The 56115-nt window shown below is 65.1% G+C and carries 56 protein-coding genes (2 of these 56 running past the window's edge); 35 read left to right on the top strand and 21 right to left on the bottom strand.

What is annotated here, in order from left to right:
- Positions 1–36, bottom strand: the beginning of a protein-coding gene (gene tssK, locus QPK29_RS17960; protein WP_371770135.1) for a type VI secretion system baseplate subunit TssK. 1299 nt of this gene lie to the left of the window's left edge; the window shows 36 of its 1335 coding nt (coding positions 1–36); the start codon lies at positions 34–36; the stop codon falls past the left edge of the window.
- A gap of 123 nt (positions 37–159) precedes the next feature.
- Between tssK and tssE the strand changes: the two genes are divergently transcribed.
- The 7 genes from tssE to QPK29_RS17925 all read left to right on the top strand — a co-directional run bounded on the left by tssE (position 160) and on the right by QPK29_RS17925 (position 8529).
- Positions 160–606, top strand: coding sequence for a type VI secretion system baseplate subunit TssE (gene tssE, locus QPK29_RS17955; protein ID WP_160410211.1), 447 nt, complete (start codon positions 160–162; stop codon positions 604–606).
- 11 nt (positions 607–617) lie between these two features.
- Positions 618–2435: a type VI secretion system baseplate subunit TssF gene (tssF, locus tag QPK29_RS17950; protein WP_371770136.1), complete on the top strand. Its 1818-nt coding sequence runs from the start codon at positions 618–620 to the stop codon at positions 2433–2435.
- On the top strand, positions 2432–3445 hold the full coding sequence (gene tssG / locus QPK29_RS17945) for a type VI secretion system baseplate subunit TssG (protein ID WP_400189793.1): 1014 nt from the start codon (positions 2432–2434) through the stop codon (positions 3443–3445). Before tssF ends, tssG begins: the two co-directional genes overlap by 4 nt.
- Positions 3446–3511: 66 nt before the next feature.
- The gene (locus QPK29_RS17940; RefSeq protein WP_371770138.1) at positions 3512–6166 is read left to right on the top strand and encodes a type VI secretion system Vgr family protein; all 2655 of its coding nucleotides are present in this window, start codon (positions 3512–3514) and stop codon (positions 6164–6166) included.
- Positions 6167–6268: 102 nt separating this feature from the next.
- Positions 6269–6883, top strand: a complete 615-nt coding sequence (locus tag QPK29_RS17935) for a hypothetical protein (RefSeq protein ID WP_371770139.1) — start codon at positions 6269–6271, stop codon at positions 6881–6883.
- 89 nt (positions 6884–6972) lie between these two features.
- Positions 6973–7488, top strand: a complete 516-nt coding sequence (locus tag QPK29_RS17930; RefSeq protein ID WP_156403718.1) for a hypothetical protein — start codon at positions 6973–6975, stop codon at positions 7486–7488.
- Positions 7489–8250: 762 nt separating this feature from the next.
- Entirely contained in the window at positions 8251–8529 is a 279-nt protein-coding gene (locus QPK29_RS17925; protein WP_371770140.1) for a PAAR domain-containing protein, read from the top strand.
- Positions 8530–8685: 156 nt separating this feature from the next.
- Here the strand turns inward: QPK29_RS17925 and QPK29_RS17920 are convergent, their stop codons facing one another.
- A complete protein-coding gene (locus tag QPK29_RS17920) occupies positions 8686–9309 on the bottom strand; it encodes a TetR family transcriptional regulator (RefSeq protein ID WP_056136373.1) in 624 nt (207 codons plus the stop codon).
- 157 nt (positions 9310–9466) lie between these two features.
- On the opposite strand from QPK29_RS17920, the gene QPK29_RS17915 reads away from it, so the two are divergent.
- From QPK29_RS17915 to QPK29_RS17900, 4 genes are all read left to right on the top strand, one after another.
- Positions 9467–10696, top strand: a complete 1230-nt coding sequence (locus tag QPK29_RS17915) for an efflux RND transporter periplasmic adaptor subunit (protein WP_160410204.1) — start codon at positions 9467–9469, stop codon at positions 10694–10696.
- A 30-nt stretch (positions 10697–10726) separates the two neighbouring features.
- On the top strand, positions 10727–13882 hold the full coding sequence (locus QPK29_RS17910) for an efflux RND transporter permease subunit (RefSeq protein WP_056136369.1): 3156 nt from the start codon (positions 10727–10729) through the stop codon (positions 13880–13882).
- Between the two features lie 8 nt (positions 13883–13890).
- Complete coding sequence (locus QPK29_RS17905) at positions 13891–15306, top strand: efflux transporter outer membrane subunit (RefSeq protein ID WP_156403717.1); 1416 nt, start codon at positions 13891–13893, stop codon at positions 15304–15306.
- Positions 15307–15653: 347 nt separating this feature from the next.
- Positions 15654–16481, top strand: coding sequence for a M28 family peptidase (locus QPK29_RS17900; RefSeq protein ID WP_371770141.1), 828 nt, complete (start codon positions 15654–15656; stop codon positions 16479–16481).
- Here the strand turns inward: QPK29_RS17900 and QPK29_RS17895 are convergent.
- The 9 genes from QPK29_RS17895 to QPK29_RS17855 all read right to left on the bottom strand — a co-directional run bounded on the left by QPK29_RS17895 (position 16450) and on the right by QPK29_RS17855 (position 23134).
- A complete protein-coding gene (locus QPK29_RS17895) occupies positions 16450–17193 on the bottom strand; it encodes an aquaporin (protein ID WP_371770142.1) in 744 nt (247 codons plus the stop codon). The genes QPK29_RS17900 and QPK29_RS17895 overlap by 32 nt on opposite strands.
- Positions 17194–17274: 81 nt before the next feature.
- Positions 17275–17640: a response regulator gene (locus tag QPK29_RS17890; RefSeq protein WP_056136362.1), complete on the bottom strand. Its 366-nt coding sequence runs from the start codon at positions 17638–17640 to the stop codon at positions 17275–17277.
- A gap of 93 nt (positions 17641–17733) precedes the next feature.
- The gene (locus tag QPK29_RS17885; RefSeq protein ID WP_056136360.1) at positions 17734–18126 is read right to left on the bottom strand and encodes a VOC family protein; all 393 of its coding nucleotides are present in this window, start codon (positions 18124–18126) and stop codon (positions 17734–17736) included.
- An 11-nt stretch (positions 18127–18137) separates the two neighbouring features.
- Positions 18138–18713 (bottom strand): transglutaminase-like domain-containing protein, encoded by a 576-nt coding sequence (locus QPK29_RS17880; RefSeq protein WP_056136892.1) that lies wholly within the window; start codon positions 18711–18713, stop codon positions 18138–18140.
- A 14-nt stretch (positions 18714–18727) separates the two neighbouring features.
- Positions 18728–18874: a hypothetical protein gene (locus tag QPK29_RS17875; protein ID WP_156403716.1), complete on the bottom strand. Its 147-nt coding sequence runs from the start codon at positions 18872–18874 to the stop codon at positions 18728–18730.
- 65 nt (positions 18875–18939) lie between these two features.
- A complete protein-coding gene (gene hemW / locus QPK29_RS17870) occupies positions 18940–20172 on the bottom strand; it encodes a radical SAM family heme chaperone HemW (RefSeq protein WP_371770143.1) in 1233 nt (410 codons plus the stop codon).
- Entirely contained in the window at positions 20169–20762 is a 594-nt protein-coding gene (gene rdgB / locus QPK29_RS17865) for an RdgB/HAM1 family non-canonical purine NTP pyrophosphatase (protein WP_371770144.1), read from the bottom strand. Before rdgB ends, hemW begins: the two co-directional genes overlap by 4 nt.
- Positions 20763–21072: 310 nt before the next feature.
- The gene (locus QPK29_RS17860; RefSeq protein WP_371770145.1) at positions 21073–22449 is read right to left on the bottom strand and encodes a sensor histidine kinase; all 1377 of its coding nucleotides are present in this window, start codon (positions 22447–22449) and stop codon (positions 21073–21075) included.
- On the bottom strand, positions 22430–23134 hold the full coding sequence (locus QPK29_RS17855) for a response regulator transcription factor (RefSeq protein ID WP_056136349.1): 705 nt from the start codon (positions 23132–23134) through the stop codon (positions 22430–22432). Before QPK29_RS17855 ends, QPK29_RS17860 begins: the two co-directional genes overlap by 20 nt.
- A gap of 352 nt (positions 23135–23486) precedes the next feature.
- Here QPK29_RS17855 and QPK29_RS17850 point away from each other — a divergent pair, with 352 nt between their 5' ends.
- From QPK29_RS17850 to QPK29_RS17840, 3 genes are read left to right on the top strand one after another with little or no spacing between them, the layout of a single operon-like run.
- The gene (locus QPK29_RS17850) at positions 23487–25220 is read left to right on the top strand and encodes an ABC transporter permease (protein ID WP_056136347.1); all 1734 of its coding nucleotides are present in this window, start codon (positions 23487–23489) and stop codon (positions 25218–25220) included.
- A 14-nt stretch (positions 25221–25234) separates the two neighbouring features.
- On the top strand, positions 25235–26533 hold the full coding sequence (locus QPK29_RS17845) for an ABC transporter ATP-binding protein (RefSeq protein ID WP_371770146.1): 1299 nt from the start codon (positions 25235–25237) through the stop codon (positions 26531–26533).
- A 1-nt stretch (position 26534) separates the two neighbouring features.
- Entirely contained in the window at positions 26535–27083 is a 549-nt protein-coding gene (locus QPK29_RS17840; RefSeq protein ID WP_056136343.1) for a DUF4337 domain-containing protein, read from the top strand.
- 18 nt (positions 27084–27101) lie between these two features.
- On the opposite strand, the gene rph is transcribed toward QPK29_RS17840, so the two are convergent.
- The 3 genes from rph to QPK29_RS17825 are packed head-to-tail and all read right to left on the bottom strand — an operon-like array spanning position 27102 to position 29791.
- A complete protein-coding gene (gene rph, locus QPK29_RS17835) occupies positions 27102–27836 on the bottom strand; it encodes a ribonuclease PH (protein ID WP_371770147.1) in 735 nt (244 codons plus the stop codon).
- Between the two features lie 29 nt (positions 27837–27865).
- Positions 27866–28795, bottom strand: coding sequence for a PP2C family protein-serine/threonine phosphatase (locus tag QPK29_RS17830; RefSeq protein ID WP_371770148.1), 930 nt, complete (start codon positions 28793–28795; stop codon positions 27866–27868).
- A gap of 9 nt (positions 28796–28804) precedes the next feature.
- Positions 28805–29791, bottom strand: coding sequence for a serine/threonine protein kinase (locus QPK29_RS17825; protein WP_371770149.1), 987 nt, complete (start codon positions 29789–29791; stop codon positions 28805–28807).
- Positions 29792–29955: 164 nt separating this feature from the next.
- Between QPK29_RS17825 and QPK29_RS17820 the strand changes: the two genes are divergently transcribed.
- From QPK29_RS17820 to QPK29_RS17805, 4 genes are all read left to right on the top strand, one after another.
- A complete protein-coding gene (locus tag QPK29_RS17820; RefSeq protein WP_160410198.1) occupies positions 29956–30843 on the top strand; it encodes a YicC/YloC family endoribonuclease in 888 nt (295 codons plus the stop codon).
- 97 nt (positions 30844–30940) lie between these two features.
- Entirely contained in the window at positions 30941–31576 is a 636-nt protein-coding gene (gmk, locus tag QPK29_RS17815; protein ID WP_056136334.1) for a guanylate kinase, read from the top strand.
- Between the two features lie 164 nt (positions 31577–31740).
- Positions 31741–31944 carry a DNA-directed RNA polymerase subunit omega gene (rpoZ, locus tag QPK29_RS17810; RefSeq protein ID WP_005665923.1) on the top strand — a complete coding sequence of 68 codons (204 nt, stop codon included), beginning with the start codon at positions 31741–31743 and terminating at the stop codon, positions 31942–31944.
- 88 nt (positions 31945–32032) lie between these two features.
- Complete coding sequence (locus QPK29_RS17805; RefSeq protein WP_371770150.1) at positions 32033–34279, top strand: RelA/SpoT family protein; 2247 nt, start codon at positions 32033–32035, stop codon at positions 34277–34279.
- A gap of 29 nt (positions 34280–34308) precedes the next feature.
- On the opposite strand, the gene QPK29_RS17800 is transcribed toward QPK29_RS17805, so the two are convergent.
- The 4 genes from QPK29_RS17800 to QPK29_RS17785 are packed head-to-tail and all read right to left on the bottom strand — an operon-like array spanning position 34309 to position 38309.
- Positions 34309–35058 carry a hypothetical protein gene (locus QPK29_RS17800; protein ID WP_371770151.1) on the bottom strand — a complete coding sequence of 250 codons (750 nt, stop codon included), beginning with the start codon at positions 35056–35058 and terminating at the stop codon, positions 34309–34311.
- Positions 35059–35068: 10 nt separating this feature from the next.
- A complete protein-coding gene (locus tag QPK29_RS17795; protein ID WP_156403715.1) occupies positions 35069–35437 on the bottom strand; it encodes a hypothetical protein in 369 nt (122 codons plus the stop codon).
- Complete coding sequence (locus tag QPK29_RS17790; protein WP_371770152.1) at positions 35424–37286, bottom strand: carbamoyltransferase family protein; 1863 nt, start codon at positions 37284–37286, stop codon at positions 35424–35426. The genes QPK29_RS17795 and QPK29_RS17790 overlap by 14 nt, the downstream gene beginning before the upstream one ends.
- Before the next feature lie 9 nt (positions 37287–37295).
- On the bottom strand, positions 37296–38309 hold the full coding sequence (locus QPK29_RS17785; protein ID WP_400189791.1) for an SGNH/GDSL hydrolase family protein: 1014 nt from the start codon (positions 38307–38309) through the stop codon (positions 37296–37298).
- A gap of 155 nt (positions 38310–38464) precedes the next feature.
- Here QPK29_RS17785 and QPK29_RS17780 point away from each other — a divergent pair, with 155 nt between their 5' ends.
- Positions 38465–39334 carry a hypothetical protein gene (locus tag QPK29_RS17780; RefSeq protein WP_371770154.1) on the top strand — a complete coding sequence of 290 codons (870 nt, stop codon included), beginning with the start codon at positions 38465–38467 and terminating at the stop codon, positions 39332–39334.
- A gap of 13 nt (positions 39335–39347) precedes the next feature.
- On the opposite strand, the gene QPK29_RS17775 is transcribed toward QPK29_RS17780, so the two are convergent.
- Both QPK29_RS17775 and greB read right to left on the bottom strand, forming a co-directional pair.
- Entirely contained in the window at positions 39348–40013 is a 666-nt protein-coding gene (locus tag QPK29_RS17775) for a biliverdin-producing heme oxygenase (RefSeq protein WP_371770155.1), read from the bottom strand.
- A gap of 76 nt (positions 40014–40089) precedes the next feature.
- On the bottom strand, positions 40090–40656 hold the full coding sequence (gene greB, locus QPK29_RS17770) for a transcription elongation factor GreB (RefSeq protein WP_371770156.1): 567 nt from the start codon (positions 40654–40656) through the stop codon (positions 40090–40092).
- Between the two features lie 72 nt (positions 40657–40728).
- Between greB and QPK29_RS17765 the strand changes: the two genes are divergently transcribed.
- From QPK29_RS17765 to QPK29_RS17695, 15 genes are all read left to right on the top strand, one after another.
- Positions 40729–41340, top strand: coding sequence for a hypothetical protein (locus QPK29_RS17765; protein WP_371770157.1), 612 nt, complete (start codon positions 40729–40731; stop codon positions 41338–41340).
- Positions 41341–41347: 7 nt separating this feature from the next.
- Entirely contained in the window at positions 41348–42826 is a 1479-nt protein-coding gene (locus QPK29_RS17760; protein WP_371770158.1) for a PAS domain-containing sensor histidine kinase, read from the top strand.
- Complete coding sequence (locus QPK29_RS17755) at positions 42823–43470, top strand: response regulator (RefSeq protein ID WP_056136317.1); 648 nt, start codon at positions 42823–42825, stop codon at positions 43468–43470. The genes QPK29_RS17760 and QPK29_RS17755 overlap by 4 nt, the downstream gene beginning before the upstream one ends.
- A 121-nt stretch (positions 43471–43591) precedes the next feature.
- Positions 43592–45169, top strand: a complete 1578-nt coding sequence (locus QPK29_RS17750; protein WP_371770159.1) for a GGDEF domain-containing protein — start codon at positions 43592–43594, stop codon at positions 45167–45169.
- A 249-nt stretch (positions 45170–45418) separates the two neighbouring features.
- Entirely contained in the window at positions 45419–46897 is a 1479-nt protein-coding gene (locus tag QPK29_RS17745; RefSeq protein WP_371770160.1) for a flagellin N-terminal helical domain-containing protein, read from the top strand.
- Positions 46898–46982: 85 nt separating this feature from the next.
- On the top strand, positions 46983–47336 hold the full coding sequence (locus QPK29_RS17740; protein ID WP_371770161.1) for a flagellar protein FlaG: 354 nt from the start codon (positions 46983–46985) through the stop codon (positions 47334–47336).
- A 181-nt stretch (positions 47337–47517) separates the two neighbouring features.
- Positions 47518–50160 carry a flagellar filament capping protein FliD gene (fliD, locus tag QPK29_RS17735; protein WP_371770162.1) on the top strand — a complete coding sequence of 881 codons (2643 nt, stop codon included), beginning with the start codon at positions 47518–47520 and terminating at the stop codon, positions 50158–50160.
- A gap of 21 nt (positions 50161–50181) precedes the next feature.
- Entirely contained in the window at positions 50182–50640 is a 459-nt protein-coding gene (fliS, locus tag QPK29_RS17730) for a flagellar export chaperone FliS (protein ID WP_056136306.1), read from the top strand.
- A 14-nt stretch (positions 50641–50654) separates the two neighbouring features.
- A complete protein-coding gene (locus QPK29_RS17725) occupies positions 50655–50978 on the top strand; it encodes a flagellar protein FliT (protein WP_056136887.1) in 324 nt (107 codons plus the stop codon).
- An 8-nt stretch (positions 50979–50986) separates the two neighbouring features.
- On the top strand, positions 50987–52096 hold the full coding sequence (fliK, locus tag QPK29_RS17720) for a flagellar hook-length control protein FliK (RefSeq protein WP_371770163.1): 1110 nt from the start codon (positions 50987–50989) through the stop codon (positions 52094–52096).
- On the top strand, positions 52083–52448 hold the full coding sequence (locus tag QPK29_RS17715) for an EscU/YscU/HrcU family type III secretion system export apparatus switch protein (RefSeq protein WP_160410326.1): 366 nt from the start codon (positions 52083–52085) through the stop codon (positions 52446–52448). Before fliK ends, QPK29_RS17715 begins: the two co-directional genes overlap by 14 nt.
- Entirely contained in the window at positions 52432–53190 is a 759-nt protein-coding gene (locus QPK29_RS17710) for a flagellar brake protein (protein ID WP_371770164.1), read from the top strand. Before QPK29_RS17715 ends, QPK29_RS17710 begins: the two co-directional genes overlap by 17 nt.
- 244 nt (positions 53191–53434) lie before the next feature.
- On the top strand, positions 53435–54127 hold the full coding sequence (locus QPK29_RS17705) for an RNA polymerase sigma factor (protein ID WP_371770165.1): 693 nt from the start codon (positions 53435–53437) through the stop codon (positions 54125–54127).
- 78 nt (positions 54128–54205) lie between these two features.
- Positions 54206–54721, top strand: a complete 516-nt coding sequence (locus QPK29_RS17700) for a DUF4142 domain-containing protein (protein WP_371770166.1) — start codon at positions 54206–54208, stop codon at positions 54719–54721.
- Positions 54718–55023: a plastocyanin/azurin family copper-binding protein gene (locus tag QPK29_RS17695; protein WP_371770167.1), complete on the top strand. Its 306-nt coding sequence runs from the start codon at positions 54718–54720 to the stop codon at positions 55021–55023. Before QPK29_RS17700 ends, QPK29_RS17695 begins: the two co-directional genes overlap by 4 nt.
- 3 nt (positions 55024–55026) lie before the next feature.
- On the opposite strand, the gene fliE is transcribed toward QPK29_RS17695, so the two are convergent.
- Complete coding sequence (fliE, locus tag QPK29_RS17690) at positions 55027–55413, bottom strand: flagellar hook-basal body complex protein FliE (protein WP_371770168.1); 387 nt, start codon at positions 55411–55413, stop codon at positions 55027–55029.
- Positions 55414–55580: 167 nt separating this feature from the next.
- On the opposite strand from fliE, the gene fliF reads away from it, so the two are divergent.
- Positions 55581–56115 carry the start of a flagellar basal-body MS-ring/collar protein FliF gene (gene fliF, locus QPK29_RS17685; RefSeq protein ID WP_371770169.1) on the top strand. It continues 1151 nt past the right edge of the window, so 535 of the gene's 1686 nt are visible here — the first part of the coding sequence; its start codon is at positions 55581–55583; the stop codon falls past the right edge of the window.

The raw sequence follows: 56115 nt of genomic DNA, 5'->3' as shown, positions 1-56115 counted from the left end.
CCCCTCGGACCACAAGATCTTCGCGCCCAAGCTCATCGTTGCCTCCTCGTTCAAAATTCGCTCAGGAAAGCATGGCGGGCATTGCGCCTCGGTCCGTTGAGAGGGCGCAACTTTATTCTCAGCAAGAGGGGAATAATGGCGGCTTTAAAGGAAACCAGCATGCAGAGTTTCACGCCAGGTTTGTTCGACCGTCTGGATGCCGATGACGACACCTCGCACGCGTGGAAGGAGAGTATTACACGCGATCTGGAAGCGCTCCTCAACACCCGTTCCGCCTTGCTGCCCGATACGCTGGCCGGCTATCCCGAAGTCAGCGGATCCATCGTGAACTACGGCCTGATCGACTTCGCCGGCATGTGCATGACGAGCGACACGGACCAGAAACGCATCTGCACCGCGGTCCGGCTGGCGATCGAGCGGCACGAACCGAGGCTGCACAAGGTGACGGCGACGCTGCAGCCCAGGAAAGGTGCCATCAACCGGGTCGACTTCGTGATCACCGCCCAACTGAAAAGCGCGCCGGCGGCCGATCCGATGCACTTCAACGCCGTGTTCCAGCCATCGCTCCAACGCTATTCGATCCAGAGCGTGCGTAACGCTCCATAGGCACACACATCATGGACGAACTGTTTGCGCAATACGAACGCGAGCTCGTCACCATGCGGCAGCTGTGCCGCGAATACGCCGAGCGCTATCCGAAAGTCGCGGCCAAGCTGCAACTCGGTGGCGAGGCGTGCGACGATCCGCATGTCGAACGCCTGATCCAGTCCGTCGCCCTGCTGTGCGCCAGGGTGTCGAAACGTCTGGATGACTCCTATCCACAATTTACGGAAGCGCTGCTCAATCTCCTGTTTCCGCATTATCTGAGGCCGTTTCCGTCGTGCGCGATCGTGCGCTTCCTCCCGGCCGCCGGCGGCGGCACCGGAACCGTGCCGCGCGGGACACTGCTCGAATCGGCACCGGTCCGCGGCGTGCATTGCAAATTCCAGACCGCATACGATGTCGCGCCATCCGCGGTCGCCATCACGTCCGCCCGCTTCGATGCCGTGATCCGCGCGCCGTCGTCGACCCGGGTCGCGCCGGGCGCGACGGCGGCGATCGGCATCGAGTTCGCGGCCCCGGTTCCAGCCGGCGCGCCTGCGCCCATGCGGATTTATCTCGACGGTGACGCTTCATTCTGCGCAGCGCTGCGCGATGCGCTGTTCATGCGCACGGCGTCGGCTTACGTCCAGGCGGGCGCGGACGGCGCCTGGATGCCGCTCGCCGCGATACCGGTTTCGGCGGTCGGGTTTGACGACGACGACGCCCTGATCCCGTTCGACGCGCGCTCGCACCGTGCCAACCGGCTCCTCGCGGAGTATTTCGCCTTCCCGGAAAAATTCAACTTCTTCGACATCGACCTCGCCGCGCTCCGTGCTCGGCTGCCATCGGACTGCACCGGCTTCACGCTGCACCTGGCGCTGGCGGGCATCGCGCCGGGATCGGACCAGGCCAGGATGCTCGCGGGCCTGTCGGCACAAAGCCTGCTCACCGGCTGCACCCCGGTCGTCAATCTGTTCAGGCAGCCGGGGGTCCCGGTCGGATACACGCAGCGCACCGCGGAATACTCGGTCCTTGCCCATCCTGCGCATGCATCCGGGTACGAAGTGTATGCGGTCGACAGGGTCCACATGGTGCGGCAGCGCGGCAAGGACATCGCGCCCATCGAATTCCGCCCCTTCTATGCGCTGCGCCATGGCGAGAGCGATGCGCACAAGGGCCGCTACTGGATACTGCGCCATGACGATACGCTGGCGGTCACCAGTCCGGGCCATGAAAAAGTCATCGCGCTCGTCGATACCCGCGGCGAGCCGCTCGAGGTCGAGCAGACGACGCTGTCGATCGACCTCACCTGCACCAACCGCGACCTGCCCTGCCTGTTGAAATGCGGGTCGACCGACGGCGACCTGACGATACCCGGCGCGGCGCAGGGTGGGAGGATACGTTTCCTGCGCCGGCCCACGCGTCCCCATCGCCTGGCAAACGGCCAGGGCGCACATTGGCGCCTCATCTCGCACCTGACGCTGAACCACCGCGCCCTGGCGCTGGAAGGAGCCGACGGCCTGCGCGAGATGCTCGCGCTGTACGACTTCACGGGATCTGCTGTATCGCGGCGCCAGATCGCCGGCGTCGTCGCCCTGGAACATGCCGAGACGACAGCATGGCTCAGGCACAAGCGCGGAGCCTCACTGGCACACGGGACCGAAGTGCGCCTGACGATCGACGAGGAGGCCTTCGTCGGCGCCGGCCTGCACCTGTTCGTGCAGGTCATCGACCAGTTCTTCGCGCTGTACGTCCAGATGAACGGTTTTATCGAGCTGGTGATCCTGTCACACCAAACCGGAGAGGAGCTGTTCCGATGCAAACCACGAAGTGGGAGCACGCCGCTGTCATGATCGAGCGCCTGCTCGCGGCACCGTACCGGTACAGCTTCGCACAACTGCTGAACATCCTCGTACGCATGCTGCGCCGACAGGGTATTCCGTATCCCCAGGCGTTCAACCAGGTGCTGCGCTTTCAAAACAGCGTGTCGCTGGCTTTTCCGGCAAGCGAGATCGAAAGCATGCAGGTTGAACCAGGCGACGCGGCCGGGGCACCTCGCATCCACATCACCGCCGCATTCATCGGATTGTTGGGCGCTAACGGCACGTTGCCGTTGCATGACACCGAACGGGCAGCCGGCAGGACGGGCGCGGCAGCCGACGAAAGCTGGAAGCCGTTCATCGACCTGTTTTCGAACCGGGCCATCGGCCTGTTCTACGAGGCGTGGGGAAAATACCGCGTCGAGCACGGCCTGGACACGCGCGCCCGGGACGATCTGCTTCCGCTCCTGGCCGCATTGGGTGGTCTTCGGCCCACGAGTTTCGGACCGGCCCGCCCCTTCGAATCGATCCCGGCGGAAGTCGCCGCCTTCTACGCCGGCTTGCTCAGGACACGCCCGATTGCCGCTTCGACCGTGGAACGTGTTCTCGGCGAGTACTTCGGCATTCCCGTGCGTATCGAAGAATTCGTTGGCGCCTGGGATCCGATACCGGCCAGGATCCGCAGCACGCTTGGCGTCACCGATCCAACCCTCGGCCATGGCGCCGCGCTGGGTGGGCGCACGTGGCGGAACGACTTGCGTGTCCGCCTGCATATCGGCCCTCTGAATGAGGAACAGGCGAACGCGTTCCTGCCGCCCGGGCGGGCTCACGCGGCATTGAAAGAGATGGTCAGTCTGTTTGCCGTGCCCGCCGTCCAATATGAAGTCACGCTTTTGCTGAGCAAGCCGTGTCTCAAGCCGCTGACCTTGAGGACCCAAGGGCAAGATCGGCGACGTCTTGGATGGAATTCATTCCTGACCGGTACGGTAGGCAAGGCAAGCCGGCCGGAGATTCGAGCAGTCCTTGCTGCCAATCAACGTTAGCCGCCATCCGGTTGAGTACCTTAACCGGCGGAAATCAAAAACCTGACAAACCATTGGAGGCGTTCCATGGATGGGAGTCAAGCGATCGCGGCAGGCGCTGCGCTGTCGGTGTTCAGTCTCGATGCGCAGCACGACCGTTTGATGCGCCTGGAATTTCCCCGGGGCGACGGGCCTGATCCCATTCTCCTGCCGAACAGGATGACTGCGCGCGAAGAAATCTCCCGCTGCTTCCGTGTCGAGGTCGAGCTCCTGTCCGATGACGCGCGGATTCCCCTGAAGGCGATGATGGCCAGGATGGTGACGATTTCCATTGTGCGCGAAGACGGCTCGTTGCGCTACTTCAACGGCTACGTCACGGAATTCCGTTTCCTGCGCGCCGACGGCGGTTTTGCGTTTTATCGCATGGTGCTCGAGCCCTGGCTGGCCTTTACCAGGCTGCGCAAGGACAACGTGTCGTTCCACGGCAAGAGCGTCATCGAACTGACGGAACTCACCTTTGCCCATTACCGCCAGGCAGACTGGCATGCGGCCATCGTCGGCGACTATCCGCGCATGACCTGCGCCAACCAGTACGACGAGACCGACTACAACCACCTGCACCGCCGCTGGGAAGATCTCGGGCTGCACTACTGGTACGAGCATCGGGCAGATGGCCACACGCTCTGGCTCAGCGACAAGAGCACGCTCGCCCAGCCCATCGATCCGTCCGGGATCGACGATTCCGGAGAGATTCCGTTCCGCGACAAAGCCGGCTCGCTCGAAGACGACGGCATTCGGGAATGGAGTCCAGTGCGGCGGATCGGTTCCGGCCAGACGACCCTGGCCAGCTTCGATTACAAGAATCCGGTGGCGCAGCGGTCGACCGCCGAATCACTGAATGACCAGGGCGACGTCTTTCCATACGAGATCTACGAAAACACGGGTTCCTACGGTTTCCGCACCCACGACGACGGCGAGAAACTCGCGCAGCAGCGCATGGGCGAGCGCGATGCGAACACCCAGTATTTCGAAGCCCATGGCAACGACCGTACTGCCCAGCCGGGGCGGTGCTTCAAGCTCGGCGGCCATTTCAGTGCCGAGCTGCGCGTTCCCAAGCGCGGCGAGCCAGCCCAGCCCAGCATACGCGACCGCGACTACCTGATCCTGAGCGTCGACCACGACGCCAGCAACAACTACCAGGCCGGTCCGGGCGCGCCATCGCATTACGAGAACACGTTCCGGTGCGTGCGCAAGGATATCCAGTGGCGTCCGGGCCGGTACTACAACAGCAAGCCTTGCACCTATCCCGGCGTCCAGACCGCCATCGTCGTCGGGCCTGATGGCTCGGAGATCCACACCGATGGCTACGGGCGGGTCAAGGTCCAGTTCCATTGGGACAGGCTGGGTAACTATGACGAGAACAGTTCGCCCTGGCTTCGGGTCATGTCGCCGGGGGCCGGCAGCGAGTTCGGGAATATTCGTTTGCCGCGCGTTGGTGAGGAAGTGGCGGTGGTCTATCTCGACGGGAATATCGACCATCCGGTGATTCTTGGGGCGTTGTACAACTTCACGCACATGCCGCCGTGGCAGTTGCCTGAGCAGCAGGCTTTGAGTGGTTTGCGAAGCCGAGAACTGCAAGCAGGCGATAGCGCCAGACGCGGAAATCACCTGATACTCGACGACACAGCCGGCAAGATCCAGGCGCAGCTGAAAAGCGATCATCAATGTAGCCAGCTTTCGCTTGGCTACATCACCCTTGTAGAAGACACAAAAGGACGCAAGGATTTGCGCGGCGAAGGCTGGGAACTACGCACTGACGGCCATGGAGTCGCTCGCGCTGCCAAAGGTTTGATGATAACGACAGAAGCAAGACAAACGGCGCGTGGGCCGATCACGGATATGGACGAAACATCACGTCGTCTTGCATTTGCCTACGAACAGCATCGATTATTGGGAGAAATTGCCCAGAAGAATGGCGCCCAAGAGACCGACAACAACCAGAGGGACGTCGTAGCGAATCTGCAATCACAAAACACAACGATCGAGGGGTCCGCTACCAAAGGAAAACAGTTTCCGGAGTTGGTCAAACCGCACTGTGTGCTCGCAAGCGCAGCTGGAATTGTAACGACGACGGCCGAAGACACCCATATCGCCAGCGATGGACACGTGGCTATCACAACTGGAAAAAGCGTTTCATTAGCCGCCAACACCAATATCTTCGCAAGCATTCGCGAAACGTTCCGTTTGTTCGTACAGAAAGCCGGGATGAAGTTGGTTGCCGCAGCTGGTGACATCGATGTCCAAGCCTTGTCGAACAACATTAAGTTACTGGCGAAATTAGAAATATCGCACACCGCCAGCCGTATTACTATCAGCGCCAAAGATGAAATTGTCATTAACGGCGGTGGCAGCTATGCAAAGTTTGCAAGTTGCGGAATCGAGCACGGGACCAATGGAACATTCGTGGCAAACGCTGCAAGTCACAGTTTTGCAGCACCCAAGAGTATGAATGTTCCTACACCAAGCATTAATCCTTTATGGGTAGCCGACCATGACGTCGATGAATTAGAACAGTATTTTGCGTTTGAGGACGAGAGCGGAAATCCTATATCTGGCATTAGCTATCGAATAGATAGTATGGAACAGAAGCTAGTTGAAGGAGTTATTGACGAAAGCGGCCGAACGCAAGGATTTCCAGTTGACCAGGATATTAAGCATACCTCCTGGATTAGCCAAAGATAAGTGCACTTAAAGCGACAAACAGGATTATATTCCAGCGAAAATAAATCTTAGCCAATTTCGTACGCATAGGCCAGCCATTTGAAAGCACTTTGAAAGAAAAACATGACGAGTTTGGATCCCAATATCAAAAGACTTGCTGCCATCGCGTATGGCGAAGCCTCGACCCTAAACGATCCCGACGAAATTTCTGGGATCGCGTTTGCCGTGGCAAACCGTGCGCGCGCCTGGGGCAAAAAGACGGTAGCCGATCTAATTCAAGCCGACCCGAACTATACATATGCAATCAATGGCAAGAACAGACGCTATGAACGATTCATGAAAGCCGGGAGCACCGATGAAATCGACCAAGATTTGGGAATGAAACAAGCATTGAACGCTGCCACTAAAGCATGGGCAAACGACGGTTCCGATCCTTCGAATGGAGCTTACTGGTGGGATGGGGTTGACTTTAAGACCAACTACAAAAACCATCCAAAGGTCAAGGATGGTTTTAAATTCAGCGATCCCGCTCACAACATATTTGGGGTCGAAGAAAATACTTTTGAGAGAATTTTGTACTGGAAAGTCCGAAACCGTAAAACTGGCGAAGAAGTAAATTCCAAGGAGCGTGGACGCTTCAAAGCGGTCTGGCTATCCACGGCGGCACATGGAAAGACGATATTCTGGCTCCATGATCCTGATTATTTGATCACGTCCGGCGGAAAGGCCTATCGATGAAAAAGCTAATTATGGTATTTACAAGCTTAACTTGCTGTCCTTTACTTGCATGGCCCCAAGCGGTGTACGATGGGTACAGAGCATATTACATGGCACAGAACAGCCTATTTACGAAAACCACTCCATTTCATTTTTCAGGCTCACGAAATACCGTTGTGTCGTGGCAAGGGAAGCAGGTCGATCTGGCGCGCGCAAAAGCATTTCCCGGGGAGTTCACCGTAAATGATGACCTTGGGACCGACGTCAAGGCGTACGAACGCTTTCCATTCGCTTGCGTCGAGGGGCAGTCCTCCAGCGCAAGTGGCACTGCGGCTCGGCACATGTCTGTTTATCTAATGGAAATGCGACCGAATCGCCAAGTTGTCGTTTATAAATTACCGAGTTTATTCGCCTCTTGTATGGGAGTACGACTAGACGCCTTCAGGCGACCGCTATTCGATAACGCCGATTACATCTATCCACCGAACTCAGATCTGCCAACAGGTGTATCACTCGACGAATATGTCATCGATAAAGAAAAATTCATTCCTACTGGCCATTCAGTGAGACTTGAGTTTATTGAGCCGGAGAATGTCTGGAAATTCCGCGTCGAGAGTGTGAAGTAAAGACGTAAATTAGCAAGACTAAAGATAGTAGAAAATAGCAAGGATGCGCACAATATTTAGGAACCAGATATCGAAGGTCTTGGAATGAGAGCACTTATATCGATAACATGCCTCGTGGTGGCATGCGCCATATTAAAAGTGCAGTGAGGGTGCCGTTCAGCTATAAGGTCGGGGATAGTAAACCTGACAAAAAAGCGTTGATCCAAACCGTCTCATTCGACGCAATCAGCGAAATGAACCAAGACGCAATCAGGAAAGTAAATGCAACTCTGATAGATGCATCTTTTTCGTTCGACAGAGAGGTTAAAGAATGCAGCGCGACTGCGCATGGCCATCCTTGATGAGTACAAATTCGCCTTCGAAAAAGCTCTCCTCTCTGAAAAATATTTAAGCATAGTTTTTACCAAATCGACTGTATGCGCCGGATCTCCAGATATCGAAAAGGAAGCGCGTTTATTCTTGCTCTAAACTGAAAATCTCGTCCCAGCCAAAACCTTATTTAAACAAATCTTTCCGACAACGAAACCCGCCACCAGCACCTCAACGAACAAGGAATTAATTAATTTGGACGAGGAAATGGCCGAAACCATGATCAGCGACAACAAGGAGCTTTCAAAACTATGACAAGCGGTGTGATTTTTACCTAAAAAACAGCTCGTATCGAATTTTGATGGACGAAAAAATCCAATTTTGTTCCCCGAGTTCGTACAACCAGAATCGATTTACCAAAGAATATTTAATCCAACTTCGGGAGTAAGTGCGATGTCGCTTAAGATTATAGTGGTTGGAGACTCGAGCGATCATGGTGGAAAGGTGATTAGCGGCTCATCATTGCACGATATAGACGGGAAACCCATCGCCCGACTGGGCGATCTGGTAGAGTGTCCGCAGTGTTACCCAGGAGGCAAACCGCATGGCGTGAACAAGATTATCTCCGCCCACCCCACCATTTCCGTGGGCGGCATTGCAGTAGCGGTGGAAGACTGCGTTACTGAATGTGGATGCAAATTGATCGGCACGCACCGCGCCAGCGCTGGCTAAGTCAGCCATTGCATATTCATGGACCGAATTCGGTTGCCTTATCGCGACTTCAGCCGGAAGTAGATGCGGCTACCAGCCGCTAAGAACCTGCCCCGCATCTGCGCCATGCAGATGGTTATCGCGAGCGAGTCCACTCCAAGTCAATTCTTCCTTTTCTTACTCGCCGCCGCTCCGCAACCCCTCCAGATACGGATCAATCACACACTTCCCCAACGCCAGCAAATCGAAATCCTGCGGATCGAACATCCAGTTGCGAATCAACCCATCGATCATGGTCCACAACCCCAGCGCGACCTGAGTCGGATTCACGTCGCGCGAGATCAGGCCCTTGTCGATGGCCAGCCCGATCCGCCGTTCGGCCCGCGCCATCCAGTTCGCCATATTGTCCTTGCGCCGCTGTCGCACCGCATCCATCTCCCCGACGAATTCCACCTTCAGCGTGGCGATCTCGAACACGCGGCGCGCGCCCGGATCGTTGACCGTCCGGTCCAGCACCGCCAGCATGTGGTTGCGCAGGTCGACGAGGGGGTCGTCCGACTCCACCTGGTCCAGCACCTGCATCTCCGCCTCCAGCGGCAGGATCGCCCGCTCCATCATCGCGTTGAACAACGCACCCTTGTCGTCAAAGTGCCAATAAATGGCGCCGCGCGTCACACCGGCCGCGGTTGCGATATGCTGCAACGTTGTACGAGAAACACCCTGTTCGACGAACAATTTTTCAGCAGCATCCAAAATGCTGTCGCGGGTCGCTGCCGCTTCTTCCTTGGTTCTGCGGGCCATCCGCCTGACTCTCCGTTTTTATAGGTAGGAAACATTAAACATACACTCGTGATAGTATATCGGGGTTTTTCCAAAAGTCAGTAGTAAAACCGCCTGTTGTGCCGAAGAAGTGTCGCAGGACGGTTTTATTCTTTTTTCCACAAGAAGGAAGCATTGAATGCGCTCTGCCAACTCCTCCTCCCTCACCCTGTCCAGGATCGCCGCGTGCACCCTGGTCGCCGTGGCCATGCTGTCGGCCTGCGGCTCCAAGGATAACGCCCAGGCCGGTCCCGGCGCCGCTGGCGCCAAGATGCCGCCTCCCCAGGTCGGCGTCATCACCACGAAGGTCCAGCCGGTCGCACTCGAGACCGAACTGCCGGCCCGCGTCGAGGCAATCCGCACGGCCGAAGTGCGCGCCCGCGTCAACGGCGTCGTGCTGAAGCGCCTGTTCACCGAGGGCAGCTTGGTCAAGCAGGGCCAGTCGCTGTTCCAGATCGATCCGGAGCCCTACCAGGCCCAGTTGAACGCCGCCCAGGCCGCGCTCGGCCGTGCCCAGGCGAACCTGACGTCGACCTCCGCCACGGTCGAGCGCTACAAGCCGCTCGTCGAGGCGCAGGCCGTCAGCAAGCAGGAATTCACGAACGCCGTCGCCGCCCAGAAGCAGGCCGAGGCGGACGTCAATTCGGCCAGGGCCCAGGTGCGCATCGCCAAGATCAACGCCGACTACGCGAACGTGTACGCCCCGATCTCGGGCCGCATCGGCCGCGCGCTCGTGACGGAAGGCGCGCTCGTCTCCGCCACCGAAGCGACGCAGATGGCGCTGATCCAGCAGACCGACAACGTCTACCTGAACATCACCCAGTCCGCCACCGAACTGCAGCGCCTGCGCAAGAACGCCGGCGACAAGGGCCTCGGCGGCAGTGTACCGGTCACCGTCGTCGCGGATGACGGCACCGTGCTGCCGACGAAGGGCAAGCTGTTGTTCTCGGACATCACCGTCGACCCGACGAGCGGCCAGATCACCTTGCGCGCCCAGACGCCGAACCCGGACAACGCCCTGCTGCCTGGCCAGTACGTGCGCGTGCGCCTGGCGCAGGCCGAGCTGCCGAACGGCATCCTCGTGCCGCAGCAGGCCGTCACCCGTGGCGGCCCGAACGGCGATACGCTCACCGTGATCGGCGCCGACAACAAGCCGACCCCGCGCACCGTGAAAATCGGCTCGCAGAACGGCGAGAACTGGGTCGTCACGGATGGCCTGAAGGAAGGCGAACGCGTGATGGTGGACGGCTTCCAGAAGCTGCAGATGCTGCCTCCGGGTACGCCGGTGCAACCGGTGCCGTGGACGCCGGCAGGCGCCCCGGCAGCCCCTGCAGTCCCGGCCGCGGCCGGTGCGCAGGCACGCCAGTAAGAAGGCAAGGCTAGATAAACAGGAACCACAATGGCACGTTTTTTTATTGACCGCCCCATTTTTGCCTGGGTGATCGCGCTGTTCATCATGGTGCTTGGCGGCGTCGCCATCAAGCAGCTGCCGATCGCGCAATATCCGACCGTGGCGCCGCCGTCGATCGTCGTCAGCGTCGCCTACCCGGGCGCTTCCGCGCAAACGCTGGAAGATTCCGTCATCTCCGTCATCGAACGCGAGATGAACGGTGCCGAAGGCATGATCTACATGGAGTCGACCAGCCAGGCCAACGGCACCGGCTCCATCACGATCAGCTTCGAGACCGGCACCAATCCCGACCTGGCCCAGGTCGACGTCCAGAACCGCCTCGCGCGCGCGACCCCGCGCCTGCCGGCCGCGGTGACCCAGCAGGGTGTGCGCGTCGACAAGGCCCGCTCCAACTTCCTGCTGTTCACGATCCTCTCGTCCGACGACCCGACCTGGGACACCGTCGCGCTGGGCGACTACGCGTCGCGCAACGTGCTGCCGGAGATCCAGCGGATCAAGGGCGTCGGCCAAGCGCAGCTGTTCGGTACCGAGAAGGCGATGCGCATCTGGATCGACCCGGCCAAGCTGGTCGGCTTCAACCTGTCGCCGGACGACGTCAACACCGCGATCCGCCAGCAGAATGCCCAGGTGGCATCCGGCACGATCGGCGACCTGCCCGTGGCCAAGGGCCAGCAGATCACCGCGACCGTCGTCGTCACGGGCCAGCTGGCCACCGTCGAGCAGTTCGGCAACATCGTGCTGCGCGCGAATCCGGACGGCTCCACCGTGCGCCTGAAGGACGTCGCCCGCATCGAGATCGGCGGCCAGGCCTACGCCACGTCGACCCGCCTGAACGGCAAGCCGTCGACGGGTATCGGCGTGCAGCTGTCGCCGACCGGTAACGCGCTGGAAACCGCGAAGCTGATCAAGGCACGCATGAATCAGCTGCAGAAGTACTTCCCGAAAGGCATGAAGTACTCGATCCCCTACGACAGCACGAAATTCATCCAGATCTCGATCAGCCAGGTGGTGGAAACCCTGATCGAGGCGGTGATCCTCGTGTTCATCGTGATGTACGTGTTCCTGCAGAACTTCCGCTACACGATCATCCCGACCATCGTCGTCCCGGTCGCCCTGCTGGGCTCCTTCGCGACACTGCTCGCGATGGGCTTCTCGATCAACGTGCTGACGATGTTCGGCATGGTCCTTGTGATCGGTATCGTCGTCGACGATGCGATCGTGGTGGTGGAAAACGTCGAACGCATCATGTCCGAGGAAGGCCTGCCTCCGCTGCAGGCGACGCGCAAGGCGATGGGCCAGATCTCCGGCGCCATCATCGGCGTGACCGTCGTGCTGATGTCCGTGTTCGTGCCGCTGGCGTTCTTCCAGGGCGCGGTCGGCAACATCTACCGCCAGTTCTCGATCGTGATGGTGTCGTCGATCGGCTTCTCGGCGTTCATGGCGCTGTCCCTCACGCCGGCGCTGTGCGCGCACCTGTTGAAACCCGTGGAAGCGGGCCACCACATGGAGAAGAAAGGCTTCTTCGGCTGGTTCAACCGCACGTTCACGACGGGCGCCAAGCGCTACGAAGGCATCGTCGGCAAGCTCCTCAAGCGTTCCGGCCGCGCGCTGGTCGTGTTCGTCCTGCTGGTCGGCATCGTCGGCCTGATGTTCGCGCGCCTGCCGAACTCGTTCCTGCCGAACGAAGACCAGGGCTACATCATCGCCAACATCCAGCTGCCGCCGGGCGCCACCGCCAACCGCACGAACGTCGTCCTGCATGCGATGGAAGACTATGTGCTGAAGCAGCCGGAAGTGGCCGACATGGTCGCCGTGACGGGCTTCTCGTTCACGGGCCAGGGCCAGAACATGGGCCTCGCGTTCATCCCGCTGAAATCGTGGGACGAGCGCAAGGGCAAGGGCCAGAGCGCGCAGGATCTCGCGGGCCGCATCACGGGACACATGATGGGGCTGCGCGACTCGTTCATCTTCGTCGTGAGCCCGCCGCCGATTCCGGAACTGGGCCGCGGCACGGGCTTCTCGTTCCGCCTGCAGGACCGCGGCGGCCTCGGCCACGCTGCCCTGCTCCAGGCGCGTAACCAGCTGCTCGGCATGGCGATGCAGAGCAAGGTGCTGACGGGCATCCGTCCGGAAGGCCTCGAAGATGCGCCGCAGCTGAAGCTGAACATCGACCGCGACAAGGCGCAGGCCCTGGGCGTGACGTTCGGCGCCATCAACACGGCGCTGTCGACGTCGCTCGGTTCCGCGTACGTGAACGACTTCCCGAACGCCGGCCGCCTGCAGCGCGTGATCGTGCAGGCCGACGCGCCGGAGCGCATGCAGCCGGAAGACCTCCTGCGCATTAACGCTCTGAACACGAAGGGCCAGCCGGTGCCGCTGTCCGCGTTCGCGACGACCCAATGGATCACGGGTCCGATGCAGACGTCGCGCTACAACGGCTATTCGTCGATGAGCATCACGGGCGACGCCGCCCAGGGCTATTCGACCGGCCAGGCGCTCGACGAGATGCAGGCGCTGGCCGCCAAGCTGCCGGCCGGCTTCGCGTATGAATGGACCGGCCAGTCGCGCGAGGAAATCCTCGCCGGTTCGACCGTGTTCGTGCTGATCGGCTTCGCGCTGCTGGCCGTGTTCCTGGCGCTGGCCGCGCTGTACGAGAGCTGGTCGATCCCGGTGGCCGTGCTGCTCGTCGTGCCGCTGGGCGTGCTCGGTTCGCTGCTCGCGGCATCGATGCGCGGGCTGTCCAACGACGTGTACTTCAAGGTGGGCCTGATCACCATCATCGGCCTGGCCGCGAAGAACGCGATCCTGATCGTGGAATTCGCGAAGGACCTGCAGGCGCAGGGCAAGTCGCCGTTCGAGGCGGCGCTGCAGGCGGCGCACCTGCGCTTCCGTCCGATCATCATGACGTCGCTCGCGTTCATCCTCGGCGTGCTGCCGCTGGTGGTCGCCAGCGGTGCCGGCGCCGCGTCGCAGCGCGCGATCGGTACGGGCGTGATGGGCGGCATGTTGACCGCGACGGCACTGGGCGTGTTCTTCGTGCCCGTGTTCTTCGTCGTCATCCGCGGATTCTTCAAGGGCAGCGAACGCCAGCGCAAGAAGTACGCGCACGAAGAAGAAAATACTGTCATCGACTCGAAAATCTGATGAACAACATGAAACGACTCACTCCCCTGGCCCTGGCCCTCGTACTGGCCGGCTGCGTGAACCTGGCGCCCAAGTACGAGCGGCCGCAAGCGCCGGTGGCGGCTGCCTTCCCGACCGTGGAAGGCACCGTCAACAGCGGCAACGCCGTCGCGAACGAGGCGCCCGCCTCCATCGCGTGGCAGCGCTTCTTCACCGATCCGCGCCTGCAGCAGCTGATCACGCTGGCCCTGGAAAACAACCGCGACCTGCGCGTTGCTATCCTCAACATCGAGGCGGCACGGGCGCAGTACCAGATCCAGCGCTCGAACCAGTTCCCGGCCATTAACGCCGGCATCACGGGCCAGCGCCAGACGACGGGCAAGGACCAGCCGATCAGCAGCCTGTACCAGGCCGGCCTTTCGGTGTCGGCGTTCGAGCTGGACTTCTTCAGCCGCGTGCGCAACCTGTCCGACGCCGCGCTGGCGCAATTCCTCGCCACCGAGGAAGCGCGCAAGACGGCGCAGATCAGCCTGATCGCGCAGGTCGCCAACACGTACCTGACGTTCCTCGCGGACGAGGAATTGCTGTCCCTGACGCAGCAGACGCTGAAGACGCGCGAGGAATCGCTGCGCCTGACGAACCTGCGCTTCGAGAATGGCGTCTCGTCCAAGCTCGACCTGCAGCAGGCCGTGTCGCTCGTCGAACAGGCGCGCACCACGCTGGCCCAGGCCCAGCGCCAGCGCGCGCAGGACCTGAACCTGCTCACCCTGCTGATCGGCCAGACTATCCCCGACAACCTGCCGGCCGGCGCCACGCTCGCGACGACGAACCTGCCGGACCTGCCGGCCGGGATGCCGTCCGACCTGCTGACGACCCGTCCGGACATCCGTTCGGCCGAGCAGCAGCTGATCGCGGCCAACGCCAACATCGGCGCGGCGCGCGCGAACTACTTCCCGCGCATCACGCTGACGGGCAGCGCGGGCACGGCCAGCTCCGAGCTCTCCGGCCTGTTCAAGAGCGGCACGTTCGGCTGGACCTTCGCGCCGCAGGCGATCCTGCCGCTGTTCGACTTCGGCCGCACCCGCGCCGGCGTCGAGAGCGCCCGTGCCCAGCGCGACATCACCGTCGCGCAGTACGAAAAGTCGATCCAGACCGCGTTCCGCGAAGTGGCGGACGCGCTGGCCGGCCAGGCCACGTACAGCGAACAACTGCGCGCCCAGCAGGCCGTGGCGGCCGCCGAGACGGACCGCTTCAACCTGTCCGACCTGCGCTACCGCAACGGCACCGCGAGCTACCTGGACCTGCTGGATGCCCAGCGCTCGCTGTTCACCGCGCAGCAGCAGGCCATCCAGGCCAACCTGCTGCGCCTGCAGAACCAGGTCACGCTGTACCGCGTGCTGGGGGGCGGCTGGAGCGAGCCGGGGCCGGCGACCGCCGCGCGCTGATGAGCCGTCGCCCCCGCGCAGGCGGGGGCCCAATCTTGCATGCGCTGTCGAAATGCATGCAGAACTTGGATCCCCGCCTGCGCGGAAGTCGTTTCCGGCAGTGCTGGAAAGTCGTTTCCGGCAGTGCCGGAAGCGACGGGCGCGGGTTTGTTTCCGCGCGCCATTGGCACGCCCCCGACCGGGGCCGGCCGCGATTTCGGTATCATGAAATCGCAGGCCGGCCCCGGTTTACCATTGCATGCACGGGCGGCCCCGGCAGCCGTCGCCGGACGGCGTCCGCCAGGACCGCAACGCGCGCCGAGCCCGGCCTGTCCGGCACGGTCGCCCCTTGCGCCGCGCCCCACGCCATGCGACATTTTTTTCGTGCACACTGGAAAGCCATCGTTGCCATCGTCCTGCTCGTGCTGCTGGCGACGATGACCGTGAACCCCGGCGCCGCCATGCCGGAACCGCCTTTGGCCATGCGCCTGCGCGCGCACGTGACGGCGCTCGCGGGCGGGCCGCGGGACGCCACCTACATCGGCAACGTGCTGCAGGCGGCCGGCTACGCCGTGCAGGACCGCGGCGGGACCGGCCACGCACGCCGCATCGAAGCCGTGCTGGCCAGCGTGCCCCCGGGTGAACAAGCGGCGCGCACCTTCATCGTCGGCGCCCGCGACGACGGCGCCGACGACGGTGCGCCCGGGACGGCGGCCGTGCTGGAACTGGCGCGCCTGCTCGCGAGCGTGCGTCCCAGCAGCGGCACCGAGATCCGCTTCGTGTTCTTCCTCGCGCCGAAAGCCGCCGCGCTGCCAAACCTCGACGACGCTCCGTCCGCCGAGCGTCCGGGCAGCTTCATCGCCTACGTGGGCAGCCTTGCTTCGTCGCGCGAGGTGCAGGATGCGCTGTCGGCATTCCAGAGCATCGCGTCCGGCCCGGCGCACGGCCTCGCGACGCCCGCCTACATGCAGGGCGTGACCTTGTCCGACCGCGCCGCGTGGCACCATCCCGGCGCCGGCCTGCCCGCCCTCGTCCTCACCGACACGTCGTTCACGCGCTTCCCGTTCCGCCAGGCGGAACATGCCGCGCCGGATACGGACGAGCCGCCCGAGCAGGTCGTCTTTGACGGCATGGCGCGCGTGGTGAGCGGCCTCGCGCGCACGCTCACGGCGCTGGCTGCCGGACAGCGCGGGTAAGACCCGGCCCGCCCGCCACCGTGGCGCCCGCTGTGGTCTCCTGCTGCGCGCGCGGATACAGCCAGCCGAAGACGACGGTCGCCGCCGCGGCGCCGGCCAGCTGGGCCAGCACGTAGCCCGGCACGTCCGCGAGCCGGATGCCGGCGCACGTGCCCGTCGCCGCGCGCGCCAGCGTGAGGGCGGGATTGGCGAACGACGACGACGCCGTGAACCAGTACCCCGCGACGATGAACAGGGCCGCCGCATACGGCGTGACGCCGGGCCGCGTGCGCGCGCAGCCGATGATCGTGGCCAGCAGGCCGAACGTCGCGACGCCTTCGCTCCACCACAACGCCGCCCCCGTGCGCGCCTGCGTCGCGGCCGCGAACACGGGTTCGCCGAACATCAAATGCGCGAGCGCCACGCCGGCGAACGCGCCGGCAACCTGCGCGGCCAGGTACGGCAGCACGAGCGCGCCCGGCAGGTTGCGCTGCCATGCTTCGGACAGGGTGACGACGGGATTCAGGTGCGCGCCCGAGACGGCGCCGAACGCGAGGATCAGCACGACGAGGCCGCAGCCGGACGCGATCGAATTGACGAGCAGCGCGATGGCCGCATTGCCGCCCGCCAGCCGGTCGCCCATGACGGCGGAGCCGACGACGATGGCCAGCAGCAGGGCGGTGCCGAGCCCCTCGGCGACGAGGCGGCGCAAAAGATGGTCGACGTGCTTCATGGCACCATTGTCCGCGATCGGCCCTGTCCTGGAGTACCGCCATTCCAGTCTGTTCAGCCGATACGAAGACGCAGGGCCGGGCTAGACTGGCTGTCGGATCAGGGAGGGAATGATGTCGAGCAGGTCCGACATCGACACGGGCTTGGACAGGAAGCGTACGCCCGGCGGCATCGTGCCGGCCTCGATGGGATTGCCCGAGATGACGAGGGCCGGCAGTTCGGGCTGCAGGCCGCGCAGGGCGTGGATCACTTCGATGCCGTTCATGCCCGGCATGCGGAAATCGGTGATCAGCAGGTCGATCGGGCCGGCCTCGCCGATGCGGACGGCGTCGCGCCCGTTACCGGCGACGGACACGCGATAACCGGCGATGCTCAGGTAGCGCTCGAATACGTACAGGATGGCTTCTTCGTCATCCACGACCAGGATGCGCGGTGGTGCGGGTGGCATCGGCCAGCTTGCCTTTCATTGAAACTTATGCAAGCGAGACTGTAACACACCGCCTCCGGGATACCCGGCACGTTTCCCTTCGTCATCCAACGCCTATTTGGGACGGAACAGCGCGCACAGCTTGTGGCCATCCGGATCGCGCACGTACGCGAGGTACAGCGGCCCCAGGCTGCTCTCGCGCAGCCCCGGCGGCGCCTCGATCGACGTGCCGCCCTGGGCGACCGCCGTGTCGTGGAACGCGTGGACCTGTTCGGGCGACGCGCATTTGAAGCCGATCGTGGCCCCGTTCGCGCAAGTGGCATCGGCGCCGTCGATCGGTTCGGTGATGCAGAACGAGCCGCCGTCGTGGCGATAGAACAGCCGGCGCTGGCCCGTCAGGTTCGTGTTGGGGAACGGCTCGCCCACGCCGAGGACGCCCAGCACGGCGTCGTAGAAACGCTTGGAACGATCGAGGTCGTTGGAACCGACCATGATGTGACTGAACATACGTACCCTTTCTAAAGAAGTTCAACGTCCGGCAGGTTGGCAAGCACCTGGTCCCACGTATCGTAGCATTCCAGCGTCTCGACGACGACGGGCAGCGGCTCGGCCCAGATTTCCGGCAGCATCCGTTCCTCGCGCGTGCGCGTCGCGAACGCCAGCTTTTCCACGGGCGGTTCGAAGCGGGCATCGACGCCGGGCTTGTTGCCGCGCGCATCGATGCGGTACCAGCCGACGTCCTTCAGATACACGGCATTCAGGCCGTGCAGGCAGTACGGCGCCCCGCTGTCGCCGACCGACAGGCGCTGGTAGCACAGCCCCGCCGGGATGCCGTTCGCGCGCAGCAGCGCGGCGAGCAGATGGCTCTTCGCGTAGCAATAGCCGGTCCCGTGGCGCAGCACGTCGGAGGCCTTGCACGTCACGGGGTTCGCTTTGAAATCCACGCTGTGGCGGATGGCGTCGCGCACGAATTCGAAGCAGGCGCGCACGACGTCCGCTTCGGAAGTCGCGCCTTCGGCCAGCCGGCGGGCGGTGGCGAGGACGTCCGGTGTGTCGAAGTCGATGTAGGTGCTGGCGGTGAGATAGCGTTGCATGGCCGGGCCGGACGTCATCCGAACTCGCCCGCCAGCGCTGCGGCGAGCACGAGGGCAATGGTGCAGAACAGGCCGAATTGCAGGCGCCTGTTCGTGGCGGTGGCGAGGGTGGCGCACAGCCCCACGATCAGGGGCACGAACGCCAGAGTCGGATGCGTCATGATGTGAGCGGGTTGTCGAAGCCGCTACCTTAGCAGACGGGCCCCGTTCCAAAATGCGCTCTTTGTCACTCGGCCAGGAACATCTCCTGCAAGTCGTTGAGGAAGCGCTGCCCCAGTTCCGTCGGCCGGATCACGCGGAAATCGCGGTAGATCAGGCCCTTCGCTTCGGCCGCGTTCAGGTCCTTCTCGATGGCGTTGATCGGCATGCCCGTGCGTTCGCCGAACAGGTTCGGGGCGAACCCTTCCGTCAGCCGCAGCGCGTTGAGCATGAACTCGAAGCCCAGGTCGGCACGCGCGAGCTCGTGTTCCTCGGCGACCGCATTGCCCTTCCCTGCCGCCTCCATGAACGACGCCGGCTGCTTGTAGCGCGCCTGGCGCAGCACGCGGTGCGGGAACGACAGCTTCGAATGCGCGCCCGCGCCGATGCCGAGATAATCGCCGAACTTCCAGTAGTTCAGGTTGTGGCGCGCGCGGTGGCCCGGCTTCGCATACGCCGAGACCTCGTAGTGCTCATAGCCCGCGGCGGCCGTGCGCTCGGCGATCATGTCCTGGATGTCGGCGCTCTCGTCGTCGCCCGGCAGCTCCGGCGGATACTTCGCGAACACCGTGTTCGGTTCCATCGTCAGGTGGTACAGCGACAAATGCGGCGGCGCGAACGACAGCGCCATGTCGATGTCGGCCTGCGCCTCCGCCAGCGTCTGCCCCGGCAGCGCGTACATCAGGTCGAGGTTGAAATTGTCGAAATTGGCCTGGGCGATCCCCACGGCCCGGATGGCTTCCTCGGCATCGTGGATGCGGCCCAGCGCCTGCAAATGCCTGCTGTTGAAGCTCTGGATGCCGATCGACAGGCGGTTGATCCCGCTGGCGCGGAAGGCCTTGAATTTCTCCGCCTCGAACGTGCCGGGATTCGCTTCCATCGTGATCTCGGCGTCGAGATCGAGCGGCAGCAAGGTGCGGAGGTCCGACATCAGCCGGTCCAGCCCCGCCGCCGAGATCAGGCTCGGCGTGCCGCCGCCGATGAACACCGTGTGGATCTTGCGGCCCCAGATCAGCGGCAGCGATTGTTCCAGGTCGGCGCGCAGCGCGTCCAGGTAAGCCTGTTCGGGAACCGGTTCCTTCGACTCGTGCGAATTGAAGTCGCAATACGGGCATTTGCGCACGCACCACGGCCAGTGGATATACAGCGCCAGCGGCGGCAGCGCCGTCAGGTTCAGCGCGCCCGGTTGCAGGTATTGCAAGGCTGCCGTCGCCGGGGAGCGCGGTTCGGTGACCGGGCCGACGGGCTTGATCGGAATCATTTCAGTTTCCCGAGCTTGTCGACGAGCGCGCGCAGCGCCTGGCCGCGGTGCGAGACGGCGTTCTTTGCTTCCGGCGCCAGCTCGGCGGCCGTGCGGCCGAATTCGGGCAGCAGGAAGTGCGGATCGTAGCCGAAGCCGCCCGCGCCGCGCGGCGTGTCGACGATCTGGCCGCGCCATACGCCGTCCGCGATCACCGGTTGCGGATCGTCGGGGTGGCGCACGTACACGAGCACGCAGTAGTAATACGCCGATTTGTCGGCGTGCGCGGCCAGGTCGGCGATCAGCTTCTCGTTGTTGCGCGCGTCCGACTTCGGCTCGCCCGCGAAGCGCGCGGAATAGACGCCGGGCGCGCCGCCGAGGGCGTTCACGCACACGCCGGAATCGTCGGCGAGAGCCGGCAGGCCGGTGAGGCGCGCCGCGTGGCGGGCCTTCTGCAGCGCGTTCTCGACGAAGGTGCCGAACGGTTCTTCCGCTTCGGGGACGTTGAACTCGCCCTGCGGATGCAGTTCGAAGCCGATCGGGCCCAGCAGCTGGGCGAATTCCTTGAGTTTTCCAGCATTGTTGGAGGCAAGGATGAGGCGTTGGGTCATTGCTGTCTCGGTCTGGACGAAGAACTGCGTATTTTACCGCTCATCCCGCGATACGCGCAGCCGGTCGCGCGCCGCTGGCACCAAGCGTGGCCGCTTCTTATCATCGCGCCACGATAACGATAAAGGCGACTCCCATGTCATTTCGCCAAGCGGCCGACCGCCATCCTCTCGCCGCCGCCATGCCGGGATCACGCCCCCGTCCAAAAGGCCGGCAAGGAATTCGCCCCGCCCGCCGCGTGGGAACATGTGAAACTGGCGCTTCGGCAGCTCGGCATGGGTCCCCGCCTGCGCGGGGACGACGGCTACCAGCCTAGGCCCGCGGGAACACCATGCTCGCCTCGAACCCCGGCTCGAGGCGGCGCAGCGCGAGCGTACCGTCGTGCAGCTGGGTGATGGCGGTGACGATGGACAGGCCCAGGCCGTTGCCCGGCAGATGGCGGCTCTGGTCCACGCGGTAGAAGCGGCGCGTGAGCTTGTCCATGTCCTCGAGCGGCACGCCCTGACCGTAATCGCGCACGGTCAATGCCGGCGCGCCGTCGACGGTGGCCACTTCGACGTCCACCCGGCCGCCGGTGCGGCCGTACTTGATGGCGTTGTCGATCAGGCTGGCCAGCGCGCTGGCCAGCAGGTCGCGGTCGCCGCGGATGGTCGTCGGCGTGCCCGCGAAGCGCAGCGCGACGCCCTGCTCTTCCGCGGCCGCTTCGTACAATTCCGTCATGTCGTGCGCGATGGCGGCCAGGTCGAGTTTTTCGAAGGTGCCCGCGCGCACGCCGGATTCCAGCGCGGCGATCTGCAGCAGCTTGTCGAACAGCGAAATGACGCTGTCGATGTCTTCGATGGCCAGGCGCGCGTCGGCGACGAGCGCGTGCGGATCGGCCGAGGCCTGCAGCGCGCGGTCGAGGCGCGAGCGCACGCGCGACAGCGGCGTGCGCAGGTCGTGCGCGATCGAATTCGATACGTGGCGCACGCCTTCCATCAGCGCTTCGATGCGGTCGAGCATGCGGTTGATGTCGTCGGCCAGGCGCGCGAATTCGTCGTTGCCCATCACGACGATGCGGCTGGACAGCTCGCCCGCCGCGATGCGCGCCGTCGTGCGGCGGATGCGGCCGATGCGCGCTTCCAGGCGCGAGCGGAATATCTGGGCGCCGAAGAACGCGAGCAGGATCGACACGGCGCCGCTGACGAGCAGCGCGCGCTCGACGACGCTGCGGATGGCGTCGAGTTCGATCAGGTCGCGGCCGACGACGAGCCGGCTGCCGTCGTCCAACCGCGTCGCTATCAGGCGCACGGAGACGGGCGTGCCGCTCCGTTCCATCTGCCCGAACGCCAGATCGCCGGCGGCCGGCAGCTCGCCGTACCAGCGTCCCAGGTTGCCGGCCAGGAGGCGGCCCTTCACATCGACGAGGCCGACCACCTCGGTATCGGTGTCGATCAGGTCGTGCAGCTGGGCGTCGATTTCGCGTACGAGACCGGCGCGGCCGTCGCGGACCCACGCATCGGCGAGGTGCGTTTCCACGGCCATGATCTTGTTGTCGATGGAGTGCTCGAACACGCCCACCGTGCCGAAATAGACGATGGCGGACAGGGTCGCCATCGACGCGGCCAGCAGCAGGCCGTAGCCGACCGCCAGCCGGAACGCGATCGAGCCGCGCAGGCCGAACCGGCTGCTAGCGGGCGGACGGGCCATAGGTCGGCGCGGCGCTCAGCACGTAGCCGGCACCGCGCACCGTGTGGATCAGGGCGGGGTTGAAATCCTTGTCGATCTTGCTGCGCAGGCGGCTGATCTGCACGTCGATGACGTTCGTCTGCGGATCGAAATGATATTCCCACACGCCTTCGAGCAGCATCGTGCGGGTGACGATCTGGCCTTCGTGGCGCATGAGGTATTCGAGCAGGCGGAATTCGCGCGGCTGCAGCGTGATCGTCGTGCCCTGGCGCGTGACGCGCATCGTACGCACGTCGAGCTGCAGGTCGGCCACCTGCAGCACGGTGGCTTCGCGCGACCAGCTGTTGCGGCGGCTGAGGTTTTCCACGCGCGCCAGCAGTTCCGACATGACGAACGGCTTGGTCAGATAGTCGTCGCTGCCCGCGCGCAGGCCGCGCACGCGCTCGTCGACGCTGTTCAGCGCGGACAGGATCAGCACCGGCGTGCCGTCGCCGCGCGCGCGCATCTGCTCGAGAATGCCCAGGCCGTCGACCTGGCCGGGCAGCATGCGGTCGAGGACGACGACGTCCCAGCGCGTCTCCTGCAGGCGGCGGTTGCCCGCTTCGCCATTCGTTTCCGCCTGCACGGCATAGCCGGCCGCGCGCAATCCGCTACAGAGGTAGTCGCGGGTTTCGGTATCGTCTTCGATCACGAGGCAGTTCGGCATGATTCGGCTCTTGGTGTTAAGTGGACTATAGCGCTGCGGTGCAGTATAGGCGAGTGACGGGGCCTAAAAATTACGATCAGGTAATGTCGACATGTAGTGGCACATTACCAGATCGTAATGCCGTATTGATGCGCTGCAACGTAAAATCCGACCGTTTTCATTTCATGGAGTCCCTTTCATGGGCACTTGTTCGAGTGGCAGTTGTTGCCGGCTGAATGCCGGTCCCGCCCCGGCAAGATAACGCAGGTCCTTCCTCCTGCCGTCATCTCGCCCCAGGGCGGATGATGGTATCCACGACACACGAATCACCAAGCGCGAATGAAAGGTATGCCGTTCACCGACGGAGATACCGATGTTTCGTAGTTCCCTGTTATACCCTGGACGAAACGGCCGCCCGTTTCTCGCGACCACCCCGAACCGCTGGGACTGGGCGCTGCTGCCGCTCGTCCTCGTCGTGCTGGCACTGGCCGCGTACGGCGCGATGCAGATGGCGCGCCCGTTCGTGCTGGGCCAACCGACGCCGATCTCGCTCGATCCGGCGGTCCTCCCATACTACCTGCTGCGCACGATCCTGCGCATGTTCAGCGCGTTGGGTGCCGCGCTGCTGTTCACGTTCGCGTTCGCCGTCGTCGCCACGCGCTGGAAGAGCGCGGAAAAGATCATGGTACCGCTGCTGGACGTGCTGCAGTCGGTGCCGATCCTGGGCTTCCAGGCCATCGCCATCGCGCCGTTCATCGCCCTCTTCCCCGGCAACCTGCTGGGCGTCGAGTGCGCCGCCGTGTTCGCGATCTTCACGTCGCAGGCGTGGAACATGGCGTTCAGCCTGTACCAGTCGATGAAGACGATCCCGCCCGAACTGGCGGAAGCGGCGCGCGTGTTCCGGCTGTCGCCGTGGCAGCGCTTCTGGCGCCTGGAACTGCCGTACGCGCTGCCCGCGCTGCTGTGGAACATGATGATGTCGATGTCCGGCGGCTGGTTCTTCCTCGTCGCCGCCGAGGCGATCTCGGTGGCGGGCCAGGACATCAAGCTGCCGGGCATCGGCGCCTACATCGCCGTCGCCATCGAACAGAAGAACGGCGGCGCCATCGCGTGGGCCATCGCCGCCATGTTCGCCGGCATCCTGCTGTACGACCAGCTGTTCTTCCGTCCCCTGCTCGCGTGGGCGGACAAATTCCGCTTCGAGGAATCGCAGGGAGAATATGCGCAGCAATCGTGGGTGCTGGACTGGGGCCGCCGCAGCGTGTGGATCCGCGCCCTCACCGACCGCATGTGGGCGGCGCTCGCGCGCACGCTCGGCTGGTTCGGCACGCCCGAACCCGTCGACGCGGCGCCGCGCGTTTCCCGCTTCACGCTGTCCGCGCGCGCGATCGACCGCATCGTCCTCGCGCTCGCGCTGCTGGGCGCATGGCGCTTCATCCTGTTCATCCACGCGGAGGTCGGCTGGGGCGAAGCGCTGCGCGTCGTGGGCCTCGGCTGCATCACGCTCGTGCGGGTGATGCTGCTGATCGGCCTCGCGTCGCTCGTGTGGGTACCGGTCGCCGTGTGGATCGGCCTGCGGCCCCGCTACGCGCAGGCCGTGCAGGCGCTCGCGCAATTCCTCGCAGCGTTCCCCGTGAACCTGATGTTCCCGCTCGTCGTGTACGCGCTCGTGCACCTGCGCCTGAATCCGAACATCTGGCTCAGTCCATTGATGGTGTTCGGCACCCAGTGGTACATCCTGTTCAACGTGGTCGCGGGCGCCTCCACGCTGCCGAACGAGCTGCGGCTCGCGGCCGACAATCTCGGCCTGACGGGCTGGCTGAAATGGAAGCGCGTGTACCTGCCGGCCGTGTTCCCGAGCTTCGTGACGGGCGCGATCACCGCGAGCGGCGGCTCGTGGAACGCGAGCATCGTGGCGGAATACGTCACGTGGGGCAAGACGTCGCTCGTGGCCGATGGCCTGGGCAGCTACATCAAGCAGATGACGGACGCCGGCGACTTCCACCGCATCGCCCTCGGCATCGGGGTGATGTGCGTGTTCGTCATGGTATTGAACCGCTTCTTCTGGCGCCGGCTGTACCTGCTGGCCGAAGACCGCAGCCGCTGATAGGGAGTATGAAAATGACCGACAAACTGATCGAACTGCAGGCCGTGAAAAAGGCCTTCCGCAGCGCCGACGGCGCCCCGCGCACCGTGCTGGAAGGCGTCGACTTCACGCTGGCGGACGGCGAGATCGTCGCGCTGCTGGGCAAATCCGGCTCCGGCAAATCCACGCTGCTGCGCATCGTGGCGGGCCTCGTGCCGGCCGACGCGGGCAAGGTCGAATACCGCGGACGTCCCATCCGCGGGCCGCTGTCCGGCGTCGCGATGGTCTTTCAATCGTTCGCGCTGTTCCCCTGGCTGACGGTGCAGCAGAACGTGGAGCTCGGGCTCGAAGCGCAGGGCGTCCCTCCCGCCGCGCGGCGCGAGCGGGCGGACGCGATGCTCGACCTGATCGGCCTCTCCGGCTTCGGCAGCGCGCTGCCGCGCGAGCTGTCGGGCGGCATGCGCCAGCGCGTGGGCATCGCGCGCGCGCTCGTCACGCACCCGGACGTGCTGCTGATGGACGAAGCCTTCTCCGCGCTCGACGTGCTGACGGGGGAGACGCTGCGGGGCGACATCCTCGACCTGTGGGATGGCAAACGGATCCCCACGCGCGGCATCCTGATCGTGTCGCACAACATCGAGGAAGCCGTCATGATGGCGGACCGCATCATCATCCTGTCGAGCGATCCGGGCCGCGTGCGCCACGAGATCCGCATCGACCTGCCGCGCCCGCGCAATGCCGACGCGCCGGAAGTGCGCGCCCTCGTCGACGAGGTCTATGGCCTGATGACGATGCGTCCCGCCGCGGCGCCCGCGACGGCGCGCCCGGCCACCATCGACTACCGCCTGCCGGACACGGACGTGGGCCGCATGGAGAGCGTGCTGGACCTGCTCGCGGGCGCCCCGTACGACGGCCGCGCCGACCTGCCGCAGCTGTCGGAAGACACCGAGCTGCCGGACGAGGAACTGTTCCCGACCTACGAGGCATTGAACCTGCTGGGCCTCGCGCACGTCGAGCGCGGCGACATCGCGCTGACCGGCCTGGGCCTGCGCTATGCCCAGGCCGACCAGGCGCTGCGCCAGACGCTGTTCGGCCAGCAGCTGTTGAAAAACGTGCCGCTGGCCGCGCGCATCCGCCGCCAGCTGGAGGACGAGCCGGGCGGCGCGATGCCGGAAGATCCGTTCATCGACCTGCTGGAAGACACGCTCGAAGCGGACCAGGCCAAGCGCATGCTGGAAGTGGCGATCGAGTGGGGCCGCTACGGCGAGCTGTATGAGTACGACTATCACACAGGCCGGCTGAAGCTGCCGGGCACCGGGAACGCGAAGGAGTGACATGGAAACCGACACCCTCGACCGCAAGGTCGCGCTGACCGTGGCGCTGCTGGCGTCCTTCATGGGCGTCTGCAAGGTCAAGGACGACAACATCGTGCAGGCGATGCAGCAGGCGCAGGCCGACAAGATCGACCACTGGGCCTTCTACCAGGCCCGCAACCTGCGCCAGGAACAGGCGCATACGACCCTGCTCCAGGTGCGCCTGGCCGCCGCCGGCCGCCCGGCCGGCGAGCAGGCTGGCTACACGGCCGCGATCGCGGATCTGGAAAAGCTGGAACACGACCAGGCGCAGAAGAAGAACGACGTGCTGGCGCAGGCGAAGCAAGACCAGGACACGTACGACGCGCTGAACTACCGCGACGACCAGTTCGACCTGTCCGACGCGGCGCTGGCGCTGGCCCTGTCGCTGCTGGCCGTGACGACGCTGACGCGCCAGCGCTGGCTGTATCTCGCGGCGCTGGTGCCGACGGCGATCGGCGTGTTCTATGGCGTGGCCGGGCTGGCGGGGTTGCCGTTTCACCCGAGCTGGCTGACCGGGTTGCTCTCGTAGCGCCGGGGACGACGGATTTTAGGCCGCCAGGCCCAGTGCCTGCTTTTGCAAGCCCACCAATTCACGGATCCCCTGCTCCGCCAGGTCGAGCAGACGGTTCATCCCCGCCCGGTCGAACGCCTCGCCCTCGGCCGTGCCCTGCACTTCGACGAAATGCCCGGCCTCCGTCATCACGACGTTCATGTCGGTGTCGCAGCCCGAATCCTCGATGTAGTCCAGGTCCAGCACGGGCACGCCGCCCACGACGCCCACCGAGATCGCGGCGACGAAATGCTTGACCGGCACGGCCGGCACCAGGCCCGCCGTCACGAGCTTCGAGAACGCGTCATAGGCCGCCACCATCGCGCCCGTGATCGACGCGGTGCGCGTGCCGCCGTCGGCCTGGATCACGTCGCAATCCAGGTGCAGCGTGCGTTCGCCGAACGCTTCCAGGTCGAACGCGGCGCGCAGCGAGCGGCCGATCAGGCGCTGGATTTCCTGCGTGCGGCCGGACTGCTTGCCGCGCGCCGCCTCGCGGTCCATGCGCGTGTGCGTGGAGCGCGGCAGCATGCCGTATTCCGCGGTCAGCCAGCCCTGCCCTTTGCCCTTCAGGAAGCCCGGCACTTTTTCCTCGATGCTGGCGGTGCAGATCACCTTCGTGTCGCCGCATTCGATCAGCACGGAGCCTTCGGCGTGCTTCGTGTACTGGCGGGTGATGCGGATGGCGCGCAGCTGGTCGACGGCACGGCCGCTGGGGCGGAGGGTTTGGGTCATGGATGTCCTTCGTGGTTGATTGTTTCAATTTACTTCAATATTTGCGACGACTTCTCGATGGCATCGCGGATCTCGGCGATGGCCTTCTCGATGTCGTCCTCGTCGAACGGGTCGTCCGGTGCGGGCGCCGCGGCAGGCGCATCGATGCGGCTCGTGACTTCGCCGTCGGGCACCATCTGCGTCGAGACGACGCTCGGGTCGCCCGCGGCGGCCGGCGTCCCTGCGCCCTGCCACTGGATGGCGAGCGCCGTCGTGTTGTCGCCGCGGCTGCCGGCGATGGCGGTGGCCATCGCGATCATCTCCGGCACGGCCTGCGTGATCGGCTGCGCGGACAGGCGGTGCGCGATCTCGGTGTCGGGCAGCATCGACCACAGGCCGTCGGAGCACAGCAGCAGGATGTCGCCCGGCTCCAGGCTGGCCGCGCGCGACAGCTCGACCTTCGGCGGCGTCGACGCGCCCAGGCAGTTGTACAGTTTGTTGCGGTCCGGGTGCGTGGTGCGCTCGCTCGCGTCGGCCTGCCCTTTCGCGATCAGGTACTCGATGTGCGAATGGTCGCGCGTGCGCCCGAGGACCTGGCCGCGGCGCAGCCAGTACAGGCGCGAATCGCCGCAATGGGCCCAGACGGCGCTGTTGTGCTGCACGAGGCAGGCGACGATCGTCGTGCGCGGGCTGTCCGGCATCGCCTTGTCGCGGGTGTAGCGCAGGATGTCGTCGTGGGCCTGCTGCAGGGCCTCCTGCAGGAAGCGCTCGGGCTTGCGCACGTATGGCGTCGCCTGCGCCTTGAAGCGGGTGGCGATGCTTTGCAGGGCGATCGTGGCCGCGACCTCGCCGCGCAAATGACCGCCCATGCCGTCCGCCAGCACGAGCAGCAGCGCGTCGCGCGTGTACAGGTAGCCCATGCGGTCCTGGTTGAGTTTGCGGCCGCCGATGTGGCTTTGCTGGTAGACGGAAAATTGCATGGTCACTCCTCAGGCGCGTCCGCGGCCGAAGCCAATGCGTTCGACGAGGCCGCGCCAGCCGGATGCGGGCACCGCGTCCTCCGGCCCGGCCGGCAGCGCCGCGGGCGTCGCGGGGAGGCCGGCCTGCAGCACCTTCTGCACGGCGAACACGCTCTGCGGCCGCGCCAGCGGATCGAGCGCGAGGCACGCCTTCACCATCGCCACGAGGCCCGGCGTGTACGCGCCATCCAGCATCGCGATCTGCGCGCCCATCGTGTCGGCCGCGCGGCGCTGGTCGGCCGGCTGCGGCGGCGCGCCCGCCATGCACGCGAACATGGCGGCGCCGATGCTGTAGATGTCCGTCCACGGCCCCAGCGCGCCGCCTTTCGCGTACAGCTCGGGCGCCGCGAAGCCGGGCGTGTACATGGGCGCCAGCGTGGGCGCGTCGGTGTGGATGGTCTGGCGCGCGGCGCCGAAGTCGAGCAGCATGGGCGAACCGTCCGTGCGCAGGTAGATGTTGGCCGGCTTGAGGTCCAGGTGCAACAGCTTGTTCGCGTGGACGTCGCGCAGGCCCGCGCAGACGCCGTTGAAGACCTGGCGGATGAACGGTTCGCCGGCGCGGCTGCCTTTCGCATGGATGCGCGCGGCGACTTCCTGCAGCGAGTGGCCCGATTCGTAGGCCATCACCATATAGACCGTGTCGTTGGCGCGGAAAAAATTTAACACCCGCACGACGTTCGGATGGACGATGCGCGCCAATGCCCTTCCCTCTTCGAAAAAGCATTTCAGGCCGATGCGGAAAACGGGCAGGTTCGCCTTCGGGATCGTGGGCGCCAGCTCACCGGGGGCCCGCAGCGCCAGGGCGCTGGGCAGGTATTCCTTGATCGCCACGGCGTTGCCGTCGGCATCATATGCAAGATAAACAATACTGAACCCGCCGGACGCAATTTTCTTTACAATGCGATATCCGCCAATTTCCAGCCCATCGGGCAGGGGAGCATTATTCTGGGCAGCCATTTGGGAAAGTATTCCTTGCTAAACACGGCGATTGTGTGGATAAATCACCGCTTTGTAAAGAATAAGGGAATCTCGCAAAACCACAGCGCGCGGCGCCACCCGCACCGCGCTGCGGCCGGCGAAGCAGATTCCGGAAATCGGGGACTCCATTGAGCATTTCTAGCATGACAGGTTATGCGGTCGCCACAAGCGAAGGCGCTGCCGGCACCCTGACGATCGAGATCAAGAGCGTCAACTCGCGCTTTCTCGACCTCCAGTTCCGCATCAACGACGAGCTGCGCGCGCTGGAGCCGGACCTGCGCTCCGCCATCATGGCGGCCATCACGCGCGGCAAGGTCGAGGTGCGGCTGTCGTTCGGCCGCAAGGCCACGACCGGCTCCCAGGCCCTGAACCAGACGCTGCTGGCCGACCTCGCGCGGCTGCAGACCGAGGTCACGCGCCACTTCGTGTCCGCCCCGCTGATGACGGTGGCGGAACTGCTGCGCTGGCCGGGCGTGATCGAGGAAGCGCAGATCGGCCAGGAATCGCTGCAGGCCGACGTCGCCGCCCTCGCCGCGAAGACGATCGCCGCCTTCGTCGACAGCCGCAAGCGCGAAGGCGCGGCGCTGGAAGCGATGCTGGTCGCGCGCATCGAGGCGATGGAAGCCATCGTCAAACGCATCACCCCGTTGATCCCGCAGGTCATCGCCCAGTTCCAGCAAAAAGCCATCGAGCGCATGCAGGACGCGCTGGGCCTGGCCGGCCACGGCAACCCGCAAGTGCTCACGCGCCAGGAAGTCTTCGAACGGATTCGCCAGGAAGTCACGTTGTACGGCATCCGCATCGACGTCTCGGAAGAACTGTCGCGCCTGACGGCCCACCTGAACGAGACCCGCCATATCCTCAAGAAGGGCGGCCAGGTCGGCAAGCGCCTCGACTTCATGATGCAGGAACTGAACCGCGAAGCGAATACGCTGGGCGCCAAGGCTTCCGTCAAGGAGCTGGCCGATGCGTCGATGGAGCTCAAGCTGCTCATTGAGCAGATGCGGGAACAGGTTCAAAATCTGGAATAAGCGCGACCGATCGGGTCGTGGGGAACGCGTGGCCGGGGCGACCCGTCACGCGTTCTATGCATTACCATCGAATTAACACGTAACAAAGGAACCCACCATGCTCACCAACGCTTTCTCCGGCAGCCTGTTCGTCGTCGCCGCCCCGTCCGGCGCCGGCAAGTCGACCCTGGTCAATGCGCTGCTGGCTCAGGAACCGGGCATCAAGCTGTCGATCTCGACGACGACGCGCCCGCCGCGTCCGGGCGAAGAGGACGGCCGCGAATACCACTTCACCACCGCCGAGGATTTCGTCGCCCGCGCCGACCGCGGCGAATTCCTGGAATGGGCCGAGGTGCATGGCAATTACTACGGCACGAGCCGCCTGACGGTGGAACAGGAAATGAAGACGGGCATCGACATCCTGCTGGAAATCGACTGGCAGGGCGCGCGCCAGGTGAAGAAGCAGTTTCCGGACGCGGCCGGCATCTTCATCCTGCCGCCGTCGATCGCGGCGCTGGAAGAGCGCCTGCACAAGCGCGGCACGGACGAGCCGCACATCATCACGCGCCGCCTGCTGGCTGCGGGGGGCGAGATCGCTCACGCTCCCGAGTTCGAGTATGCTATCATCAACGAAGAGTTCAACGTCGCCCTGTCCGAGCTGCAGGCGATTGTCAAAGCGACACGTTCGCGCTTCGCCCAACAGGCAGCCCGCAACGCCTCGCTCTTTGCCCAGTTGGGAATCCATTCTTCTTGATTTTCGGGGTCAGAGCCCGGTTTTCGTGATTTTCGGGGTCAGAGCCCGGTTTTCGCGCTTGGGCTCTGACCCCGACTGACTAGACAGAACATTCGCATATTGCCTGCCGCATCGAAGTCGCTTTGAACCTGCCCGAATCGTTACCTGATCATTAGGAGCACCACATGGCCCGCATCACCATCGAAGATTGCCTGAAAAACGTCCCGAACCGTTTCCAGCTGACCCTGGCCGCGACCTATCGCGCACGCCAGCTGCTGCAAGGCCACACCCCGAAAGTCGAAGCCAAGGACAAGCCGACCGTCGTCGCGCTGCGCGAAATCGCCGCCGGCAAGGTTGGTCTGGAAATGCTGAAAAAAGTCCCGATGTAAGTCGGGCGGTGCCTGAGCCTATGTGGTCCATGAGTCAGTCCGTGATTCTGTTATGCTGTTTCCATACTGCGGCTGATTGTCATAACGTATGAGCTTATCGTCACCGGACTCCCTCCACTCGGGCACCAACAACAAGGCGAGCCGGCCCGGCCGGCCCGCCAACAAACCGCAGGAAGCCGAACCGGCGCCCGCTCCCGGCGTCGCGTCGATCACGCACCTCGCCGGCAAGCTCGCCGAATACCTCACCCCCGTCGAACTCAAGCGCGTCAAGGAAGCCTACCGCTTCTCGGACGAGATGCACCTCGGCCAGGTCCGCAAGTCGGGCGAGCCGTACATCTCGCACCCGATCGCCGTGGCCGAGATCTGCGCCGACTGGAAGCTGGACGCCCAGGCGATCATGGCCGCGCTGCTGCACGACGTGATCGAGGACCAGGACGTCAAGAAAGAGGAACTGCTGGAGCGCTTCGGCCCGCAGGTCGCCGACCTCGTCGACGGCCTGTCGAAGCTGGAAAAGATCGAGTTCCAGAGCGTCGTCGAAGCGCAGGCCGAAAACTTCCGCAAGATGTTGCTGGCGATGGCGTCGGACGTACGCGTCATCCTGATCAAGCTCGCCGACCGCCTGCACAATATGCGGACGCTGGGCGTGATGGCGCCGGCCAAGAAACGCCGCATCGCGGGCGAGACGATGGAAGTCTACGTCCCGATCGCGCACCGTCTCGGCCTGAACGACATCTACCGCGAACTGCAGGATCTTTCGTTCTCGCACCTGTACCCGCTGCGCTACCGCACGCTGTCGAAGGCGATCAAGGCCGCGCGCGGCAACCGCCGCGAAGTGGTCAAGAAGATCCTCGACGCCGTCAAGAACCAGCTGTCCGCCGCCGGCTTGCCGGCCGAAGTCTACGGCCGCGAAAAGACCCTGTTCGGCATCTATAAAAAGATGCGCAACAAGCACCTGTCGTTCTCGCAGGTGCTGGACGTGTACGGCTTCCGCGTCGTCGTCGACACGGTCCCGAACTGTTACGTGGCGCTCGGCTCCCTGCATGCGCTGTACAAGCCCATGCCCGGCAAGTTCAAGGACTACATCGCGATCCGCAAGATCAACGGCTACCAGTCGCTGCACACCACCCTGATCGGCCCGTACGGCACCCCGGTCGAATTCCAGATCCGCACCCAGGAAATGCACCGCACGGCGGAATCCGGCGTGGCCGCGCACTGGCTGTACAAGACGGGCGACCAGAACATGACGGACCTGCAGCAGCGCACGCACGCGTGGCTGCAGTCGCTGCTCGACATCCAGCAGCAGACCGGCGACTCCGCCGAATTCCTCGAGCACGTGAAGGTCGACCTGTTCCCGGACTCGGTCTACGTGTTCACGCCGAAGTCGAAGATCATCGCCTTGCCGCGCGGCGCGACGCCGCTGGACTTCGCCTACAGCATCCACACCGGCATCGGCGACCACACCGTGGGCGTGAAGATCAACCACGAACCCGCATCGCTGCGCACGGAACTGCACAACGGCGACATCGTCGAGATCGAGACCGATCCCGACTCGCGCCCGAGCCCGACGTGGCTGAGCTTTGTCCGCACGGGCAAGGCGCGTTCGGCGATCCGCCATCACCTGCGCACCATCAACCTGAACGAATCCGTCGAACTGGGCCAGGAACTGCTGGGCCAGGCGCTGGGCCAGCTGGGCATCAAGACCGAACTTCTGCCTTCGATGATCGAACGCCTGCTGGCGGAGTCGTCGGCCAAGTCGATGGACGAGGTCTACGCCGACATCGGCATCGGCAAGCGCATGCCCGCACTCGTGGCGCGCCACATCGTGAGCCTGCTGGGCGGCGACGTCGCGTCCGTCCCCGCGCAACCGAGCCATGGCGCCGAGCTGGATCCGGTGACGATCTACGGCAGCGAAGGCGTGGCCGTGCAGCTGGCGCCGTGCTGCCAGCCGATCCCGGGCGACCACATCATCGGCCAGCTGCGCCGCGACCAAGGCCTGGTCGTGCACACGGCCGACTGCTCGCAGGCGAACCGCCTGCGCCTGAAGGAACCGGACCGCTGGATTCCGGTCCAGTGGGGCAGCGAACTAAACCGCCGCTTCGACTGCCGCATCCGCCTGCTGATCAACAACGAAAAGGGCATCCTGGCCCGCGTCGCCGCCGAGATCGGCGAGTCCGACGCCAACATCACGTATGTCGGCATGGACGAGGACGACGAACACATGTTGACCCAGCTGCGCTTCACGATCCAGGTCAAGGATCGCGTGCATCTGGCGCACCTGATCCGCAACCTGCGCCGCGTGGCCAGCGTCAACCGCGTGGAGCGCGAGCGGGCATAATTCCGCGCTCGTATGCGAGGCCACCGGCCTCACATACCCCACCCCAAAGGCAGCGTACACCGGAACCCGATGTACGCCCGCTCCGCCTGCGGCCGCTCGTCGACGACGGTAAAGATCCCCGCGCCTTCCTGCGACGACCAGCTGCCGCCGCGCGCCAGCGCCCTGCCCCACCAGCTGCGGCCCGCCCGCGGCCACCAGCCCATCCCCTGCCGCATCGGCGCGCCGGGCGCGGTCGCCAGGGTGGGCGAGCCTGCCAGGAACGTGCGCGCGACGATGCCTTCCGCGTTGCCCTGCACGTCGTCGAACACCCAGCTGAACGCGTTGCCTGCCGCATCAATGATGCGCTCCCCGTTCGACAGCACGAACCAGCGCCGCTCGAGCGGATCGGGCGATGCCAGGCAAGCCGCCTGGGGGCCGTGGCGGCGGCCCAGGTGCAATCCCTGGAACAGCCGGCCGTCGCCGACGGCGCCGCCCGTCCAGTTGACGGCCTGGCCGGCGATATCGTGGGCGATGGCCAGCGCCTGCCGTTCCGTCAGCAATGCGAAGCCGGCGAGCGCACAGGCCAGGCGCGCCGCGTGGTAGCCGATGCGCACCCAAGACGGCAGCGTCTCGCTCAGCACCACCTGTCCATCCGGTCCGCACGCCGCCAGCCAGCGCGCCACGGCGAAAGCCGGGACCTCGACGCCGCCGGGCAGCGTGGTGGCCGGCACGGCGATAAAGCCTGGCGGCAGCGCTTGTGCCAGCGCCACGGCCGCCATGTCCACATCGAGGTTGCCCATGCGCCGCTACTCAGAACATCTGGTAGACATAGGGCGACAGCTCCGCCTGCGGCCGCGCCGCCACGTACAGCGCGTGCAGGGCCCGCGCGGCCTCGGCCACCTGCGGCGCGTGCGCGGCGAGCTCGGGGTGCCCGTGCGCGCGCCAGTGCGCCGCGAGGCGCGCGCCGAATCCATCGGCGTCCAGGCATGACGGCGCGAGGAAATCGTCGAAGTCCATCGTCGTATGCGTGCGCTGCGTGTAATAGCTGGCGAGGCGCGGATTCGGGCCCAGCGGGAACGGTGCCTGGCCGGGCGCGCAGTGGGCGGTCAAGGCATCGAACAGCGGGGCCGCAAGGGTACGCAACCCCGCTCGCAGTGCTTTGTCATCAATCGAGCTCATAGGTCTTCCTCCAGTCTTCGTCGTCCGGCAACGGCGGCTGCTCACGGCGCCACAGCACGACGTCTTCCAGCACCAGCATGTCCATCTCCGTGCGCATGAAGCAGCGGTAGGCATCCTGCGGACTGCAGACGATCGGCTCGCCGCGCACGTTGAACGACGTGTTCACGAGCAGCGGACAGCCCGTCAGCCGTTCGAACGCTTCGATCAGCGCACGGAATTCCGGATGACTGTCCTCGTCGACGGTCTGGATGCGGGCCGAGTAATCGACGTGCGTGACGGCCGGGACGTCGCTGCGCGGCTGGTTGATGACCGCCATCATGTCGTCGTCGCCCGCCTCGAATGCCTGCATCTCCATCGGCCGCCGGCGCGTCGCGTTCACCGGCGCCACCATCAGCATGTACGGACTGTCGCCGTCGAAGTCGAAGTACTCGGCGCAGCGCTCGCGCAGCACGGCCGGGGCGAACGGGCGGAACGATTCGCGGAACTTGATTTTCAGGTTCATCGTCGCCTGCGTGCGCGGGTTGCGCGGGTCGCCGAGGATCGAGCGGGCACCCAGCGCGCGCGGCCCGAATTCCATCCGCCCCGACAGCCAGCCGACAATCCTGCCCGCCGCCAGCGCCTCCGCGACGAGGGCCAGGCGCTCCGCGCGGTTCTCGATGCGCCGGTACGGATAGCCCTTGCGGTCGAGGAAGGCGAGGATTTCCTCGCTCGAATAGCGGGGCCCGAGGTAGCTGCCGCGCTGGGCGTCGCCCCCTCGGTCCGTGCGCCGGCGCGGGGCCTCGAACGCCATGTGGTGCGCCAGCAGGGCCGCGCCGAGCGCGCCGCCCGCATCGCCCGCGGCCGGCTGGATCCAGATATCGTCGAAGATGCCGGCCGCGGCCAGCTTGCCGTTGGCGACGCAGTTCAGCGCGACGCCGCCCGCCAGCACGAGGTTGCGCTCCCCGCTCAGGCGGCGCAGGTGGCGCGCCGTCCTGAGCACGATCTCCTCGGTCACCTGCTGGATGCTGGCCGCGAGGTCCATCTCGCGCCGCGTGATCGGCGTCTCGGGCTGGCGCGCCGGGCCGTCGAACAGGTCGGCGAAGCGCGGACCGGGCATCGCCATGCCGTCCAGCCAGCCGAAGCAAGCCATATCGAGCCGGTACGAGCCGTCGGTCCGGACGTCGATCAGGTGTTCGCGGATCCGGCCGGCGTAGCGCGGCCGGCCGTAAGGTGCCAGCCCCATCAGCTTGTACTCGCCGGAATTGACCTTGAAGCCGCAGAAGCTCGTGAACGCGCTGTACAGCAGTCCCAGCGAATGCGGGTAGTCGATCTCGGCGAACAGTTCCAGTTTGCGGCCGTGGCCCATGCCGAGGGTGGTCGTGGCCCATTCGCCGACGCCGTCGATCGTGAGCACGGCGGCGCTGTCGAACGGCGACGGATAGAAGGCACTGGCGGCGTGTGCCATGTGGTGCTCGGCGAACAGCACGCGGCCGGCGCGCCCGAGCGTGCCGAGCGTCTGGCGCACGTGCTCGTTCACCCAGATCTTGTCGCCCAATACCGCGCCCGCGGCCTGGACGAACAGGTCGCGCGCGCCCGCGGCATCGCCGTGCCGGGCGCCGGCGCAGGCGTTCTGCACGACGCGGTCGAACGTCAGCAGCGGATTGTCGTAGAAGACGATCGCATCGAGGTCGGCCGCATCGACGAAGCCTTCTTCGAGACAGTAATTGATGGCGTTGACGGGAAACGACGGGTCGTGCTTGCGGCGCGTGAAACGCTCTTCCTGCGCGGCCGCGACGATCTCGCCGTCGTGCACCAGCGCCGCCGCCGCGTCATGGTAATAGCCGGCGATGCCCAGGATGGTCTTGCCCATGTCGCCTCCTCAGCTGGCGCGGGCCAGGCCTGCGCCCAGCATGTCCGCGATGACGGGCTGGAGCGAACGCGCGAGCGCGTCGTGGCCGGCCGGCGTGAAATGGATGTCCTTGTCCCAGCGCAGCCGGCGCCGCGTGGCGGGCGCGATGCGCAGCAGGTCGGGCAGCGGGTCGTGCAGGCGGCAGCCGAGGTCGGCGGCCAGTTCCGCGAAGCGGGCCTGGTAAGGCGCGGCATCGCACGTCTCGTCGAGGTGCTGCGGCAACGGCAGCGGCATCAGGAGCACGGGCCGGTCGAGCGCCCGGATCCACTGCGTCAGGATCGCGCGCATCAGGCGCCAGGCCGGGCTGGCGGGCGAGTCGTATTGCGGCAGCGGCTGGTATTGCGTGAGGTGCTGGACCATGTCGCGCATGCCCAGCTTCGTGACCATCTTGCGCAGCACGAGGAAGCGTCCTCCGTGGTCCACGGCGGCGGCCTGCGCGGCGTCCAGCTCGTGTTCCTCGTACGGTTCGCGCCGCGGCGGCACCTGGCACAGCTGCAACGTGCCGTTCTCGATCCGGAAATACGGCTTGGCATACAGGCGCTCGACGCCGTGCTCGTCGTGGTGCGGGCGGAATTGTGCGGCGACGCGCCGGATGTTTTCGACGAAGACGGCGATCACGACGAGGTCGTGCTCGATGTCGCGGGCGAATTCGCGCCAGATGAGGTATTGCTGGTCGGTCCCCGTCGACGACAGGCCGAAGTTGTAGACCTCGACGGGCGGCGTGCCGGCGTCGGGCAGCCGCGCTTCCAGCAGCTCGGTATAGCGCTGGCGGTTGGGCACGGCATCGCCCGCCGTGAACGAATCGCCGAACACGAGGACCCGCCGGTGCCCGGGCGTACGTGCCCGCGCGAACGGCCGGTCGGCGCGGAATCCCTGTTCGTTGACCTGGATGAGATATCCGCCGCCTTCATGCAGGATCCGCACCCGCAGACGGGGAATGTAGCGATAGCCGACGACAGGGTGATATTCGTAAAGTTGCCTCATCATTTCCTCATTTTCTTTTCAGTTCGAAATAATGATGCGTTATTTAAATATGAGGATTTTTATGCAACCTCAACCTTCCGGATTCTATGTATTTATTTTCTATCGGCATATTGATTTCTGGGAATTAATTAACCCCGGAAACCAAATACACACTATTGGCGTGGCGCAAACCGGAACAGGACGCGATCCCGCATATTCACTCGACCGAACCATCGTACAAAGGCGTAAAAAAGACGTTTCGATTTGAAAAATTATTATTGGAAACGGAAATGAGCATACGGCCACCGATCGCTGAACACAGTGCGTTATTGATCCGATACCTGGTGGTTTTTCTGATCGGCTATTTTTTATTGACCGTTCACGCCGGCGCGGATATCCATAAAAAAGTGGACGCGGCCGATCCCGTACCGAAAATTGAACCTGGAAAAGCCAAATTGGTCGATCTGGCATCGCTGCCGCCGCCATTACGGCGCGCGGTCGACGACGACATGAGGCGCCTGCGCGCGGGCGACGGCGTACTATACGGCGACATGACGTCCGAGGAAGCGCATGACCTGGAAAGCGCCGACTGGCGGGCGTTGCCGCCGGAGGGCGCGCTGGATCGCTTCATTGCGCATGCGACAGTGCCGCCTGCGGATGTCGCGGCCAGCGATCTCGCCGGCTACACGCTGGCGGGCGTGGTGCCCGAGGGGCCGGGCCAGGACGGCCCGTGGAGCAGCGTGAAGCGCGTGTACCGGCGTCCCGACGGTGTGCTCGTCATGCTGCACGAGTGGGCCTACGTGGCCGAAGGCGGCGGCGTCCTCGGCGTGCGCGAGCTGATGAATGCCTCCGTGCGGCACGGCACTGCCCGCTGTCCGGCCCAGTTCGCGATCCGGCGCGCGCCGACGGGCCAGGTCGTTTCCGAGCTGCGCTGGTTCACGGACGCCAAGGTCTTCACGCTGAGCGTGGCACAGGACGTGCTCGCCGACGGCGGCAAGGATCACGGCAAGGCGTGGATGCTGCGGCTGGCCGAAGCCATCGAATGAGCGTCCAGTCCGCTCAGGCGGTGCCGGCGCGTGCCGGCGGCGGTTCCACCGGAGTTGCAGGCGGCCATGCCGGATGCGCAAGACCGGTACGCGGATCGCCGCGCAGTCCGAGTATCCGGTCGAAGGCCGCGCACGCGCCGGCGCAGGCGTCCGCGATCTCGGCCGGCGTGCGCACGCTGGCGCGCAATGCCTGCATGAAGACGCGCCAGCGGGGGCCGGGGCCGGCGTCGTCGCCCTTCAGGTAGCGCAGCCCGTGCGGCGCCAGGCGGTCGCGCAGGCGCTCGTACAACACGGCACCGCCCAGTTGCGAGCCTTCGATGACGTAGTGCACACCCCAGCGGTAGGCGAGGCTGGCCGTTGCCGGCCAGGCGACGGCATCCGTGCCGGTGTCGGCCGGCGTGGTCGACAACGCATGCCCCGCCTCGGCGAGATCGGCGTCGATCCGGGCCAGCCGTGTTGCGTGTTCGAATGGCGGGCCATCCGCGAATCCGGCCAGCCAGGCGTGCAGGGGCGCGAGCCAGGTCCGCAGCAGGGCCAGGTGGGCGGTGTAGTCGTGCAGGGAGGCGTCGGGCGCCCCAATCGGCAGGCCGGCGTCGAGCGCCGCGTGGCGGGTGGCGGTGGCCGCGCGCAGGGCGCTCAGCGGATCGGCTTCGGACGCAACGTCGGTGGAACGGTTCATGGGATGCGGGAAGCAGAAACCGCCATCTTACCAGCCGCGGCACCATCGCGCCGCGCGCCCCGTGCCACCAGCCGGATCAGTCCGCGACAGGCTCCGGGTACTCGACGCTCAGGATTTCCAGCTCGTCATTGCCTTGCGGCGTATGCAATGTGACGACGTCGCCTTCGCGCGCCTTGGTCAGTGCGCGCGCCACCGGCGAGACCCAGCTGATCTTGCCTTTCAGCGGGTCCAGTTCGTCGATGCCGACGATGGTGACCGTATGCTCTTCTTCAGCCTTGTTGACATAGGTGACGGTGGCGCCGAAGAACACCTGGTCGTTGCCGTAGTGGACGGACGGATCCACGACGAAGGCGGAATCCAGGCGCTTGGTGAGGAAGCGGATGCGCCGGTCGATTTCGCGCAGGCGGCGCTTGCCGTAGATGTAGTCGCCGTTTTCCGAGCGGTCGCCATTGGACGCGGCCCAGTGCACGACGCGCACGACTTCCGGACGGTCGACGTCGATCAGCTGCAGCAGCTCGTCCTTGATGGCCTTGTGGCCGGCCGGGGTGATGTAGTTCTTGGATCCGGCGGGTATCGCCTGGGCGAGCGCCAGAGCTTCGTCATCGTCGTCGTTATCGGACTCTTTTACAAATGCCTTGTTCATGCGTCTATTGTAGCGCCTTCGACAACACGCGCGCGCCCCTGTGCCGTTCGCGTTTTCCCGTATCATGAGGCCATGACACGAGCCTCTCCACGCAGCCGGATGTTCGCGCCGCTGGTGTACCTGGCGGCCGTGGTGTTGCTCGTCGAGGAATGGTGCTGGGATCTCGGCATGCGCCTCGCGCGGGCGCTCGCGCGCTGGCCCGCGCTGGCGGCGCTGGAAGCGCGCGTGCGCACCCTGCCGCCGTACGCCGCGCTGTGCGCCTTCGTGCTGCCCGGCCTGGTGCTGTTTCCGGTCAAGCTGCTGGCCCTGCTCGCCATCGCCCATGGCCACGCGTTGTCCGGCATCGCGACCATCGTGGTGGCGAAGGTGGGCGGCGCGGCCGTCGTGGCGCGGATCTATGTGCTGACCTTGCCGACCTTGCTGGCGGTCGGCTGGTTCGCGCGTTGCCACGACTGGTTCATGGGCGCCAAGACCCGTTGCCTCGACTACTGGCGCACGAGCCACGCCTGCCACCTGGCCAGCCGGGCGGCGCGCGGCCTGCGGCTCGGCTACCGGCGCCTGCTGCGCCGGCTGCGCGCAAGGCCGGCCGACGCGAGCGGCCGCCATGCCAGCCGCCTCGTGCGGGTGCTGCGCCGGTTCGTGGTCCAATGGCGCGCGCGCCGGCGCCAACCGACAGACCGATGACATGACCATGAGCCCGGATACCTTGACCCATGCCCCCATCCTCGCGCCCGCAATGCAGGCGTCCACCACGGAAATCTATCTGTTCGACGCCGACACGCTGCGCCTCGTCGACGTCAACCAGGCCGCGCGCCGCAACCTCGGCCATGAGCCCAAGGCCTTGTGCGGCATGACGCCGCTCGACCTGGCGCCCCAGCTCGACCGCGCCGAACTCGTTGCCCTCATCGGCTCGCTGGGCCAGGAGATCGGCGACCAGGTCAGCCTGCGCACACGCCATCGCCGCGCCGACGGGACCACGTATCCGATCAGGCTGTGCTTCCTGCGCATCGTGCGCGACGGCCGGTCGCTGATCCTCGCGATCGGCGACGACCTGTCGCTGGAACTGGCGGCCGGCATGGCGCTCGAGCAATACCAGGCGCGCTTCAATGCCGTCGTCAACCACACGCCCGGGCTCGTCTACCAGTTCGTGCTGCATGCGGACGGCACGATGGCCTACCCGTATTTGAGCGAGGGGTGCACGGCGCTGCTGGGCCTGTCGGTGTCGGAACTGCAACAGGATCCCGAGCGCTTCTTGCGCCTGATCCTGCCGGAGGACCGCAAGGGTTACCAGGACGCGATGGAGGCGTCGAAGACGGCGCTGGCCGCGTGGAACTGGGAAGGCCGCATCTGCGTGGAGGCGTGGAACGACGTCAAATGGATCAGCCTGCGCGCGACGCCGCTGCCGCTGATTGGAGGCGGTGTCCAGTGGGACGGCATCATGACGAACGTCACCGCGAGCAAGCTGGAGCAGGAAGAAACCCGGCGGTCGCGCGCGCGGCTGGCCGAGCTGACGGACCACATCCAGCAGGTCAAGGAACAGGAACGGGCCCGCATCGCGCGCGAGATCCACGACGACCTGGGCGGCAATCTCACGGCGATCAAGATGGCGCTGTCCATGCTCGCCGCGCGCCTGCCGGACGATCCGGCCCTGCGCGACAAGGCGGATTACCTGGACGACCTCGTCGACCGCACGATCGAGGCCGTGCACCGCATCTCGCTGGACCTGCGTCCCAGCACGCTCGACCTGGGCCTCGTCGCCGCGCTCGAATGGCAGGCGCGCGAATTCGAAAAGCAGATGGGCATCGCCTGCGTGTTCCGCAGCGCCGACAAGGAAATCGACCTCGATCCGGACCAGGCGGCCGCGCTGTTCCGCATCTTCCAGGAAGCGCTGACGAATATCGCGAAACACGCGGGCGCCACGCGCGTGACGGTCAGCCTGCGCCGCCAGCGCCAGCACCTGACGCTCGGCATCTGCGATAATGGCCGCGGCATCACGCCTGCCGACCGCCTGAAGCCCCAGTCGTTCGGCCTGCGCGGCATGAGCGAACGCGCCCGGGCGCTGGGCGGCACGCTCACCCTGTCGCAGGCCCCTGGAGGCGGCACGATGGTCGTCGTCAAGATCAGGCTGGCCGCCCCCGCGGCCGGACGCAGCGAAACCACCCGAGCATGACAGAAAAAGCCAGCATCCGCGTTTTTATTGCAGACGACCACGCCATCGTGCGCGAAGGCCTGAAACAAATCCTCGCCGAACAGCGTGACATCGTTGTCGCGGGCGAAGCCGAGACCGGCCTCGACGCCGTCAAGCTGTTCCGCAAATCGCGCTGCAACGTGGTGCTGCTCGACATCTCCCTGCCCGACCGCAACGGCATCGAAGTGCTCAAGCAGATCAAGAGCGAACAGCCGGACCTGGCCGTGCTGATGCTGTCCATGCACCGCGAAGACCAGTACGCGATCCGCTCGCTGAAGGCGGGCGCGGCCGGGTATCTGACCAAGCAGAGCGCGCCGAAGGAACTCGTCAACGCGATCCGCCAGGTGGCGGGCGGCCAGCGCTACGTCAGCGCCCTGCTGGCCCAGGTGCTGGCGGCCCAGCTGGGCGAGAACCACGAAGCGCCCGTGCACGAAGCGCTGTCCGACCGCGAATACCAGACCCTCACCATGATCGCCTCCGGCAAGACCGTCAGCGAGATCGCGCGCGAACTCTCGCTGTCGGTGAAGACGGTCAGCGAGTACCGCTCGCGCCTGCTGGCCAAGATGAAACTCAAGACCAGTGCCGAACTGACCCACTACGCCATCCGCAACCAGCTCATTGACTGAATTATGCTTTGTCAATACAGTCGGTGAGAAAGAGTGGTAATTCCGCGTCTGATCTGCGATTTGATTTTTTGGCAGCGGCTTACCATGGCGACAATAAGAATTCCATATTGCAACGTCCAAAATGTCCAGTCCACCACGCCCGCCGGGGGTTCCCGGCCTGAACCCTGCGGAAATCGCACGCGAAGCGTTCCGCCGGCTCGCCACGCGGCGCATCGCGCCGACGCCGGACGCCTATCGCGAGATCTATAACGAGATCGCCGGTGTCGACGTGCTGCCGCCTCCAGCCCCTCCCGCAGACCCGGGCGCGGAAAACGTGCTGTCCGGCTTCGCGCACAAGCTGGCCGACACGCCCGGCGAACTGGCCGAGTTCGGCGCCCGCTTCAACCGCGCCGTCAAGCAGCGCGACTGGGACGGCTACGCACGCACGCTGTCTCAGCTGGCCGAGAAACACCTGCGCCGCCACACGCACCCCGCGATGTCGCTGGGCGTGGAGAACGGCGAAGCGAAGCTGCTGCGCGACCTGCTCAGCCGCACGCTGACGTTCGCCGTCGCGTCGCTGCTGGCGGGCACCCCGAACCTGTCGGGCGAAGCGGAATCGCTGGGCGCCGCCGTCAAGGTCGCGCACAGCGAGGAAGCGCTGCAGGAAATCGCGGGGCGCCTGAAGGACCTGTGCTACCAGATCGAACTCAAGAGCGGCGACACGGCCGAACAGCAGGAACTGCTGCTGCGCCTCTTTAAACTGCTGCTGGAAAACGTATCCGAACTGCTGGACGACGACAGCTGGATGCGCGGCCAGATCGCCGCCGTGCAGGACCTGATCGCCGGTCCGCTCGACCATCGCGCGCTGGAAGACGCCACGCGCAGCCTGAAGGACGTCATCTACAAGCAGGGCCAGCTGAAACACGGCATCGCGGACGTCAAGGCGACCGTCAAGAACATGATGATGACGTTCATCGACCGCCTCGGTTCCGTGGCGGCGTCGACGGGCGATTTCCACGAAAAGATCGGCGGCTTTTCCGAGCGCATCCGCGGTGCCGGCAATATCGAGGAACTCAACGTGGTGCTGGAAGAAGTGCTGCGCGAAACGAAGATCGTGCAGGCCGAGGCGATGGCCTCGCGCGACCGCATGCTGGCCGCGCACCAGGAGGTGCAGGAAGCGGAGGCGCGCATCAAGGATCTGGAAGCGAAGCTGCAGCACATGAGCGAACTGGTGCGCGAGGACCAGTTGACGGGCAGCCTCAACCGGCGCGGCCTGGACGACGTGTTCGAGCGCGAAAGCGCGCGCGCCGACCGCCGCGGCACACCGCTGTGCGTGGCCCTGCTCGACCTGGACAATTTCAAGAAGCTCAACGACACCTACGGCCACCTCGCGGGCGACAACGCCCTGCGCCACCTCGTGAAGGTCGTGCGGGACACCTTGCGCTCGATGGACGTGATCGCCCGCTTCGGCGGCGAGGAATTCCTCATCCTGTTGCCAGAAACGAATGTCGAAGCGGCATCGGCCGCGATGGTGCGCGTGCAGCGCGAGCTGACGAAGCATTTCTTCCTGCATGAAAACGAGAAGATGCTGATCACGTTCTCGTGCGGCGTGGCCTTGCGCCATCCGAACGAGGAGCAGGCCAGCCTGATGGCGCGCGCGGACAAGGCCATGTACCAGGCCAAGCAGACCGGCAAGAACCGCGTGGTGGTGGCTGACTGACAAGCCCGGCCACGAAAAAATAATTTTTTTCACCCTAAAGTTCCCGAATTCGTCGCCGCCAAGGCAGGCCCGCTTCCGGCGACGACACAAAAATTTCGATTTTTTTCGCTCTCGCCCTCTAAACTTTTTCCGTAGAGCACCGTTACCTGCATCAACAGCGGTTTGAATGTCACAGAACAGCGTGGCAGACCAAAGTGATTCTGAGTGGCACGTCGCCACACCCTGCAAGACCAAGTCTGGAGAGACACCATGTCGTCCGTTATCAATACCAACGTTGCATCCCTGAACGCTCAGCGTAACCTGTCCACCTCGCAATCCTCGCTCAACACCTCGATCCAGCGCCTGTCGTCGGGCCTGCGCATCAACAGCGCAAAAGACGACGCCGCCGGTCTGGCGATTTCGGACCGTATGAATTCGCAGATCCGTGGCATGAACCAGGCGACCCGCAACGCGAACGACGGCGTGTCGATGGCCCAGACGGCCGAAGGCGCCCTGTCGAGCTCGGGCGACATGCTGCAGCGTATCCGCGAACTGGCCGTGCAATCCTCGAACTCCTCGAACTCGGCCAGCGACCGTAAAGCCCTGCAGACCGAGGTGACGCAACTGACCTCGGAACTGAACCGCATCGCCGGCACCACCGAATTCAACGGCACCAAGCTGCTGGACGGCTCGATGGGCACCGCGAATTTCCAGGTCGGCGCGAACGCCAACCAGCTGATCTCGATGACCGGCTCGAACTTCACCACGTCGACCTACGGCGACAACCGCCTCGCCAACGACGCACCGAAACCCACCGCCGATGGCCTCTATACCGGCGGTGCGCTGACCGTGAACGGTTTCCAGGGTTCGAAAGACGTCACCATCAACGACAACGACAGCTCGAAGGCCGTGGCCGCCAGCATCAACGCCAAGAGCGGCGATACCGGCGTCACCGCGAGCGCCCAGACGAATGCCATGCTGGGTGTGGCGCAAGACAAGGCGTACACGATCAAGCTGAATTCGGACAACTCGACCGATGCCGTCACGATCTCGTTCTCGACCGGCAAGGCCGGCTCCGGCGGCAAACTGAGCGCCGACGACGCCGCATCGGCCATCAGCGCCTTCAACGCGCAGACTGCCAAGACGGGTGTGACCGCGTCGTACGATGCCACCAACAGCGCCATCAAGCTGACCAACGCCAACGGCGAGAACATCAAGCTGGACAACGAATCGACCACCGGCAACACGGTCGACGTGGCGAACTACAAGGTCGACGGCACCGCCGACACCGCCAACAAGATGACCATCGACAACGCCGGCACGAGCGTCGTCCAGGGCCAGATCACGCTGGATTCGGAGCAGAGCTTCTCGATCAAGGACGCCAGCAGCCTGTCGCTGGACAGCGCCGGCGCCGCCGGTTCGTCGAAGCTGAACTCGGTCGCAAACATCGACGTCAGCACCTTCGACGGCGCCCAGCTGGCGATCAAGATCGCCGACGCCGCCCTGTCCTCGGTGAACAACCAGCGCGCACAACTGGGCGCACTGCAGTCGCGCTTCGGCTCGGCGATCTCGAACCTGCAATCGTCGACCGAGAACCTGTCGGCATCGCGCAGCCGTATCGTCGACACCGACTTCGCTTCGGAAACCGCGAACATGACCCGTGGCCAGATCCTGCAGCAGGCCGGTACCTCGATGCTGGCCCAGGCCAACTCGCTGCCGAACGGTGTCCTGTCGCTGCTGCGTGGCTAACCAGTCGCAATAAGCCCCGATAGCGGTGTAAAGTGATTCCTCGGCTGAAGTAATTCAGCCGGGGAATTTTTGCTAGGGAATGATCATGAACATTCAACCAGTGGCTTCATCCACCCCCTCGCGCGTGGACGACCGCCCGACCCAGCCGGCGCCGTCGGCCGGGGCGACGGAGGCGACCAGCACGGGCAAGCCCGCCGACGGCGTCAAGCCGTCGCACGAGGACGTGTCGGCCGCAGTCAAGAAGATGAACGACGCGATGCTGGGTTCGTCGCAAAGCCTGCAATTCTCGATCGACGAAGACAGCAAGGATATCGTCGTCAAGGTGATCGACCAGAACACCAAGGAAGTCGTGCGCCAGATCCCTTCCAGGGAAGCGTTGCAGATCGCCAAATCGATCGACAAGATGCAGCAAGGTCTGCTCATCAACCAGACTGCCTGAACGTTCGTTGCATGCTCTGCCGTAAGGCGCGGGCCACGGCCCGCGCTTGACGGTCTCTCCTTCCCCGTCCATTTCCAGTGCTCGTATAGTTCGGCACGGAAATAACGCACATTTCCCACTCTCAAGTAAGGTTTGCTTCTGTCGATAATGACTTACATTATCGCTTTCACAGGAGAAACACGTGGGACTCAGCTCACCTGGTATCGGCTCCGGCCTCGACGTCAACGGTCTCGTCAGCAAGCTGATGGCGGCCGAATCCGCGCCGCTCGACAATTACGACAAGAAGACGACCGACTACCAGACCAAGCTGCAGGCGTATGGCAAGGTCAGTGCGGCCGTCGGCGCCTTTCAGGGCGCGCTGACGACGCTGAACTCGGCCGGTACGTTCAGCGCGCTGACCAGTTCGTCCAGCAACAAGGACCTCCTGACGGCCTCGGCCGGCACCGGCGCCGTGCCCGGCAAGTACAAGATCAACGTCAGCCAGCTCGCGCAGGCGCAAAGCCTCATGACGGGCGGCCAGGCCAGCAACATGAAGCAGATCGGCGACGGCGCCAAGACGACGCTCACGTTCCAGTTCGGCAGCATCGGCGGCGGCACGTTCGGCGTGGCCGGCTCCGCGCTGAGCCTGGCCAGCGCGGCGTCCGGCATCGCGACCGGCTCGCTGACCATCAACGGCACCGCGATCAGCACGAACGGCACGACGCGCAGCGCGCGCGACCTCGCCTCGGCCATCAACGACGAAACGGATACGACGGGCGTCACGGCCAAGGCCGGCATCACGTCCACCTCGGCCACGATGTTCGGCACCTTCGGCGACGTGGCGGTCACTTCCGGCAATTATGCGTTGACCGTGGGCGGCGTCCAGCTGGCCAGCTCGGACGGCAGCACCACCGTCACGGCCGCCTCGCTCGACACCGCGCTCGGCACCAACACCGTCAAGAACCAGCTGGCCGCCGCCAACATCACGTTCACCGGCTCGGCCGCCACCCACGACCTGCAGTTCTTCGCGGCCGACGGTTCCAACATCGACGTCACGGAAGCCGTCAGCGGCACCGTCACGGGCGGCATCGGCCTGGCTCCCGGCGCGGCCAACGCGGGCTCGGACACCACGGCCACCGCGGGCATCACGCTGAGTTCGAAGGACGGCAGCCAGATCCTCGTCGGCGGCAACAACCCGGGCGCGGCCGGCCTCACGGCGGGCAGCGCCGGCAGCTACCTCGGCGCGGGCTTCACCCAGGACGGTGCCCAGGCCAGCGGCACCGTCACGCTGGACACGAAGGACCAGACCCTGCAAGGCATCCGCGACGCCATCAACAAGGCGAACGTGGGCGTCACCGCGACCATCGTGTCGGACGGCAGCGCCAACCCGTACCACCTCGTGATCACGTCGAACAGGACGGGAGAGAAGTCGGCCATGAAGATCAGCGTGGACGGCGCCGACGGCGGCCCCGTCAACGCCGGCATCGCCAGCATGCTGGCCTACGATCCGAACGGCACGCAAGCCCTCACGCAGACGAGCGGCGCGCAGGACACCAAGCTGACCATGAACGGCATCGCCGTCAGCAGTGCCGACACGACGGTGGACGACGTGATCCAGGGCGTGAGCCTGGACCTGTCCTCGACCGGCAGCACGACGCTGACCGTGTCCCAGGACAAGAGCTCGGTGACGGACGCCATCAATGGCTTCGTCAAGGCGTACAACGACCTGAACAAGACGATCGGCGGCCTCACGAGCTACAACGCCGACACCAAGACGGGCGGCCCGCTGCAGGGCGATTCGGCCGTGCGATCGATCCAGACCCAGCTGCGGCGCGCGCTCGGTACGCAGGTCGAAGGCCTGAACAGCAACCTGACGAACCTCGGCCAGATCGGCGTGGCGTTCCAGAAGGACGGCAGCCTGGCCGTCGATTCGACCAAGCTGAACAACGCCATGTCGAGCAATTTCAGCGGCATCAGCGGCCTGTTCGCGGCCGTCGGCGCGGCCAGCGACGGCAACATCACGTTCGACAAGTCGACGGCGGCCACCAAGCCGGGCGAGTACGCCGTGAACGTCACGCACATGGCCACGCAGGGCATGCTGACCGGCGCCAATCCCCTGTCCGGCTCCACGATCATCGCGCCGAACACGACCTGGACCGTCACGCTGAACCAGACCGATCCGGCCACGGATACGAAAGTCCAGAACATCAAGGTTCCGTCGGGCACGTACACGAACGACCAGTTGGCCTCGATGCTGCGCGCCGCCATCAACGGCAACAGCGTGTTCGCGAACGCCGGCGACGCGGTCGAGACCTCGGTGGACGGCACCGGTCACCTGTCGATCTCGTCCAGCAAATACGGCTCGACGTCGAACATCTCGATCGTCGGCGTCACGGGTACGGCGGTCAGCGACCTCTTCGGGGGCGCCACGCCGGCCGTCGGCACCGACATCGAAGGCACGATCGGCAGCGTCGCCGCGACGGGCAACGGCCAGTCGCTGACGGCGGCCGCCGGTTCGCCCGCTGCGGGAATCCAGATCACGGTCAAGAGCGGCGCCGCCGGCGACCGCGGCACGGTGACTTTCTCGCAAGGCTATGCCTACCAGCTGACGAACCTGGCCTCGAGCTTCACGGGCAAGGACAGCATACTCAACAGCAAGACCGACGGCCTGAACGCCAGCATCAAGGCAGTGGCCAAACAGCGCGACGCCTTCAGCGATCACCTGACCCAGTTGGAAGCCATGTATCGAAAACAATTTACCTCGCTCGACACCATGCTGCAGTCGATGCAAAGCACCCAAAGCTATCTGACGCAGCAGTTGGCAGCCCTCGCGGCCAACCGATAACTGGATTTTTGGAGAACCACCATGTTTGGAAACATGAAACGCGGCGTCAACGCCTATCACAACGTGAGCCTCGAGACCGGCATCACGTCGGCCTCGCCCCACAAGCTGATCGTCATGCTGTACGACGGCGCCCTCGTCGCGCTGCTCGGCGCCAAGACGAACATCGCCGCCGGCAACATCGCCGCCAAGGGTTCGGCCATCTCGAAAGCCATCTCGATCATCGACAACGGCCTGCGCGCGTCGCTCGACAAGAACGCCGGCGGCGAGATCGCCGCCAACCTCGACGCCCTGTACGACTACATGAGCCGCCGCCTCCTGCACGCGAACCTGAAGAACGACGTGACCATCATCGACGAAGTGCACGGCCTGCTGGCCGACCTGCGCGGCGCGTGGTTGGAAATCGGCGACAAGGTCCAGCAGCCGCAGCAGGTCGCCGCGCCCACGGCCATGCCGAAAGCCCCGACCCTGGCGAGCGCATGATGGGAGCCACGACGATGATGACGAATACCGAAATCGCCTCGCTGTACGAAGCCATGGTCGGCATCACCGACCAGATGCTGGCCGCCGCCGCCGCGGCCGACTGGGACCGCCTGCTCCAGCTCGAACACCAGTGCGCCGCCTGCGTGCGCCAGCTGAAGGACAATGGCGACACGCCGCTGGCCGGCCAGGAACGCGTGCGCAAGGTCAACGCCATCCGCAAGATGCTCGATTCCGACCGCAAGATCCGCGACCTGACCCAGCCGTGGATGGCGAAGCTGCAGGCCATGATCTCGAACAAGACCGTCGAACGCCGCGTCGCGCGCGCCTACGGCGTCTGACCTGAACGATGCTGCCGCGCGATAGCGTCTCGCTGACCCCGGTCGCGGCAGCCCGTCCCGCCTTACCCGTCGGCGACCCGCGCCAGCAAGCCTTTGCGCGCGCGCTCGCCAACCTCGTGGGCCAGTCGATGCCGGCCGACGTGTTGGCGAAACTGCCCGACGGCAGCTTCGTCGTGCGCATCAACGACATGGCGGCGCGCATGCCGCTGCCCCAGGGCGCCCAGGTCGGCACGCAGGTGCCGCTGACCCTCGTGACGGTCGCGCCGCGGCCCATGTTCCAGGTCCAGACGGGCCAGGGGGCCCCCGCCTTCGCCGAAGCCGGCCCGCCGCTGCCGGAAGGCGCCAGCCCGCAGGCGTTTACGCTCGCTTACCTCGAAGGCAAGGATGCCGCCGCGCTGACGCGCACGGCCGCCTTGCTCGCGGGCACGCGCGGTCTCGCGCAACTGCCGGGCGGCGCGGCCGACGGCGCCAACACGTCGCTCAGCACGGCCGGCAAGATGCTGGGCGACGTCATCGCGGCCGCGCAGAAAGCGGACACACAAGCCACCGCCGCGGTCGGCCGCACGCCGCTGCTGGGCGGGCCGTCGACGGACGCCGGCGCCATCGCGCAGGCGCTGAAGGACGGCCTCGGCAAGAGCGGCCTGTTCTACGAATCGCACGTGGCCGAATGGGCCGAAGGCGCCCGCCCCCGCGCCGACCTCGCGGCCGAACCGCAGGCGCGCGGCATGCCGCCGCCCACCGATCCGAACACGGCCCAGTTCATCAACCTGCAGCTGAATGCACACGAACAGGGCCGCGCCGCCTGGCAGGGCCAGTTGTGGCCGGGCCGCGACATGCAGTGGGATGTCGAACGGGACGCTTCCGGCCGCCAGGATGGCAGCGACGATGACGAACACGGCGGCACGTGGCAGAGCAGCCTGCGCCTGCGCTTCGGCGCATTGGGCGAGGTGGCGGCGCGCGTCGTGCTGTCCGGCGGCCAGTTGCACATCCGCCTCGATGCCGAGGACGAATCGGTCAAAGGCTTGCTGGATGCGCAGCGCGCGCGCCTGGCCGATGCGCTCGACGCGGCCGGCACGCCGCTCTCCACGCTCACCATCCATGACGATGGACAACGATAAGCCGACGCGCCGCCAGAGCGCCGTGGCACTGGCCTACGGTGCCGGCGATGCCGCGCCGAAGGTCGTCGCCAAGGGCAAGGGTCTCGTCGCCGAACAGATCATCGGCCGCGCGCAAGAGGCCGGCGTGTTCGTGCACGAATCGAAGGAACTGGTGGCCTTGCTGATGAAAGTCGATCTCGACCGCCAGATCCCGCCGGCCCTCTACCGCGCCATTGCCGAACTATTGGCCTGGCTCTATTATATTGAATCCGCGCAAGTTTCCGGGCAGACACCACCGCCCGCACCGGACACGGCACGCCTCCTCCCACCCCAAGAAAGCACTCCGGTTGACACAGATGCAAGCAATCACTGACGCCGAATTAGAAGCCTGGCACGACTACGAAGTCGAGTCGCCCAGGGAGATCGTGGCCCTGCTGCGCCAGATCGCCGAAAAGAACCAGCTGATCCGCATGCTGATCAAGGGCGAGGCGGACGTCTGCGTCACGTCGCTGCTGGCCGTCGATCCGGATGCGGGCACCGTCGTCATCGACTGCTCCGTCAGCCCGGAGCAGAACACGCGCATCGTGGCGGCCGGCACGGTCCGGTGCGACACGTCGCTGGACAAGATCCGCATCGTATTCGGCCTGGACAACCTGCGCGAAGTGCAATTCGAAGGCGGGACCGCGCTGTCCGCCGCGATTCCCGCGAGCCTGATCCGCCTGCAGCGGCGCGAGTTCTACCGCATGCCGACGCCGGTGACGAATCCCGTGCGGGCGACGATCCCCCTGCCGGCCGAGCTGGGCGGCGGCGTCGCCGTGTTCCCGCTGGCCGACATCAGCTGCGGCGGGGTCGCGATCCACGACAGCAAGCTGCAGCTCGGCACGACCATCGGCGACACCTTCCCGAACTGCCGCATCGACCTGCCGGAAATCGGCCCGGTGACCTGCTCGCTGCAAGTCCGCAACTCGATCGACATGACGCTGCTCAACAACAAGACGAGCCGCCGCCTCGGCTGCCAGTTCGTCGACATCTCGCGCGGCAACCTGGCCGCCGTGCAACGCTACATCACCAAGCTGGAACGCGAACGCAACGCCCGCCTGGCCGGCCTGGCCTGACAATTCGGGGTCAGAGCACTTTTCTGAACAATTGATCACCAGCGCTGTTCGCTAGCTGGCCTGCGTAGACAAGGGCGCGGGCGCTGACGACAGACGTCGGTCCCCACGGATTAATACCCGTTGGCTCTTGATCGAAAAAGGGCTCTGACCCCGAATTTGTGTAATGGCCTGCGAGTATCCTGAAGGCGGGAACGCGGGGCGTCTGTCCCGCATCCAATCGTCAGGCATACGACCAGGAGATCCCATGCAGGCCGCCGCACCGAACCCCTCTTCCCTCGACGACGACGCGCTGCTGCGCCGCATCCGCGCCGGCGACCGCGACGCGTTCTCCGATCTGATGCGGCGCTTCAACCGCCGCCTTTACCGCGTCGCGCGCAGCGTCCTGCGCGACGATGCGGAAGCCGAGGATGCGCTCCAGGATGCCTATCTGCAGGCCTATCGCGCCCTGCCCGCGTTCCGCGGCGACTCGGCGCTCGGCACCTGGCTCACCCGCATCGTCGTCAATGCCGCGCTGATGCGCCAGCGCAAGACCGGGCGGCTCGCCGACGTTATCGAACTGGGCGCGGATTTCGGTTCGGCCGATGCGATCCTGCCCCGCGACCGGCTGGACGAGCCGGCGCAGCCCGAACTGGCCGCGCTGCGCGCTCAGACGCGGCGCCTGATCGAGACAGGCATCGACAAGCTCCCGGCCGCCTTCCGCACGGTGTTCGTGCTGCGCGCGGTGGAAGAGCTGACCGTGGAAGAGACAGCGGCCACGCTGGACATCCCCGCGGCGACCGTGCGCACCCGTTATTTCCGCGCGCGGGCCATGCTGCGCGAGGCGCTCGCGCGCGAGATCGATTTCGCGATCGAGGATGCGTTCGGGTTCGACGGCGCGCGCTGCGACCGGATCGTCGACGCGGTCCGGCGCCGGCTGGACGCGGAACCGTCCCCCTGACACGAAGCGGGAACGCGCGCGCCAAAGCGTGCATCGAATGGATTGTTTCACCTAAACCATTCATTCCAGGAGTCCGCCATGAACAAATCCGCCCCGCTGCTGCTGTCCGCCCTGCTCGCCCTGAGCGCCACCGCCCACGCGGCCGGCCCGAACGATGCGCAGATCGCCGCCATCGTCGTCGCCGCCAATGCGGTCGACATCGACGCCGGCAAGCAGGCCGTGACGAAAACGCAGAACAAGGACGTGCGCGCCTTCGCCCAGCGCATGGTGGCCGATCACGCCGGCGTCAACCAGCAGGCCGTCGCGCTGGTGCAGAAACTGCACGTGACGCCCGAGGACAACGACACCAGCAAGAGCCTGACGAAGGACGGCGCGGCGACGCGCACCCGGCTGGCCGCCCTGTCCGGCAAGGCGTTCGACAAGGCCTATGTCGACAACGAAGTGACGTACCACGAGACCGTGCTCGGCGCACTCGACAAGACGCTGATCCCGAACGCCTCGAATGCCGAGCTGAAGGCCCTGCTCGTCAAGGTCCGCCCGGCGTTCGTGGCGCACCTGGAGCATGCCAAGCACATCCAGGCCGAACTCAAGTGAAGACCGCATTTGCCACGCTGTTCGCCGCGTCGTGTGCGCTGCCCCTCATGGCCGGCGCGGCGGAACACCACGTCGTCATCGACGGCATGAAGTTCACGCCGCAGGTCGTGCAGGTCAGGAAGGGAGATACGATCGTGTGGGAGAACCGCGACATGTTCGTCCACAACGTGACGGCGGCCGGCGTCAAGTCGGGCGACCTGCAGCCCGGGAAGACCTGGCGCTGGGCGGTGCCGGCGAAGATGTCGTTCGACTATCTCTGCACGCTGCATCCGGTGATGAAGGGACGCGTCGAGGTCAAGTGATCGTCACACCTGCATGTTCATGATGTCGTGATAAGCCGACACCAGCTTGTTGCGCACCTGCACCGTCGCCTGGAAGTTGATGCTCGCTTTCTGCATCGCGATCATCGTATCGGACAGGCTGACGGAATCGTCACCCGCCGCGAATTTCTTGCCCATCTCGTCAGCTTGTATCTGGGAATTGCTGACGTTCTGCAGCGACGCCTTCAGCGCATCCGAGAAGCTGACCCTGGTCGATGATTCGGCCGCGTCGGGAGCGCCCAGCTTGCCGATGCCGCCCAGCCCGCCCAGCGCCTCCGCCGGCGACGCCGGGCCGGCCGGCTTTTGTGCCGCCGACTTCAGCTGCGCCATCATCGCTTCGATCCGGCTGCTGTCGATGCCGCCGATGTTCATGTCCGTTCTCCCAGTGCCTGTCAAACAAATCGATTCAGGCTGTCAGAATATCAGCGCCCGGGCAACGATTGCCTTCGAGCAGCACGGTAAACAGGGCCTTATTCCGGGGTTTGAATGTTGCCGTACGGCTCCATAATGGCGTTCATACACCCATTCCCTCCCCCAACATGGCAACGACAGCGGAAGAACTCCTCGACAGCGACATCGCAACCCCGGCCGACGAGAAGCCGAAGTTCTGGCAGACGACGAACGGTAAACGCATCGTCATCGGCGGCGCCATCGCCGGCGTGGTGGCCATCGTCGCGGCATTGTGGCTGTGGACGTCGGCGCCGGAATACAAGGTGCTGTTCTCCAACTACACCGACAAGGACGGCGGCGCCATCACCGCCTCGCTCGACCAGATGGGGGTCAAGTACAAATTCTCGGACAGCGGCAGCGCGATCCTCGTGCCGGCCGACCGCATCCACGACCTGCGCCTGAAGCTGGCCCAGCAAGGCCTGCCGCGCGCCGGCAACGTCGGCTTCGAGCTGCTGGAGAACCAGAAGCTGGGCACGTCGCAATTCGTCGAGCAGGTCAACTACCAGCGCTCGCTGGAGGGTGAGCTGGCCAATTCGATCCAGTCGCTGTCCGCCGTCAGCTCGGCCCGCGTGCACCTGGCGCTGCCGAAGCCGTCCGTGTTCGTGCGCGACCAGCAGAAGCCGA

The sequence above is a fragment of the Massilia orientalis genome, assembly GCF_030411975.2.
In the GTDB taxonomy this organism is placed as follows: Bacteria; Pseudomonadota; Gammaproteobacteria; order Burkholderiales; family Burkholderiaceae_D; genus Telluria; species Telluria orientalis.
Note: the sequence above shows the minus strand (reverse complement) of the source record. Positions and strands in the feature narration are given on the sequence as shown.

Excerpts from the sequence above, each read along its gene's own strand:
- QPK29_RS17725 (WP_056136887.1), top strand. The coding sequence starts at position 50,655 with ATGATGACGAATACCGAAATCGCCTCGCTGTACGAAGCCATGGTCGGC.
- QPK29_RS17795 (WP_156403715.1), bottom strand. The coding sequence starts at position 35,437 with ATGAGCTCGATTGATGACAAAGCACTGCGAGCGGGGTTGCGTACCCTT.
- QPK29_RS17825 (WP_371770149.1), bottom strand. The coding sequence starts at position 29,791 with ATGGCTGCCCAGAATAATGCTCCCCTGCCCGATGGGCTGGAAATTGGC.
- QPK29_RS17855 (WP_056136349.1), bottom strand. The coding sequence starts at position 23,134 with ATGCCGAACTGCCTCGTGATCGAAGACGATACCGAAACCCGCGACTAC.
- QPK29_RS17805 (WP_371770150.1), top strand. The coding sequence starts at position 32,033 with ATGAGCTTATCGTCACCGGACTCCCTCCACTCGGGCACCAACAACAAG.
- gmk (WP_056136334.1), top strand. The coding sequence starts at position 30,941 with ATGCTCACCAACGCTTTCTCCGGCAGCCTGTTCGTCGTCGCCGCCCCG.
- QPK29_RS17910 (WP_056136369.1), top strand. The coding sequence starts at position 10,727 with ATGGCACGTTTTTTTATTGACCGCCCCATTTTTGCCTGGGTGATCGCG.
- QPK29_RS17905 (WP_156403717.1), top strand. The coding sequence starts at position 13,891 with ATGAAACGACTCACTCCCCTGGCCCTGGCCCTCGTACTGGCCGGCTGC.
- tssG (WP_400189793.1), top strand. The coding sequence starts at position 2,432 with ATGATCGAGCGCCTGCTCGCGGCACCGTACCGGTACAGCTTCGCACAA.
- QPK29_RS17840 (WP_056136343.1), top strand. The coding sequence starts at position 26,535 with ATGGAAACCGACACCCTCGACCGCAAGGTCGCGCTGACCGTGGCGCTG.
- QPK29_RS17845 (WP_371770146.1), top strand. The coding sequence starts at position 25,235 with ATGACCGACAAACTGATCGAACTGCAGGCCGTGAAAAAGGCCTTCCGC.
- QPK29_RS17925 (WP_371770140.1), top strand. The coding sequence starts at position 8,251 with ATGTCGCTTAAGATTATAGTGGTTGGAGACTCGAGCGATCATGGTGGA.
- rdgB (WP_371770144.1), bottom strand. The coding sequence starts at position 20,762 with ATGACCCAACGCCTCATCCTTGCCTCCAACAATGCTGGAAAACTCAAG.
- QPK29_RS17880 (WP_056136892.1), bottom strand. The coding sequence starts at position 18,713 with ATGCAACGCTATCTCACCGCCAGCACCTACATCGACTTCGACACACCG.
- QPK29_RS17755 (WP_056136317.1), top strand. The coding sequence starts at position 42,823 with ATGACAGAAAAAGCCAGCATCCGCGTTTTTATTGCAGACGACCACGCC.
- fliK (WP_371770163.1), top strand. The coding sequence starts at position 50,987 with ATGCTGCCGCGCGATAGCGTCTCGCTGACCCCGGTCGCGGCAGCCCGT.
- QPK29_RS17740 (WP_371770161.1), top strand. The coding sequence starts at position 46,983 with ATGAACATTCAACCAGTGGCTTCATCCACCCCCTCGCGCGTGGACGAC.
- tssE (WP_160410211.1), top strand. The coding sequence starts at position 160 with ATGCAGAGTTTCACGCCAGGTTTGTTCGACCGTCTGGATGCCGATGAC.
- QPK29_RS17715 (WP_160410326.1), top strand. The coding sequence starts at position 52,083 with ATGGACAACGATAAGCCGACGCGCCGCCAGAGCGCCGTGGCACTGGCC.
- QPK29_RS17830 (WP_371770148.1), bottom strand. The coding sequence starts at position 28,795 with ATGCAATTTTCCGTCTACCAGCAAAGCCACATCGGCGGCCGCAAACTC.
- QPK29_RS17700 (WP_371770166.1), top strand. The coding sequence starts at position 54,206 with ATGAACAAATCCGCCCCGCTGCTGCTGTCCGCCCTGCTCGCCCTGAGC.
- QPK29_RS17885 (WP_056136360.1), bottom strand. The coding sequence starts at position 18,126 with ATGTTCAGTCACATCATGGTCGGTTCCAACGACCTCGATCGTTCCAAG.
- rpoZ (WP_005665923.1), top strand. The coding sequence starts at position 31,741 with ATGGCCCGCATCACCATCGAAGATTGCCTGAAAAACGTCCCGAACCGT.
- greB (WP_371770156.1), bottom strand. The coding sequence starts at position 40,656 with ATGAACAAGGCATTTGTAAAAGAGTCCGATAACGACGACGATGACGAA.
- QPK29_RS17875 (WP_156403716.1), bottom strand. The coding sequence starts at position 18,874 with ATGACGCATCCGACTCTGGCGTTCGTGCCCCTGATCGTGGGGCTGTGC.
- hemW (WP_371770143.1), bottom strand. The coding sequence starts at position 20,172 with ATGATTCCGATCAAGCCCGTCGGCCCGGTCACCGAACCGCGCTCCCCG.
- QPK29_RS17860 (WP_371770145.1), bottom strand. The coding sequence starts at position 22,449 with ATGGCCCGTCCGCCCGCTAGCAGCCGGTTCGGCCTGCGCGGCTCGATC.
- QPK29_RS17785 (WP_400189791.1), bottom strand. The coding sequence starts at position 38,309 with ATGAGGCAACTTTACGAATATCACCCTGTCGTCGGCTATCGCTACATT.
- QPK29_RS17895 (WP_371770142.1), bottom strand. The coding sequence starts at position 17,193 with ATGAAGCACGTCGACCATCTTTTGCGCCGCCTCGTCGCCGAGGGGCTC.
- QPK29_RS17915 (WP_160410204.1), top strand. The coding sequence starts at position 9,467 with ATGCGCTCTGCCAACTCCTCCTCCCTCACCCTGTCCAGGATCGCCGCG.
- QPK29_RS17820 (WP_160410198.1), top strand. The coding sequence starts at position 29,956 with ATGACAGGTTATGCGGTCGCCACAAGCGAAGGCGCTGCCGGCACCCTG.
- tssF (WP_371770136.1), top strand. The coding sequence starts at position 618 with ATGGACGAACTGTTTGCGCAATACGAACGCGAGCTCGTCACCATGCGG.
- QPK29_RS17940 (WP_371770138.1), top strand. The coding sequence starts at position 3,512 with ATGGATGGGAGTCAAGCGATCGCGGCAGGCGCTGCGCTGTCGGTGTTC.
- fliS (WP_056136306.1), top strand. The coding sequence starts at position 50,182 with ATGTTTGGAAACATGAAACGCGGCGTCAACGCCTATCACAACGTGAGC.
- QPK29_RS17750 (WP_371770159.1), top strand. The coding sequence starts at position 43,592 with ATGTCCAGTCCACCACGCCCGCCGGGGGTTCCCGGCCTGAACCCTGCG.
- QPK29_RS17900 (WP_371770141.1), top strand. The coding sequence starts at position 15,654 with ATGCGACATTTTTTTCGTGCACACTGGAAAGCCATCGTTGCCATCGTC.
- QPK29_RS17705 (WP_371770165.1), top strand. The coding sequence starts at position 53,435 with ATGCAGGCCGCCGCACCGAACCCCTCTTCCCTCGACGACGACGCGCTG.
- QPK29_RS17745 (WP_371770160.1), top strand. The coding sequence starts at position 45,419 with ATGTCGTCCGTTATCAATACCAACGTTGCATCCCTGAACGCTCAGCGT.
- QPK29_RS17710 (WP_371770164.1), top strand. The coding sequence starts at position 52,432 with ATGCAAGCAATCACTGACGCCGAATTAGAAGCCTGGCACGACTACGAA.
- fliE (WP_371770168.1), bottom strand. The coding sequence starts at position 55,413 with ATGAACATCGGCGGCATCGACAGCAGCCGGATCGAAGCGATGATGGCG.
- QPK29_RS17790 (WP_371770152.1), bottom strand. The coding sequence starts at position 37,286 with ATGGGCAAGACCATCCTGGGCATCGCCGGCTATTACCATGACGCGGCG.
- QPK29_RS17850 (WP_056136347.1), top strand. The coding sequence starts at position 23,487 with ATGTTTCGTAGTTCCCTGTTATACCCTGGACGAAACGGCCGCCCGTTT.
- QPK29_RS17890 (WP_056136362.1), bottom strand. The coding sequence starts at position 17,640 with ATGCCACCCGCACCACCGCGCATCCTGGTCGTGGATGACGAAGAAGCC.
- QPK29_RS17775 (WP_371770155.1), bottom strand. The coding sequence starts at position 40,013 with ATGAACCGTTCCACCGACGTTGCGTCCGAAGCCGATCCGCTGAGCGCC.
- QPK29_RS17800 (WP_371770151.1), bottom strand. The coding sequence starts at position 35,058 with ATGGGCAACCTCGATGTGGACATGGCGGCCGTGGCGCTGGCACAAGCG.
- rph (WP_371770147.1), bottom strand. The coding sequence starts at position 27,836 with ATGACCCAAACCCTCCGCCCCAGCGGCCGTGCCGTCGACCAGCTGCGC.
- QPK29_RS17765 (WP_371770157.1), top strand. The coding sequence starts at position 40,729 with ATGACACGAGCCTCTCCACGCAGCCGGATGTTCGCGCCGCTGGTGTAC.
- QPK29_RS17760 (WP_371770158.1), top strand. The coding sequence starts at position 41,348 with ATGAGCCCGGATACCTTGACCCATGCCCCCATCCTCGCGCCCGCAATG.
- QPK29_RS17920 (WP_056136373.1), bottom strand. The coding sequence starts at position 9,309 with ATGGCCCGCAGAACCAAGGAAGAAGCGGCAGCGACCCGCGACAGCATT.
- QPK29_RS17930 (WP_156403718.1), top strand. The coding sequence starts at position 6,973 with ATGGCACAGAACAGCCTATTTACGAAAACCACTCCATTTCATTTTTCA.
- QPK29_RS17935 (WP_371770139.1), top strand. The coding sequence starts at position 6,269 with ATGACGAGTTTGGATCCCAATATCAAAAGACTTGCTGCCATCGCGTAT.